Origin of the sequence: Pseudomonas putida (assembly GCF_022627325.1) — a bacterium.
GTDB classification, from domain to species: Bacteria; Pseudomonadota; Gammaproteobacteria; order Pseudomonadales; family Pseudomonadaceae; genus Aquipseudomonas; species Aquipseudomonas putida_X.
Map to the genome: position 1 here is coordinate 109,973 of NZ_JAETZZ010000011.1, position 53,561 is coordinate 163,533.

Consider the following 53,561-nt stretch of genomic DNA (forward strand, 5'->3'; position numbering starts at 1 on the left):
GGCCCGAAGATGTAGATGGCGCGATCAGGGTGGGTGTATTCAGGCAAGGGCCGAGCACCTTCCACCAACTCCACTGCGACGGGTGTGCAACCCAGCGGGATGATGCGCTGCAGGTCGTCGATGCCGATCAACGGAATATCGTAGTGCACGCGCTTGGTGTCAGTGACGAAGTCGCGGGCGCGCTCGTAGCGCTTGCCGGTGTAGAACACCGAGTTCACGCCGTAGCAACCCGCTGCGCGCATCACCGAGCCTACGTTCTCTGCAGATTTTGGGTTGAACAGGCCGATGCAACTGTACCGTTTGTTAGCCACGTGCCGGGGCCCTTCGCAAAAAAAGCGCGATTATACGGGCTCGCCGGCGGCAGCGGGGGGCTCTGTCGACAGTCAGTCTTTCTTCAGCAAGCCAGCCAGCCCGGCGAACGGGTTGTGCGTGGCCTTGGCAATGCTCGGGGTGCTGGTGGAGCCTTCGCTGAAGTACTGCTGGTCGGTATAGCGCGAATGCTCGTTGTCGTGGCAGTACAGGCACAGCAGCTCCCAGTTGGAGCCGTCCTGAGGGTTGTTGTCGTGGTTGTGGTCACGGTGATGAACGGTCAGCTCGCTCAGGCGCTTGCCGGCGAACTCACGGGCGCAACGGCCGCACACGTGCGGGTACATTCTCAAGGCTTTGTCGCGGTAGCCCATCTCTTTGTCGCGCTTGGCGTCGGCGAGGATACGGTCGAGGCGGGCGGTGGCGGCGGACGTGGATGCCGAACTCATGGTGTTTCCTTTGTTCTGATCAGGCAGGTATCGGTTATGCCAATGAGTCTAGCGCGCTTGCAGGGCAAGCGGACAGGCGAAAACGCGTATTAAGGCGTAGCCTGTAGAAATGTTCAGACAGGAGGTTGCTGATGTTTCGTGCGATCCTCGCCGCGCTGCTTTTAGCCGGCCTGCCCTGGGTGCATGCCGCCGGCACGCCGCCACGTATCACCACACCGGTGCCGGGAGCACCTGGCACAGCAACGCCCACGCCGTATCCTCAGATTACCCCGAGCACTGCCCCCAAGGCCTATGACCGGCAGCCCGGCGCGCCGCTGTTGCCGCCCATTCCGCTGCCAGGGCCGCCGAAGGATCAGCCACTGCCTGGGTTGCGCACCGAACCGGCCAAGCCGGCTGCGAAGGATGATTAAAGCGCCAGGCGCTGCCCGTCCTGCATCCGCAGGCGTTTCGACAAGGCTACGGCCAATGCGCGGATGATCCGCGCGGCGATGCGTGGGGCTTCGTTGAGCATCTTTTCCAGCGAATCCTTGCCCAAGGTCAGCAATAGGCAGTCGCTGGCAGCCATGCAACTGGCCGAGCGGCGCTCGCCGTCCAGCACAGCCATTTCGCCGAAGGCGCGGCCACTGCGCAGCGTGGCGATCTCCACTTGGGCACCGTGGGCGTCGGTCTTGCGCACTGAAACCACCCCCCGGTGCAGGATGCACATGAAGGTGCCGGCATCGCCTTCGTTGAAGATGGTTTCGCCTTCGACCAGGGTGGCGAGGCTGAAGTAGCCTGCGGCGGTATGGAAGTCACCGGGCTGCAAGGTATCGAACAGGTCGCAGTCCATGAGCATGTCGCGGATTTCGGCGCTGAGATGGGTCTGGTCGGGCATGTGTCGTTCTTCTTGGCGGGTGTTGTCCGAAAGTTCTGGGCCGCCCTGATCGTCGGATTGCCGGCAATCAGGGCCATTGGCCCTCGAAGCTATGACAACGAAAAGCGCGTTTTAAACCACGCCCAGCTCATTGAAGACGAACGCATATTCCAGTGCCACGTCTCGCAACCCCTGGTAGCGCCCGCTCATACCGCCGTGGCCGGCTCCCATTTCGGTCTTGAGCAGCAGCAGGTTGCTGTCGGTCTTGAGTGTACGCAGGCGCGCCACCCACTTGGCTGCCTCCCAATACTGCACGCGGCTGTCGTTATAGCCAGCGACCACCAGCATGGCCGGGTAGGCCTGGGCGCTGACATTCTCGTAAGGCGCGTAGGCCTTGATCCGCTCGTACACCTGTGGCTCTTGTGGGTTGCCCCATTCGTCGTACTCGGTGACGGTCAATGGCAGCTCGGGGTCGAGCATGGTGTTGAGCACGTCGACGAACGGCACTTCGGCGATGGCGCAGCGGAACAGCTCCGGGCGCAGGTTGAGCACGGCACCGATCAGCAGGCCACCGGCGCTGCCGCCACTGATGGCCAAGCGGTCGGAGGCTGTCACGCCCTGGGCGATCAGGTGCTCGGCGCACGCGATGAAGTCGCTGAAGCTGTTGGGCTTGTGCTCCTGCTTGCCGGCGCGATACCAGGCTTCACCCAGCTCGCCGCCACCGCGCACATGGGCGATGGCAAAGGCCACACCGCGTTGCAGCAGGCTCAGGCGGGCATGCGAGAACCACGGGTCGAGGCTCTCGCCGTAGGCACCGTAACCGTAAAGGTACAGAGGTACCGTCTTGCCCTGGTCTTGTTTGCGGCGTACCAGGCTGATCGGCACCTGGGTGCCATCGGCGGCGGTGGCCCACAGGCGTTCGCTGACGTAGTCATCGGCATCGAAATCGCCCAGCACCGGGGTTTGCTTGAGCACCGCCTGCGCGCCCGTGGCCAGGTCCAGCTGACGCACCTGGGCCGGGCGGTTCAGCGCCTCGTAGCGCAGGCGGATGCGCGTGCTGGCGAACTCCAGGCTGTCCTGTACGTACAGGCTATAGGCTGCGTCAGGCAGTTCGACGCGGTAGGCCGGCGTGCCTTGCGGGCGCACTTCGATGATCGGTAACCCGCCTTCACGCAGGCTCAGGGTGAGGGCGCTGGCGTTGAGGCTCAGGCCTTCGAGCATGACCTCGTCGCGGTGCGGTACCAGCACCTGCCATTGCTCACGGGTGGGCACCTGGTCTGCCGCTGCCTGGTACAGGGCGAAGTTGATACCGTCCTGATTGCTGCGGATGAACCATCGCCACTGGCCATCGAGCTGGCCGTGGTCGGGGAAGTACTCGTGGCCCTCGGCGCGCGGTGCCAGGCAGGTGAATGCCGCCCGCGGCGTTTCAGCGTCCAGCACCCAGGCTTCGCTGGTGGTCTTGCTGTTGAGCAGCAAAACCAGCTGGCGCTCGGAGCTGGCGCGGTAACAGTGCAGGAAAAAACGCCCGTCCGGCTCTTCGAATACGGTCTGCGCGCCGGTTTCGCCCAGCGTGTGACGGCGCAGCCGCCACGGGCGGTGGGTATCGTCCAGTTCGGCGAAGAACAGCGTCTGGCTGTCATTGGCCCAGGTCAGGCTGCCGTCGCAGTCGTCGAAGGGCAGGGCGGTCAGGTTGCCGCTGGCCAGGTCCTTGACGTACAGGGTGTAGACCTCGTCGCCGCTGGTGTCGAGGCTGTAGGCCAGCAGGCGGTGATCGGGGCTGACGCTGAAGCCGCCAAGGGCCAGAAAGCCGCCGTTGGCCAGGGCGTTGGGGTCGAGCAGCAGCTGTTCCTGGCGTTCGTCCACTGTGTTGCCGTCATCGGCAGGCCGTGGGCAGCGATAGTGGCGCGGGTACTCATCGCCCGCTGTGGTGCGGGTGTAATACAGGTACGGGCCCCAGGGGGAGGGCAATGACAGGTCAGTTTCCAGGATACGGCCCTTGATCTCTTCGAACAGCTGTTCGCGCAGGGGCGCCTGGTCGGCCAGGCAGGCTTGCTGGTAGGCGTTTTCGGCCTGCAGGTACTCAAGCACCTCAGGGGTGTCGCGCTGTTGCAACCAGGCGTAAGGGTCGGCGGCCTGGTCTTGGCGGGCGATGGGGGGCTGGAGCGCGTTGGGCATCGGGGATCTCTTGGCTGGGGGGCGCCTGCGCCCGGAAAAGTGTTTATCATAGGCAACTCTTTGCCTGGCTTGCACGATCACCATGACCGAGAACGACTATACCCTCGCCTGGGGCCTTTACGCTGTTGCTGCCCTGGGTTGTCTCTGGGTGGGTTTCAAACTCACTGGCTGGATGTGGCGCTGGCTGCGCGAGCCGCTGCGGGTGATCCTCGCGGTCCTGTTATTGACCCCGACCGTCGTTGACCCCGGTAAGGATGCCATGGCCCCGGCCATCGCCATCACTGCCCTGGACGTTGCCTTCAAGGTGGGCAACAACGCCTGGCGCGCGGTATCGGATTTTGCCATGTACGGCCTGATCGCCTTTGGCCTGTACCTGGCCTTCGTGCTGCTGCGCTGGCCGCTGGAAAAGCGTGCCCGCGAGCGCCGCGAGCAGCAGGAGGCCGCGGCCAAGCGCCTGGCTGCCGAGGACGACCCAGTGGGCGTCGGGGCACCGCTGGCCGCCGAACGCGGTGGCCGTTACCGCAATGACCCACCGCCTGCCGCGGCTTCTGGTGGCCGGGTCGAGCCACGTCTGTAAGCGGAGGCAGCACCATGTGCGAACTGCTGGGCATGAGCGCCAACGTCCCCACCGACATCGTCTTCAGCTTCACCGGCCTGATGCAGCGTGGCGGCCGCACCGGCCCGCACCGTGACGGTTGGGGCATCGGCTTCTACGAAGGTCGCGGCCTGCGACTGTTCCAGGACCCGGCAGCGAGCAGCGAGTCGGAAGTCGCCAACCTGGTGCAGCGTTATCCGATCAAAAGCGAAGTGGTCATTGGCCATATCCGCCAGGCCAATGTGGGCCAGGTGTGCCTGTCCAATACGCACCCGTTCGTGCGCGAAATGTGGGGCCGTAACTGGTGCTTCGCCCACAACGGCCAGCTAGGGGCGTTCCAGGGTGAGGCAACCTTCTACCGGCCGGTGGGTGACACCGACAGCGAAGCCGCCTTTTGCGACTTGCTCAACCGCATCCGTGCCGCTTTCCCTGAGCCGGTCGCGGTGGAACAGCTGCTGCCGGTGTTGGTCGAAGCCTGTGCCGAGTACCGCGGCAAGGGCGTGTTCAACTGCCTGCTCAGCAATGGTGACTGGCTGTTCTGTTTCTGTTCGACCAAGCTGGTACACATTACCCGTCGCGCCCCCTTTGGCGCGGCGCGTTTGAAGGATGTCGACCTGATCGTCGACTTTCACACCCAAACCACCCCCAATGACGTGGTCACGGTGATTGCCACCGAGGCCTTGACCGAGAACGAGACCTGGCGGCGCTACGAACCGGGCCAATGGGGCCTGTGGCGGCACGGAGAGTGCGTTACGCAAGGCCAGAGCTAAGGACGCTGCATGTTCAGAAGTTACCTGCGGTTGCTGCTGTTCACCTTCGGCCTGCTGGCCGGTATCCAGGTGCCTGGGCTGGTCAAGGACTACAGCCAGCGGGTCGAGGCGCACCTGTTCGAATCGCGCCAGACACTCGATGGCTTCAAACAGACCGCCGAACGTTTCTTCAAGGGCGATTTGCAGGCGCTGGTGCGGCATTACCGCAGCAGTGACGATGTGGTGTTCAACAGCGATGCCAACAGCATCGAAAGCCTGCTGATCCGCAACCAGATGCTCGAGAACGAATGGCAGGCCTTGCAAGGCTCGTGGGTCAGCCGCACCTGGCATGTGCTGGTGCAGCCTGATCCGCAGATGCGCGACGAGACGCTCAAGGGGTACAGCTATCAGATTCTCCTGGTGCCGGAGGCGATTGGCTGGGGCGTGGGGGCAGGGTTTGTGCTGGCGTTTGTCGTCGAAAGCCTGTTGCTGGGAATTGGCTGGGTGATTCTCGGTGGGCGGCGTAAGGCGGTTAAAGAGAGTTGGCGTTGATCACGCTGTGTCAGGCCCGGCCCTTTCGCCGGCAAGCCGGCTCCCACATGGAGTGCGCCGGCTTATCGAACTTGCGCAAGACGGTTGCTTACACAGGTCCAGCGCAGGCCTGAAGAACTACGCGGTCGGTGGGAGCCGGCTTGCCGGCGATGGGCTGCGCAAGCAGCCCTTATCACACGAATTGCCTAACATTAACCTCAGGTCGCCTCCCAAAGGACTTGCATCAACTTCCTGGCAGTTGGGTAAGACAGTTGCCTGCCTGGTAGCGCTGTGAACGCCGGTACAGGGACCAGCATTTCTCAGACCAATACAATCCGTTGCCCTCCCACATCCCGCGCATAGCGCTCCAGCACTTGCCGGCACACCCCGACCACTTCATCCACCAGCGCTACCCCAGTCTGCCAGGCCACCACCAGTTCCAGGCTCGGCGGTGGCTGCAAACCTTCGAGCAGCACCAGCTCCCCCCGGCTCAGTTCAGCGTCCACCAGCGCGGGCGGCAGCGCACCAATGCCGAAGCCGTCGCGCAACAGCCGTGTGATCGCCGCCACCGAGTTCACGCAGTTGAGCCGCGGCGCTTGAGCCCCAGTGGCCTGCAACAGGCTGAGTACCTCCTGGTGCGGCCGTGAGTTCTTCGAGAACGTGACGATCCGCTCACGCCCTAGCTCGGCCAAGGAAGCATAGTCACGGTGCTGGGCGGACCCTGCCGCCACCACCCAGCCCATCGGATAGCGCGCCAGGTCCAAGCTGCGGATCGACTGTTCGCGCAGCAGGTCGGTTTGCAGGATCACGTCGAGAAAGCCTTTTTGCAGCTGTTCGCGCAAGTTCAGCGCAGTATCGGCCACCAGCTCGATTTCCACCTGCGGATAGCGTTCGCTCAACTCGGCCACCAGCGCGCTCATCCAGGTGTGGATCACGGTGTCCATCACGCCAAGGCGGATGCGCCCGACCTTGGCCCGGTCGCTGTCCAGCGACTGCTTCATGGCCTTGGCGGTATCGAGCATGCGCTCGGCATACTCCAGCACCTTGCTGCCCTCCGGGGTCAGGCTGACGCCGCGTGAATCGCGCAGCAGCAGCTTGACGCCCAAGTCGGCTTCCAGCGCCGCGATGCGGCTGGAGACCGACGCCTGGGTGGTGAACAGTTTCTCGGCGGTGAGGCGGAAGCTCTTGAGCCGGGCGACCCAGACGAAGGTTTCGAGGAAGCGTAGGTTCATGATCAGTTTTTCTTGTTCCAGACCGGCGGTTTTTCTCGTTGGACTCGGGCGCTGCGGGCTCTGAACATGACCCCCAGGCCGCGACGCCAGACGTCGCTCATAAAACAATACCAACAAGCCGAGGCAAGCATGAACCCAAGCGGCGTGCAGCAACAGGTGCAATCCCCACCTTCGACCGGGCCGTTCGCCTGGTACCGCGACATCGACTCCCAGCAACGGCGCACGTTCTGGAGCTGCAAGATCGGCTATGGCCTGGACGGCATGGACACGCAGATGCTCAGCTTCGTCATCCCCACGCTGATCATGCTGTGGGGCATCACCACTACCGAAGCCGGGCTGATCCACACCAGCACCCTGATCGCGTCGGCCATCGGCGGCTGGGTCGCCGGCATCCTCTCCGACCGCATCGGCCGCGTACGCACCTTGCAACTGACGGTGCTGTGGTTCGCCTTCTTCACCTTCCTCTGCGGCTTCGCCCAGAACTACGAACAGCTGCTGATCGCCCGTACCCTGATGGGCTTCGGCTTTGGCGGCGAATGGACCGCCGGCGCGGTGCTGATCGGTGAGGTGATCCGCGCCCAGGACCGTGGCAAGGCGGTGGGCATGGTGCAGTCCGGCTGGGCCATCGGCTGGGGCCTCACGGCTATCCTCTATGCGCTGCTGTTCTCCTGGCTACCGGCGGAGCAGGCGTGGCGCGCGCTGTTCCTGCTGGGGCTGGTGCCGGCCATTTTCGTAATTTTCGTCCGGCGCCTGGTCAAAGACCCTGAGGTGTATCGCCAGGCCAAGGCAGTGCACAGCAGCGAGGCGCCCTCGCAGTTCTACGAGATCTTCGCCCCCGGCATGCTCTGGACCACCGTACGTGCATCCCTGCTGACCACCGGTGCGCTGGGGGGTTACTACGCCATCACCTCGTGGCTGCCGACCTTCCTCAAGAACGAGCGCGGCTTGAGTGTGCTGGGTACCGGTGGCTACCTGGCGATGGTGATCGTCGGCTCCTACATCGGTTATGTGGTCAGCGCTTACCTGTCTGACATTCTGGGGCGCAAGAAGAACTTCATCCTGTTTGCTGTGGGCTCGTTCATCATCGTGCTGCTGTATACCCAGATGCCGGTCAGCGATGGCGTGATGCTGTGGCTGGGTTTCCCGCTGGGCTTTTTCGCTTCCGGCATCTTCAGCGGCATGGGGGCCTTCCTCACCGAGCTGTTCCCCACCCGCATCCGTGGCTCGGGGCAGGGGTTTTGTTACAACGTCGGCAAGATCATCGCCGCGATGTTCCCCTTGCTGATCGGCCTGCTTGGCCAGAAGGTGCCGCTGGGGCTGGGCATTGGCGGGTTCGCCGCGGTGTCGTACGGTGTGGTGATCCTGGCGGCCTTGAGCCTGCCGGAAACCCGCGGCAAACACCTTCAGGCGCGTTAAGGTAGGCACATGAACATCGACACGGGAGCTCGCCAGGTGAAACGCCTGCTACTCAATTGTGACATGGGGGAAAGCTTTGGCAGCTGGCGCATGGGCCTGGATGCCGAGGTGATGCCCTACATCGACTGCGCCAACATCGCCTGCGGCTACCATGCCGGCGACCCCGGCATCATGCGCCGGACCGTAGCGCTGGCCCTGCAGCATGGCGTGACCATCGGCGCCCACCCGGCCTACCCGGACCTGGTCGGCTTCGGTCGCCGCTCCATGGCCTGCAGTACCGAGGAAATTCGCGACCTGCTGCACTATCAGATCGGTGCTCTCGATGGTATCTGCAAGGTCCAGGGTGGCCGCGTGGCCTACATCAAGCCCCACGGCGCACTCTACAACGACATGATGGCCGACCCGCTCAAGCTGCGTGCCGTGCTCGAAGCCGTGGCGGGGTATGACCCCAGTTTGCCCTTGATGCTCATGGCCACTGCCGACGACAGCGCAGCACGGGCCTTGGGTGACGAGGTTGGCGTGCCGTTGTGGTTCGAGGCATTCGCCGACCGCGCCTACACCGCCAGCGGCCATTTGCTGTCGCGGCGCCTGCCGGGTGCGGTTCATCACGATTCGGCCCTGGTGGTCGAGCAGGCCTTGCGCCTGGCCCGTGGTGAAACGCTGGTGGCCGACGATGGCAGTGCCTTGCGCCTGCAGGCGAGTACGTTGTGCGTGCACGGTGACAATGACAGCTCGGTAGCGGCGGTGCGGCAGATCCGCCAGGCGCTCGATGCGCTGGGGTCGGCATGAAGCTGCGTATCGAGGCGGTCGCGATCGATAGCCTGATGGTGCGCCTGTTCGACCGTATCGACGAGGCCAACATGCCGTGGCTGCTCGCGGCGAGCCAACGTTTGAGTGCCGCTTTCGGTAAGCACCTGGTGGACCTGGTGCCGTCCTATACCACGCTGATGGTGCAGTTCGATATGCCGCCAGGGCAGGCGAGGGCGTTGATCGGCCAGGCGCTGGAGGGGCTGCAGCCAGGCTCGGGCAGCAGCGGCCGCCGGCACGAGATTGCCGTGTGGTACGACGCCTCTGTGGGCCCTGAGCTGCCGTTGCTGGCCGCACGCAGTGGCTTGAGCGAGCAAGCGGTGATCCGCTTGCACAGCGAGCGCGAGTACCCGGTGTTCGCCCTTGGCTTCGCCCCCGGGTTCGGTTTCATGGGGCTGGTGGACGAACGCCTGGCCTCCCCGCGGCTGAGCACTCCGCGCAAGCGCGTGGCGGCCGGCAGTGTCGGCATTGCCGAGCGCCAGACAGCGGCCTATCCGGCGGTGTCGCCGGGCGGCTGGAACCTGATCGGGCGTACCCCGGTTCGCCTGTTCGATCGCGAGCGTGAAGGCTACAGCCTGCTGCAGCCGGGTGATCGGGTGCGTTTCGTGGCGGTGTCCCATGCCGAGTTCCTGGCATTGGGCGGCGATGACAGCCCGTTGGAGGCACAGGCATGACGCTGTTGAAGATCGAAGCCAGCACTGCCTTGTGCCAGTTGCAGGATGCCGGGCGCTTTGGCGTGCGGCACCTGGGGGTAACCCAAGGCGGGGCGCTGGACTGGGTGGCGATGCAGTGGGCCAACTGGCTGCTGGGCAACCCGCTGGGCGCGCCGGTGGTCGAGGTGGCGCTGGGCGGCTTCACCGTGGTGGCCGCACAGGATTGCGTGCTGGCCCTGGCCGGTGCCGACCTGGATGCTCGCGTCGATGACCAGCCGCTGGCACCCTGGCGCAGCTTTGCCCTGGCCAAGGGCCAGCGGCTGACCTTGAAACAACCCCGGCAGGGCGTGCGGGCTTACCTTGCGGCGCCGGGCGGGTTCGAAGGTGAAGCCGTGCTGGGTAGCTGCGCCACTGTTGTGCGTGAAGCGCTGGGTGGCATCGATGGGCGAGGGGCGGCGCTGGGCAAAGGGCAATCGCTGACGTTCGCCGGCCCGCAGCCGGCCTTGCGCGAAGTGCCAGAGATGCTGCGGCCCTGTTATCCACACAAGCCCGTGCTCGATCTGGTCATTGGCGCGCAGATCGGTGATTTCAGCGGTAACAGCCTGTTCGAGGCGTTCAACCGTGACTGGACGTTGGACAGCCGAGCAGACCGTATGGGCATTCGGTTGCTCGGGCCGCAGTTGGTTTATCAGGGCGCGCCGATGATTTCGGAGGGTATTGCGCTGGGGGCGGTGCAGGTGCCCCCGGATGGTCAGCCGATCGTGCTGCTCAATGACCGGCAGACCATAGGTGGCTATCCGCGGCTGGGGGCGCTGACGCCGTTGGCGTTGGCGCAGCTGGCGCAGTGCATGCCGGGGGCGTCGGTGCGGTTCAGGGCGGTGGTGCAGGAAGAGGCTTGGCGGGAACAGCAGGCTTGTCTGAACCGGTGGCGTTGACCCGACCGGCCCTATCGCCGGCAAGCCGGCTTGCCGGCGATAGGGCCGGTACAGGCGAAACTACTTGGACAGATACCGCATCCCATCCTCCAACCCTTGCAAGGTCAGCGGATACATCTTGTCCTCGATCAGGTCACGCACCAGGTGTGTCGATGCGGTGTAATCCCAGGCCTGTTTCGGGTACGGGTTGATCCAGATGATCTTCTTGAATTTCGCCATGAAGCGCTGCATCCACACATACCCGGCCTCTTCGTTCCAGTGCTCCACACTGCCACCGGGCTGGGTGATCTCATAAGGCGCCATGGCCGCATCACCGACGAACACCACCTTGTAGTCATCGCCATACTTGTGCAGCAGGTCGAAGGTGGAGAAGCGCTCCGAAGTACGCCGCAGGTTGTTCTTCCACACCGACTCGTAAACGAAGTTGTGGAAGTAGTAATACTCCAGGTGCTTGAACTCGGTCTTGCAGGCCGAAAACAGCTCTTCGCAGACTTTGACATGGGCATCCATCGAGCCGCCGATGTCGAACAGCAACAGCAGCTTGACCGTGTTGCGCCGCTCAGGGCGCATCTGGATGTTCAACAGCCCGGCGTCACGTGCGGTATGGTCGATGGTGCCATCGATGTCCAGCTCTTCGGCGGCGCCTTCGCGGGCGAACTTGCGCAGCCGGCGCAGGGCCAGCTTGATGTTGCGCGTGCCCAACTCCACTTGGTCGTCGAGGTTCTTGTACTCGCGCTGGTCCCAGACCTTCACCGCCTTGCCCTGACGTTTGCCGGCGTCGCCCACGCGGATGCCTTCGGGGTTGAAACCGCCAGAGCCGAACGGGCTGGTACCGCCGGTGCCGATCCACTTGTTGCCACCGGCGTGGCGCTCCTTCTGCTCTTCGAGGCGTTTCTTGAATTCCTCGATGAGTTTGTCCAGGCCGCCCAGCGACTGGATCTGCGCGCGCTCCTCATCTGTCAGCGAGCGCTCGAACTCCTTGCGCAGCCAGTCTTCCGGGATCAGCGCTTCGAGATGCCGGTCGAGGTTCTCCAGGCCCTTGAAGTAAGCCGAGAACGCCCGGTCGAACTTGTCGAAATGGCGCTCGTCCTTCACCAGGATGGCCCGTGCCAGGTAGTAGAACTCGTCCATATCGGCGAACACCACACGCTGTTGCAGGGCGTTGAGCAGGTCGAGCAGTTCGCGCACCGATACCGGCACCTTGGCCGCACGCATTTCGTTGAACAGGTTGAGCAGCATGGCCGGCTCCTGTCAGCGGTTGCCGCGCCGGCTCATGAAGGCCAGGCGTTCGAGCAGTTGAACGTCCTGCTCATTTTTCACCAGGGCCCCGGCCAGCGGCGGGATGGCCTTGGTCGGGTCGCGCTCGCGCAATACCGCTTCGCCGATGTTGTCGGCCATCAACAGCTTGAGCCAGTCGACCAGCTCGCTGGTGGAGGGCTTTTTCTTCAGCCCCGGCACCTTGCGCACGTCGAAGAACACGTCAAGCGCTTCGCTGACCAGCGATTGCTTGATGTTGGGGTAGTGCACATCGACGATCTGCTGCAGGGTGTCGCGGTCCGGGAAGGCGATGTAGTGGAAGAAGCAGCGGCGCAAGAACGCGTCGGGCAGCTCTTTTTCGTTGTTGGAGGTGATGATGATGATCGGGCGTTGCTTGGCCTTGATGGTTTCGTCGATTTCATAGACGTAGAACTCCATCTTGTCGAGTTCCTGCAACAGGTCGTTGGGGAACTCGATATCGGCCTTGTCGATCTCGTCGATCAGCAGGATCACCCGCTCCTCGGCCTCGAAGGCTTCCCAGAGCTTGCCCTTCTTCAGGTAGTTGCGCACATCGTGGACTTTTTCAGTGCCCAGCTGCGAGTCGCGCAGGCGGCTGACCGCGTCGTACTCATAGAGGCCCTGGTGGGCCTTGGTGGTGGATTTGATGTGCCAGGTGATCAGGCGCGCGCCGAACGAGGCGGCCAGCTGTTCGGCGAGCATGGTCTTGCCGGTGCCTGGCTCGCCCTTGACCAGCAATGGGCGTTCGAGGGTGATGGCCGCGTTGACCGCCAGTTTCAGGTCGTCTGTGGCGACGTAGTCGCGGGTGCCTTCGAACTTCATTGGGAATGTCCTCTGCGGGGTGCCTGTTGCGGCCCTATCGCCGGCTTGCCGGCGATAGGGCCAGTACAGGCAACACATGTTTATCGTTTGTCAGCGACTATACCCCGGCCCCAGGCGGCTGCAAACGCAGACCGGGTATTCAGTCCCTGAATGGCTCGTCACGCCTGTTCAGTCGGAATCAGGCGCAGGCTGCTCATAGCGTGCGTTGAACGCCTGGACGAAGCCGTTGCGCAAAATCTGCAAAAACGCCTCGAAGGCGCTGATGTTCTGCTGGTGCACGCTGCCGCTGAGCTCCACACGGGTGGCGAACTGGTTTTTCGGCTGGTTCTTCAACACCGTTTCGCTGGCCCCGACCAGTGCTTCCCACACCGAGCGGAAAAAGCCTTTGTCCTTGTCCTCTATGTCCTGCTGCCAGTTGAACACGTCCACGTCGCGCAGCAACGGCTTGATGTAGCCGTTGAGCCGGCCGTTTTCCGCCTGGGCCTCGATCACCACATCGCCGTGCCCGGCATTGAAATCGAACTTGCCATAGGCACTGGCGAAGTCGTTCAGCCTGCGCAGCTCCAGGCCAGTTGCGCGCAGCCGGAATTCGAAATCATCGAAGTCGCTGAACGGGTCGAAGGTCGCGCGGCTCTCGACCTTGGCGTCGCCCAGCAGCAGGGCCTTGGCTTCGAAACTGGCGTCGCGCCGGCCTTTTTCGTCACGTACGTTGGTCAGGTTGCGGATGTTGGCGTCGAGCCGGGTGGCCTTGAGATCGACCGGCGGCTTGGAGTTGAAGTTGTGAAACGTGAGCGTGCCGTCATCGATGCGCACATCGTTGAGGGTGATCGGCAGCAGCTTCTCCAGTTGTTGGCGCCAGTCTGTACCTTGGCCGGTCTGAGAGTCCTGCTTGTCGCCGCCGTCGACGAAGTTGAGCTCGGGGCGTAGGAAGGTGACTTCGGCGACCACGGCATGGTCGTACCACAGCGCGTGCCAGCTCACCGACAGGTCGATCAGTGGCGCATCGAGCAGTGGCACCGGGACTTTGCCGCTGGTCTTGACGATCTTCAAGCCCTCGATCTGGTAGGCACCGCGCCACCAGGCCAGCTCGACGTCCGTGACCTGGCCACGGTACTCACCCATATCTGCCAACTTGTCGTTGAGGTAGTCGCGCACCAGGTAAGGCAGCGCCAGGTGCAGTGCCACCAACAGCACGACCAGGCTGGCCAGGCCGACCAGTGGCCAGCGATAACGCGCTTTCATCGCAGCAATCTCCAAGGCGGGTGGTGCGGTTGACCGCACGCCGCCTGGGCGAGTTCGAACGGACTTTACGGGCCAACGGGGCAGGCTTACCCTTTAAGTCTTTCCCTGCCACTTCATGCCAAGGACCCTGCCATGAGCCGTATCTACGCAGACAACGCCCATTCCATCGGCAATACGCCGCTGGTGCAGATCAACCGCATCGCCCCGCGCGGGGTGACCATCCTTGCCAAGATCGAAGGGCGCAACCCTGGGTACTCGGTCAAGTGCCGCATCGGCGCGAGCATGGTCTGGGACGCCGAGGGCAGCGGCAAGCTCAAGCCCGGCATGACCATCGTCGAGCCGACTTCAGGCAACACCGGTATTGGCCTGGCCTTCGTCGCCGCCGCCCGGGGTTACAAACTGCTCCTGACCATGCCGGCCTCGATGAGCCTGGAGCGTCGCAAGGTGCTGAAGGCCCTGGGCGCCGAGCTGGTGTTGACCGAGCCTGCCAAGGGCATGAAAGGCGCGATTGAGAAGGCCAACGAGATCGTCGCTTCGGACCCGTCGCAGTACTTCCTGCCAGGCCAGTTCGACAACCCGGCCAACCCGGCCATTCATGAAAAGACCACTGGCCCGGAAATCTGGAACGACACTGACGGTGCGGTCGACGTGCTGGTGGCCGGTGTGGGCACCGGTGGCACCATTACTGGCGTGTCGCGCTATATCAAGCACACCCAGGGCAAGGCGATCCTTTCGGTGGCGGTCGAACCTGTGGCCTCGCCGCTGATCAGCCAGACCTTGGCCGGTGAGGAGCTCAAGCCCAGCCCGCACAAGATCCAGGGCATCGGTGCCGGCTTTGTGCCGAAGAACCTTGACCTGTCGATCGTCGATCAGGTCGAGACCGTGACCGATGACGAGGCCAAGGCGATGGCCATCCGCCTGATGCAGGAGGAGGGGATCCTTTGCGGCATTTCCTGTGGCGCGGCGATGGCGGCGGCGGTGCGGCTTGCGGAAAAGCCGGAGATGCAGGGTAAGACCATCGTCGTGATCCTGCCCGACTCCGGTGAGCGCTACCTGTCGAGCATGCTGTTTGCCGACATGTTCAGCGAGCAGGAGAATCAGCAGTAAGCGGCAAGCGGCAAGCTGCAAGCTAAAGCGGACTGTGGGGGCCTTTCGCTTGAGGCTTGAAGCTTGAAGCTTGAAGCTTGAAGCTTGCGGCTTTCGTTTATTGCAAAATCTTCATGAGTGAGTTCTCGCCCGGGTTGTTTTTACCTAGGCGTGATGGGTTTATGATGGCCGGATGATTTTTATTGGGGGCAGGCAGCGCTGGCCTGCGCCCTCTCCAAGGAGTGTTGCATGACCTTTTCCTTCGTCGCCAAGGCAGGTGTCCTGCTGGTTTTTTTCGGCAGCGTGCTGTTCGTTCACCTGCGCGGCAAGGCTCGGTTGCCGGTCCTGCGCCAGTTCGTCAACCATTCCGCGCTGTTCGCCCCCTACAACGCGTTGATGTACCTGTTCTCCGGGGTGCCGTCCAAGCCCTACCTCGACCGCCAGCGCTTCCCTGAACTGGACGTGCTCAAGGACAACTGGCAGCAGATCCGTGAGGAGGCCATGCGCCTGTTCGATGAGGGCTACATCCGCGCTGCTGAAAAAGACAACGACGCAGGCTTCGGCTCGTTCTTCAAGAAGGGCTGGAAGCGCTTCTACCTGAAGTGGTACGACAAACCGCTGCCGTCGGCCGAGGCGCTGTGCCCCAAGACCGTCGAACTGGTCAGCGCCATTCCCAACGTCAAAGGCGCCATGTTTGCCCTGTTGCCCGGTGGCAGCCACCTCAACCCGCACCGCGACCCCTTCGCCGGTTCGCTGCGTTATCACTTGGGCTTGTCCACGCCGAACTCCGACAATTGCCGCATCTACGTCGACGGCCAGGCCTACGCCTGGCGCGATGGCGAAGACGTGATGTTCGACGAAACCTACGTGCACTGGGTCAAGAACGAAACCGACGTCACCCGGGTGATCCTGTTCTGCGACATCGAACGCCCGCTCAGCAGCCCGCTGATGACCCGCATCAACCGCAAGGTCAGCGACTTCCTCGGCCGTGCCACTGCACCGCAGAACACCGATGACGAGCGCGTGGGCGGCATCAACCAGGCGTACGCCTGGAGCAAACGCTTCAGCAACCGGATCAGCACCCACGTGAAGCAGTTCAAGCGTGCCAACCCTAAGGCCTACCGCATTCTGCGGCCGGTGCTGGCGGTGGTCGTGGCCTACCTGCTGTATCGCTGGTTGTTCTGAAGGTTCGGTGCCTGTTGGGCTCAATCGCCGGCGGCGATGGGGCCCACCAGGCATCACAGCAGCCCGCTATTGTCCCGGCTCTGATTCATCGCTATAGTCCAGAGCATTCACCTCCCCGAAGATCTGCTCATGCCTGCCAATCTGTCCACCACAAGCTTTGCCCTCGCGCCAGTCGCGGGCATGGTTGTGCGTGGCAGCCAGCAGCCGGTCATGGTCAGTCATTACCCACCACCTGTCAGTGGCGTTGTAGGCGGCGTAGCTCCGCCTCCTTGTGTGGTCGTGCTGGGCTGATCGGCTTTTTGCCGAACCCCTTCACACACGCAACCTACTGAACACGGTCGGCTACTTCCCTCGCTGAAGCGCACGCCGTCCGTTTGGCTTATCTGCCTACTATCAGGTGGCAATACATGTCTGTCTTTACCAAAGCATCCGTGGCCTCGGCGGCCACTACCAGCCTGTTCGTCCTGCTGTGGAGCAGTGGCGCCATCGTCTCCAAGCTCGGCCTGGCCCAAGCCAGCCCATTTGCCTTCCTGCTGCTGCGCTCAGCGCTGGCACTCACCGGGTTGCTGCTGATCGGCCCGTTGCTTGGGCTGCGCTGGCCGCGCACACGTGGGGCGATGCTGCGCGCCCTTGGCACCGGCTGCGTGCTGCTCGGTGCCTACCAGATCTTCTACCTGCTGGCGCTCAATACCCACGTGACCCCCGGCGTGATGGCCACGGTGATGGGGGTACAACCGATCCTCACTGTGGTGCTGATGGAGCGCCAGCGCTCCTGGCGCCGGCTGTTCGGTCTGGGCCTGGGGCTGGGCGGGCTGGTGATGGTGGTCTATCAGGGTATGAACCTGGGCGGTGTGTCGCTGGCCGGGATGCTGTTCGCCTTGCTGGCGCTAGGCAGCATGACCTTGGGTTCGATCCTGCAAAAACGCATCACGGAAAACCCCATGGGCACGCTGGGGCTGCAGTATCTGGCGGGGTTTGCCCTGTGTGCGGTGATCGCGCCGCTGCAGCCGCTGCACGTTACATGGAGCGGCAGTTTCATCGGTGCGCTGCTATGGATGGGGCTGGTGGTTTCGCTGCTGGCGACCCTGCTGCTGTACCGTCTGATCGCCAAAGGCAATCTGGTCAACGTCACCAGCCTGTTCTACCTGGTGCCGGCGGTGACTGCGGTGATGGACTTGCTGATCTTCGGTAATCGCCTGGCACCGCTCAGCCTGCTGGGCATGGGGCTGATCGTGGTCGGTTTGCTGTTCGTGTTCGGCAAGCCTGCCAGTCGTCTGGCCCGAGCCTAGGCCGTCAGCGAAACTCTTCGGGGATGGGGTGGCGCAGCACGCCTTCCTCGAAGTCCAGGTTGCCGGCCTCGCGCTGTGTCAGCAGGTAGTAGAGCAGGGTGTCGAGTGAGCGCGAGGGCGGGACTTCCACGGCCAGCATCCTGACCGCTTTTTCGACTTCGCTGGTGCAGCCGAACTCTTCGAGTGCTGCACGCACCTGCTCAAGGTCGCCGGCTGCTTTCACAAGAATGCGAAATACCGAAGCGCCGCCACTGCGCAGCAAACCTTCGAACCAGGATTGCTCGCCGTCTTCGCTGATGCTGATGGTATCGCCGGGTGCGATGCCGTAGGCATAGAACGGGAGGCTGTCGACCTGGTAGCCAGCCGCGGTGCGTTTTGCCCACAGGCCTTCCACCGATGCGGGTGGATAGCCTTGGGCATCCTGCTCCAGGCGCCAGAGCACGATCTTGTAGGCTGGGGTTTGCTCGGGGGGCATGGGCGTTACGTGTCTTGAGGGCTGCTTATCGTAATGTCCTTTGGCGACGTTGTCTGTACTGGCCCTATCGCCGGCTTGCCGGCTCCAGGGATCGCGCCAGCTTTTAGAAGTTGAGCAAGACAGATGCTCTCAACGGACTGCCCAGCAGTTGAAGCCCGATTCAATTTCTTGGGGCAGTCCACACTATGGGCCAGCTTGCCGGCGATAGCGCCGGCGCAGGCAACCAAGGCGGTTAGAAGTAATAGCCGATATTGATATTGGTTCGGTAATACCAGTCATTGCTGCCCACCGAGCTGGTGCTGGTCCAGCCTGTGCCATTTTCCGCCCCACCAAACGGGTTGGCATTGCGCGCCCAGGTCAGGTCGACCCAGGCCATGATCGGCATGGCCAGGAACTGCGCGCCAACAGTGAACATCTGCGAATCATCCCAGCCATGCTCATCCTTCATCATCCGGCTGTAGTCGGTATAGAGCTTGATTTTCTTAAGCTGCCCCAGCTTCGGGGTCAGTACGTCATAGCCGACGTTGACCGCTGCGAGGGTGGCCTTGGCGGCGATCAGGTAGGCAGGGGTCAGGCCGTTACCGCCCATCAGCACTGCGTCATTGCTGACCCCCGCCGGGTTCTTCGGATCGTACTCATAACGGATCGCCTGGCCCGTCATCGTCCAAGGGCCTGTGTTGAGCAGCGCGTGGACCCCGCCTGCCCAGTAATCGCCATCGTCATGGGTGGTGGCGTTGTACAGCTCGGCAGCCGCCAGCGAGGCACCCAGCTCGGTCTTCCAGCCATCACCGCTGAAGGTACGGGCGACACGGGCGTTGACCTGGTTGTGTTTCTCGTTGTCCTGGCGCGATTGGGTAAACGGCACGGCATTGTCGTCCAGGTCGGCATAACGCCCGACTTCTGGTGAGTAGCGCAGGCTTGAAGGCAGCATGCGCGGGAAGTAACCCAATTGCAGATCCCACTGCGCATCCTTGTAGCTGTATTTGAGGCCTGTGCCTGCGCTGACGCCGTAACCCATGAAGAACGGTATGTGATAGCTCCAGCCAAACTGTGGGTACGGCTCCAGGCCGAACGGTTTGAACGGCGCCCCGACTTGCAGGTTGGCTTGGGCGCTGAAGCGGTAGCCGATGTAGCCACGGTCGATCGAACGCTTGCCGTCGTCCTGGAACCAGTAGCCGACATCGCTGAACAGCTGGCGATGACTGGCCTGCACGTCGAGGCGGAAGGTATCGAACAGCAAGCGGCCGTTGTTTTCGGTGGTGTCCCAGTGTTCGTCGCGGTAGTTGACGCGCAGGGCGCCACCGATATCCAGGCTGCTCTGCCCGTCCTCGCTGCGCCAGGCGATGTGCGGGAAAGGCTTTTTCGCCGTGGGTGGCTGGTCCGGGGTGGCGGGGCCGGGTTCGGACGCGAAGCTTGCGCAGCTGCCGAGAATCAGACCGAGGCTTATCACATATCTTTTCATGCCATGCCCTGCAAGGTGGGGAAGTTTTCCGCAGGCAAAAGGGGAGCGTCGCCCGGTCCTGCGGGTATTTTGTTTTATGGGTGAGATGTTGTTTGACGAAGGGAATGGAGCAGGTTCTGTGCCAAGTTCTCTTGTTAAATAAAAGTGTATAAATAACAATTATTTATATTTGAAACGGCCTTGTTTGTACCGTATCTGGAACAGGCTGAAAGTTTGGTTACTGTTATGCCCAGGCACTGTGCGTCGGTGCACTATTTTGTCTTGGGTTGTATCAGTAGCTGCCTTGTCGCTGGCAAATCGCCGATAAGGAATGAACCGTAATAAAATCAGGTCAAAAAAAACCGGCCCATGAGGCCGGTCAAATTTACGCGTGAGCAAATGCTCGGTTCACAGGTCAAGCACCAACCGCCGGCTCTTGCACCCGGAAACACACACCATCATCGATTGGTTCGCCGCCCGTTCAGCTTTGGTCAGCACCCCGTCGCGATGGTCCACATCCCCCTCCAGCACCCGTGTCTCGCAAGAGCCACACACCCCCTCACGGCAGCTGTACTCGATATCGCAACCGGCTTCGAGCAATACATCCAGCAGGTTCAACCCAGGTTCGACGCTGACCGTCCTGCCTGAGCGGCTCAGCTCGACGCTGTAGCTGGCCTGGGCATCGTCCGAGGCCGCCACCTCGGCTGCGGTAAAGCGCTCGATATGCGCATGGGGGTAACCCAGGCGTTCGCAGGTCTGCTCGAAGGCATCGAGCATCGGCGTCGGCCCACAGCAGTAGAAGTGCGTGTCTGCAGGGCGCCCGTCCAGGTAGCCGGCCAGGTCCGGCAGGCCGCCTTTTTCGTCGTTGAAGTGGTAGATCACGTTTGCCCCAAGCCCGCTGATTTCCTCCAGCAGTGCGGCTTCGGCACGCGAGCGTGCACAGTAGATCAGCTCGGCCGAGCGCCCCAGCGCCAGCAACTGGCGGAACATGCAGTAGATCGGCGTAATGCCGATGCCACCCGCCACCAGTACGCTGTGGCTGGCGCGCGTGTCCAAGGCAAAGTTGTTGCGTGGCTGGGAGATCTGCAGTTGCGTGCCCACGCGCAGTTGCTCGTGCACATAGCGCGACCCCCCGCGGCTGGCCCGGTCACGCAGGATACCGACCACATAACGACCCTGGTCGCTTGGCGCGTTCAGCAGCGAGTAGCTGCGTACCAGGCCATTGGGCAGGTGCAGGTCGATGTGCGAACCGGCATCGAACGGCGCGAACACCGTGTCCCCCCAGGGGCGCAGCTCGACGCTGATGATGCCTTCGGCTTCATGGCGCAGGGTGTGCACCCGTGCGCTGATGGTTGAGGAGTTGGACATCGGGCACCTCAGGCCAGTTGCTGGGTTTCGATCAGGGCCAACTGTTCCTTGGCCTTGCCCTTGAGGTAGCGGCGCAGGCGCACCACGCCAAGGTCGTGCTGGTAGAGGTTTTCCCGTTGGTTGGCGTCGAACTCCATGAACTCCAGCAGCACCCGGTCCTGCTCCAGCACCGCCCAGTGGCGCGCTTCCAGGCGGTTCTTGTAGAGGAAGCGCCAGGTGTCGCGCTGCCAGCCGGTCAGCGGCCGCGCGCGCCAGTGGAACACGGCCGACAACGCTCGGCTGCTCGGCGTGTAGCTGCCGATGATGGTGAAGTTGCCGCCTGGGCCACCGGTCTTGGGGTATGGGATTTCCAGGCGCAGCCAGTGGCAGCCATTGTCGAGGAATTCGGTCCAGTCGAAGTTGACCCCGCGCTGGCCTTCTTTCTCGAAGACAAAGCCTTGTTCGGTATCGCGGGTGACGAACCTGGCGGTGGCTTCGCCCTCGCTCATGGAATGGGACATCTTGTGCAAGTAGGTGCCGTGCATCGGGTCCATGACGTTGTCGAGCACGTAGCGGTAGTCGCCTTTCCATTCGGTGTAGCAAAGGAAGCTGCTCCACTGGGGCGAGGTCAGCTGCTCGGGCAATACCAGCTCTGGTGGTGTGTCCAGGTGCGGGTCGGCGGCGTTGAACAGAAAGATTGCCCCTGCAGCCTCGCGGGTGTGGAACATCCGTGTAGGGCGGCTGCCTTCGAGTTTGCAGCCTGGGCTACCGGGCACTTTGGTGACAGTGCCGTCGCAGCGCACCTCGATGCCGTGGTACGGGCACTGCAGGCGATCACCCAGCACCGGCCCTTGGGACAGCGGCGCGCCACGGTGCGGGCAGTGGTCCTCAAGCGCGTGCACCTGGCCATCGTTGTCGCGCCACAGGGCGATCTTATAGCCCAGGCGACGGATGGAAAGGGGTTTTTCGTTCAACAGTTCCGATGGCAGCACCGGGAACCAGAGGTCTTTCAGGCCATTGGCCAGGTGTTGTTCAACAGGGTCGACGGTTATATGCATGTTCATCTTGTTCTTCTCCGCAGGCTCATTCGCCCAGCCGTGCCATCAGGGTTACAAAGGCGTCTTCAGTCCACTCTCCGCTGGTCAGCGGGCAAGGCGGGCCGGCCAGGTTGAGGTGGGCGAGTAATTGCGCCAGCTCGCTCACGCCATTGCCGTAGGCGCGCTCGATGGAGTCGCCGAGCAGGTCCTCGAACGGTGTGTTGGGGCGTTTGCGTGCCTGATGCGGCTGCAGGTAAACCTCGGGTGTGCTCATGGGATCGACCTCAGTTGTGCTTGGGCTTGTCGGTGAGGAATTTGCCTTGCGGTGCTTCTGCGTGCTGCTGGCGCCGGGTGTTGCCGTCGATGCCGCCGGCAATCGCCCATTCGGCGAACACCGTCGGGCCGGGTTCGAACTCGCGTGGCTGCCAGTCGCCGGTCAGCTGGTCTTCGTCGGCGTAGTACTCGACCAGCGCCCCGGCCGGGTTCTTGAAGTACCAGAAGAATGCCGATGAAACCGGGTGGCGGCCCGGGCCGATTTCGGTGGCCCAACCGCAGCGGGAGATATGCATGCCGCCGCCGAACACTTCGTGCAGGTCACGTACGGTGAACGCTACGTGGTTGAGGCCGGCGCGCGGGGCTGGCAGCTGGAGCATGAACAGGTCGTGGTGGCCGCCTTCCTCGGCGGTGCGCAGGAAGGCGCCGCGGTTGGGGTAACGGTCCGATGCCTGGAAGCCGAAACGTTCGTGGTAGAAAGCCTCGCAGGCGTTCACGTCCTTGACGAAGAACACCACGTGGCCCACTTCGATGGGCGTGGCGCGGTCGTAGATCGGCGCCGGTTTGTTGATCCGGCCCTTGGTCTGCCAGGTGTTGTGGCCGCTGCACTCGATGTCCAGCGTGCGTTTGCGGGTGACCTGCAAGCGGATCGCCAGGCCGTTGGGGTCGGTGCAGCCGATGCGGCCATTGCCTTCGACAAAGCCCGGGTCATTGGCGATGCGCTGGCTGTACAGGGCAAGGTCCGCCTGGCTTGCCACTCCCCACACCACTTCACGCACGGTCGAACCGGGCTCGATGGCTGGCGGCAGGCCGGGTTTGTCGAGGGCGGCCAGGACCACGCGGCAGCCATTGAGGGTTTCGAAGATCACCTCGTCAGGCTGATCGCTGACCTTGCTCAAGCCCCAGTCGGTGAAGAAGCGGACGCAGGTGGCGAGGTCCTCCACGCCATAGGTGACTTCGTCGATGCCCAGTACGCTCATTGCCCTGCCTCCACGCCGGCCCAGGCCAGCGGCTGTTGGTTCATGCCCCAGTAGAGGCTTTTCTGTTCCATGTACTGCAGGATGCCCAGGCGGCCTTTTTCTCGGCCAAGGCCACTGTCCCGCCAGCCGCCGAACGGCGTCGAGATGGAGAACTGCTTGTAGGTGTTGATCCACACCGTACCGGCCTGAAGCTTGCGGCCAAGCGCCCAGGCACGCTTGTAGTCACGGCTCCAGATACCGGCGGCAAGGGCGTACAAGCTGTCGTTGGCCTGGGCCAGCAGGTCTTCTTCGCTGTCGAACGGGAGGGCCACCAGTACCGGGCCAAAGATCTCCTCCTGACATACCTGCTGGTGGTTGCCCAACCCTTCGAGGATGGTCGGCGGGTAGAAGTAACCCTGGTCGTACAGGCCGCCGCTCGGGCGCTCACCGCCCAGGCGCAGGCGGCCACCTTCGGCCAGGCCCAGGGCCACGTAGCGCTCCACCGACGCGCGGTGGCCAGCACTGATCAGCGGGCCCATCTGCGTGCGCTCGTCAGCCGGGTCACCCAGGCGCAGTTGCGCGGCGGCAGTGGTCAGCCGGGCCATGAACGGCTCGTACAGGGCACGGGCGACAAACAGCCGGGAGCCTGCAATGCATGCCTCGCCCGAGGAGCTGAAGATGCCGTACAGCACACCGGCAACGGCATGGTCGAGGTCGGCGTCATCAAGGACGATGGTCGGCGACTTGCCGCCCAGCTCTAGCGACACCGGCATCATCTTGTCGGCGGCGATATGGGCGATGTGTTTGCCGGTGCGGGTACCGCCGGTGAAGGACACACGTTTGACCAGCGGGTGGCGGGTCAATGCATCACCCAGTAAGGACCCCTTGCCTGGCAGCACGCTGACCAGGCCTTTGGGCAGCCCGGCGTCTTCACAGATGCGGGCCAGCTGCAGGGCCAGCAGCGGGGTGATTTCCGCCGGCTTGATCACCACTGCATTGCCACCGGCCAGGGCCGGGGCGACCTTTTGCGCCTCGCTGGCGATAGGCGAGTTCCATGGCGTGATCGCCGCGACCACACCCATCGGCTCGTACACGCTCATGCTGACGAAATCCCCGCGCGATGGGGTGATGGTTTCCTCCAGGGTTTCGCAGGCAGCGGCGAAGAACTGGAAAGTCCCTGCCGCGCTGGCGACCAAGGCGCGGGTTTCGTTGATCGGCTTGCCGTTGTCCTGGCGTTGCAGTTGCGCCAGCTCTTCAGCGCGCTCGCGGATCAGGCCGGCGATGCGGTACAGCACCGCGGCACGTTCGTGCGGTTTACGCTGGGCCCAACCGCTGTGCAGGAAGGCCAGGTGGGCCCCTTGTACGGCGGCTTCGACATCCTCGAGGCTGGCGGCATTGAGCCAGGCGACGGGCTCACCGGTCGCCGGGTAGCACGAGGCGTAACGCTCGCCGCCGCCCAGGCGCCAGGTGCCGGCGATGCAGATCGGTAAGGTCTGTTCCAGAGTCATTGGCAGTCCCCTAGATGGAAATGGCATGGGCGTGGTTGCCGAGGGCGCGTACCACGCTGTAGACGGTCAGTGCCGAGGTCTTCGGGTTGGCCGGCAGCGGTTTGCCGCGCAGGCTCATTTCGAAGCGGCCGAAGGCGCCGCGGGCTTCGACCTTGTGCACGTTTTCTTCGCTGAGCGGGTCGGCGATCAGGGTCACACGGGTGCGGTCGAGGCCCAGCCCGGCCAGTGACAGGGTGGCCGCGACATTGGCGTTTTTCGGGTACAGCCGCGCCGCCTCACGGGCGCTGCCGTCGAAGATCACGGTCGCTTCTGTGAGGGCGTCCAGCGCGCAGACCTGCTCGGCGGGTGTGTTTTGCCAGGCCTGTGCCGGTTTGCGGCCGGTGTAGCTGACTGCGTCCAGGCCGCCGACCTTGGCGGCCGACAGTGCGTCGATGCCGCCAATGGCGCCGGGCAGCAGCTCGATTCGCGTGTTGCCGTGTGCCGCTGCCGCTTCCAGGCGCTCGACCAGGCCAGGCTCGGACAGCGCACCAACCGAGACGATCAGGCAGGCGATGCCGCGCTCCAGCGCTGGCAGCACGTGCTCTTCGATCGCCTTGTGGCCGGCGCATTCGACCAGCAAGTCAGGGCGCGCGTCGGCCGGCAGGGCGGTGAGGACCTGCGGTGGCCGGCGCAAGCTCGCCAGTCGCTGGCGTACCAGCGCTTCAGAGCCGGCCGAGGCAATCACCGCATCGACGCACAGCAGCGGGTCTTTCTCCAGCAGTTCAAGCACACCGACGCCAATGGCACCGCAGCCGATCATGGTGATATGCAACATGGCGGGGTCCTCAGGCCGTGGCCTTCTGCGCCTTGGTTTCGCTGTTGGGCGGGCCGGCGAACTGGGTAGCGAAGCCACCCACGCTGAGCATGTCCACTTCCAGCAGGAACGGGCCTTGCGCGCCCAGCGCGCCTTCGAGCACCTCACCGAACTGCTTCAGGTCGCTGACCAGCCCATGGCGCAGGCCCAGCGATTCCGAGAGCTTGCTGTAGTTCGGCGTGTGCAGTTCGACGTAGGCGTGGCGGGCACCGTAGATGGCGTCCTGGATGTTGCGGATAACGCCATAGCGCTGGTCGTTCATGAGCAGGATGACCACGTTGGCGTTCTCCTGCACCAGGGTCGCCAGCTCACCCAGGTTGAGAATGAAGCCACCATCGCCTGCCAGGGCGAACACCTTGCGCTCCGGCGCCGTTTGCGCCGCCGCCACGGCAGCGCCGATGCCCATCGCCAGGCCTTGGCCGATGCCACCGCCGAGCGCGTGTACACCGGACAGGGGGTGATAGAGGTTGAGCAGGCGGTTGCCCCAGATGCTGTTGGACAGGGTCACGTCGCGCACCCAGGTGAAGTTGCGCCCAGTCTGCGCCTGCAACTGCTCCACCAGCGATGCGTACGGGCCCAGGTCGGCGACCAGCTGTTTGCGTGCCTGCTCGCGCACGGCCTTGAGTTCGGGCAGGAAGCTTGGGTCGATGTTCAGGCGGCCCTGCAGGCGGTCGGCCAGGCCCTGCAGGGCCAGCGCGGCGTCGCCACAGATGAACAGGTCGCTGGGGTAGCTGCGGCCTTCGATGGCCGGGTTGACGTCGATGCGCAGGGTCGTGCGCGGCAGCTTCAGGGCGTACTTGAAGGTCTCATTGCTGCGCAGGCGCGAGCCCGCTACTACCAAGGCATCGCAGGTCTGCATGAAGCCTTCGACCAGCTTGTTCTGCGAGAAGGCTCCCAGGCAGCGCTCATCGTCTTCGTTGACCACGCCACGGCCTTGAGTCGAGGTGATCACGCCGACGCCCATGTCCAGCAGGCGCTTGACCTGCGCGCCGGCATGCCGGGCACCGCCGCCCAGCCACAGCAGGGGGCGGGTGGCGCTGGCCAGGCGTTCGGCAACCAGGTCGAGGGCTTCGGCGGCAGGTGCGGCGACCGGGATAGGCAGTGGCGACAGGTCGGTCGGCATGGGGATGAAAGCTGACTGGATATCGATCGGGATCTCCACACTGACCGGGCCGGTGGGGGCGGTCAGTGCGGTCTGCACGGCCAGCTTCAAGGTGCTCAGCGCGGTTTCGACGCTGCGCACGCGAAACGCGGCCTTGGACACGGCCTTGAGCATGGTCAGCTGGTCGCGGGCCTCGTGAATGTAGGCCAGCTCCTGGTCCAGGTAGGGGGTTTCGATCTGCCCGGTGATGTGCAGCAGTGGGGTACCGGCGGTCAGCGCTTCGACCATGGCCCCGGCGGCGTTGCCGGCGGCCGTACCGGTGGAGGTCAGGCACACGCCCAGGCCGCCGATGCTGCGGGCATAGGCATCGGCCATGTTGGTCGCCCCGGCTTCGCCGCGGGCCATGACGAAGCGGATATTGCCGCGCACAGCGAAGGCATCGAGGATCGGCATGTTGTGAATCGAGATCACGCCGAACGCCGCCCTGACGTCGCATTGCTCCAGGAACGCGGTGATGACGGCACCGACGGTGACAGTATTTTCGTTACGCATGACGGGACAGGCCTCCGGATACATCGATATGACTGCCAGTGGTGTAGGCCGACAGAGGCGAAGCCAGGAACAGGATCGCCTGCGCCGCTTCCTTCGGCAGGCCAAGGCGGCCCAAGGGAATGTGTTTGCGTTGCGCCAGCTGTGCGGTCCATTGCGACCAGTCCAGGTCGCGCTCCTCGCGGGCTTCGAAGCGGCGGCGCCATTGCCCGGACTCGACCAGGCCGATAAGGATGCCGTTGACCCGGATGCCGTGTTCGGCGAATTCGAACGCCATCGAGCGCACCAGGTTCTTCAGCCCGGCACGGGCGGCCGAGGTGGCGACCATATGCGGTTCGGGCTGGCTGGCCAGCAGCGAGTTGACGCACACGATCGAGGCGTTGGGCTGGCCCTGCAGTTGCGCCATGAACGCGCGTACCGGGTGGATGACCGAAAAGAACTTGAGGTGCAGCTCGTCGTTCCAGGCCTGGTCGGTGGTATCGGCAAACGTCGACACACGGCCTTGGCCGGCATTGTTGACCAGCGCCTGGGCCGGGCCCAGCGCGGCTTGGCTGGCGGCGGCGAAGGCCTGTACCGACTCGGCATCGAGCACGTCGCACACCTGGGCCAGCAGGCCTGCCTCGGGGAAGCGTTGGCGCAGCCGGGTTTCGGCACTGCGCAGGCGGTCTTCATTGCGCCCGCAGAAGGCGACGCGGGCGCCGGCTTCGAGCAGCAGCTCGACACAGGCGTAACCGATGCCGGACGAGCCGCCGGTGACGATCACCGTGCTGTCTTGAAGTGGGTAGGGGTTCATCTCAGTCCCTCATCAGCGCGGTGACGCGGTGGTGACCGGTGTTGGGCGTGTAGTTGAGCAACCGCGACAACTCATCGGCGCTGCCCCGTACCTGGCCCAGCAGGTTGTCGAAATTGACGTGGCCGATCTGCACGGTCGGGATGGTCAGGCCGAGCGCGGCGACTACCTGGCCGCTGTCATCACGTACGGGTGCAGCCACCGTGGAGATGGTCGACTCGAAGAAGCCTTCGCCACTGACATAGCCGCGCAGGCGATCGGCCTGGACCAGGTCGAACAGCTCCAGCACGGTTTTGGGCGTGCACGGCGAGAACTGCTCCAGGTGTTCTTCGGGATATAGCTCCCGCAACTCGCTCAGGCTCAGGTCGGCCAGCAGGATGCGCCCAAGCACCGTGGCATGGGCAGGCAGGCGTGTGCCGACGGTGACTGCGCTGGAGAACACCGAGGGCGGTGAAACCTTGGCCACGTAGACGATCGAGCGGCCGTCGCGCACCACCAGGTTGCTTGGGTAATTCAGGCGATCGCACAGCCGTGCCAGCAGTGGCTGGCCCAGTTCGGTCAGCTCCAGCGAGGCCAGGTATTCGAAGCCCAGGCGCAGCACCGACATGCCCAGGCGGTATTCGTTGCCGCTGCGGGTGACGAAGCCCATGGTTTCCAGGGTGGTCAGCAGGCGGAAGATGGTCGAGCGCGGCAGCGACAGGCGCCGGGCCAGCTCGGGGGCGGTCAGGGTACGGTTCTGCCGGCTGAATTCGCACAGCAGCAGCAGGCCGCGTTCCAGGCCCGGGACAATGTACTTGTCCTGGTTTTCCTTCGACGGATCCATTTCGTTCATAGCGCGCTACCTGTGAGAGAGGCGTCGAGGGCGCGGGCCAGCAGGCCCGTCACCGTGTCAGGTTGCTCGATGGCGCAGGCATGGCCAGCGCCGGGTATCAGGTGGAAAGGGGCGCCCAGAGCGTCGGCCAAGGCCTGGCAGTCGTCGGCGCGGGTGATGCTGTCGGCGCTGCCGCAGTGCACTTCGCAGGGCACTGCCAGCGGCGCGTGGCGCAACAGCTGGTCGCCGCACAGCAGCTCGATGGCCTGGCGGTAGCCGTGCGGCTGTAGCCGTGCCATGTTCCACTGCACCCAGGCCAGCGCCTGGGCACCTGCGTCTGGCGAGAGCAAATGTGCACTGCGCTCGCGGGCCATTTGCCCGATGCCCAGGTGCGCCAGGCTGTGCAGGCGTTTGCTGCGCACGGCCAGCCCTTGCGCCGGTTGCGCGCCGTACCCGCGTGCCGGGCTGAGCAGTACCAGGCGCTTGACCCGCTGCGGGTGGGCCTGGGCGAACGCGGCGGCAGTCAGCGCCCCCAATGAATGGCCGACCAGTACACAGCGCTCGATGCCCAAGGCGTCGAGTGTCTGCAGCAAGCGCCCGGCATAGTCGCCGGCGCCCGGCACAGCCTTGGGCAGTGGCGTGGACTGGCCATAGCCGGGGGCATCCCAGGCGATCACCCGTGCCCGCTCGCTCAGGTTCAAGGCCACTTGCAACCAGCTGGCCGCGCCCGAGCCGATGCCGTGCAGCAGCACGATGGCAGCGCCGCTGCCCGCTTCACGTACCGCCTGCAGCCCCTGGTCAAGGCGTAGCAGGCGTTCGGCGAAGCGCTGTTCGAGCTGGCTGAGCAAGGAGGCGATGAGGGTGATCGGCATCATCGTCTTACCCGCGCTTGATCGAGGCCAGCGGGTGCGCTGGTGGATAGGTCGGGGTCAACGGCTTCTTGGCACCGAGCATCACGCACATCAGTGCGTCCTCGTCACCCACATTGATCTCTTCGCGGTACACCCCTGGCGGTACAGAGATCAGGTCGCGGTCGGTGAGGATGGTTTCGAAGCGCTCGCCGTCTTTTTCGATGATCACCTTGAGCTTGCCGCGCAGCACGAAGAACACTTCCTCGACGTCGGTGTGCAGGTGGGGCGGGCCTTCGTGGCCGGCTGGGATGACCATGGTGGAGAAGGTGAAGTGCTCGGAGGCAATGGTGTTCATGTCACTGCCAACGCCCGTGCCGCCGGTGCCCACGTAGCGCATCTGCGCGCGGCGGTACTTGGGGTCGTAGTCGGCCTGGAACTTCAGCGCATCCCAGTCGTAGCGGCGCGTCTCATAGCGCGCGATGCGCGTCTGCATCCAGCTGGCCAGGTCGGCGTCGGCGGGGCGGTCCCAGGTCTTGGGGGCGTCGTGTTGCACAGAGAGGTCGGTCATGAAGGTCTCCTTTGCTCAGGGCATGACGAACCCGCCGTTGACCGGCAGGGTTTGTCCAGTGATGAAGCGCGACAAGTCGGACAGGGCGAACAGCACCGCGCCACTGACGTCGTCGGGCAGTTGCGGGCGCTGGATGGCCCGTTGTTCGGTGTACAGGCGGTGGCGGGCCTCGGGCACATAGGCGGTGGCTTCGACCAGCACCAGGCCGGGGGCGATGGCGTTGACGGTGATGTTGGCGTTGCCCAGCTCGCGGGCCAGGCTGCGGGTCATGGCGATCACCGCCCCTTTGCTGGCGACATAGGCCAGCAGGTTCGGTGCACCCCACAGGGGGGTGTCGGACGCCAGGTTGATGACCGCGCCACGGCCACTTTCGCGCAGTGCCGGGAGGGCGGCGCGGGTCATCAGCCAGGTGCCGCGCACATTCACCTGCATGACCTGGTCCCAGGTCTCGATGTCCAGTTCCTCGCAGCTCTTGCCGCCGGAATTGGTGATCGAGGCGTTGTTGACCAGGCCGTCCAGGCCACCCAAGCGTTTGACCGTGCGCTCGATGCAGGCCTCGATGGACTCGGGGCTGGCAAGGTCCAGGCTCACGCCGCTGACATCCAGGCCCATACCGCTCAGCTCGCAGGCAGCCTGTTGCACACGCCCGGCGAGCACATCGGCGATGACCACCCGTGCGCCGGCCTGGGCTATGGCCTGGGCAAAGGCATAGCCCAGCCCGCGGGCACCACCTGTGACCAGCACGCGGCGGCCCTGGAGAAGGTTGTTGAAGTTGCTCATCATTGGCTACTCAGCATGGCTTTGGGGAGGTAGTGCAGGACGCGCTTCTCGGCCCAGACCACGGCGCCGTAGGCGAGTACGCCGATCAGCGTGAGCATGACGATGGCGACGAACACGCCTGCGGTGTTGCCCTGGCCTTCGGCATCCACCAGCAGGAAGCCCAGGCCCTGGTTGCCGCCCACCAGCTCGCCGACGGTGACGCCGATCACGGCCAGGGTCGAGGCGATGCGCAGGCCGGAGAACAACGCGGCCATGGCCGAAGGGAACTCCACCAGGCGGAAGATCTGCCAGCGGCTGGCGTTCATGGTGCGCACCAGGTTGATCATGTCGGGGTCGACGGTGCGGATGGCCGAAAGCACGTTGATCATCACCGGGAAGAACACGATCAGGATGGCGATGAGGATCTTCGGGTAGATGGTGTAGCCCAGCCACATCACGAACAGCGGGGCGAAGGCCACCTTGGGCGCGATCTGCAGCGCCAGGATGTAAGGTGAAAGCATCGCTTCGGCCGAGGGCGACAACCCGAGCGAGACGCCGATAGCGACCCCCAGCAGAGCACCAAGGGCGAAGCCGACGATGATTTCGAAGGCGGTGATCAGGGTGTGTTCCAGCAGGCCGCCGGAATGCCACATCAGCACGCTTTCCTGAGCCACCCGGCTCAGTTGCGGCATGACGAACTCGGGCATGCCGACCAGCCCCGGGCCCCATTGCCAGAGCACCAGGAACAAGACCAGCAGGGCGATGCTGCCGGCCACGGAAGGGTTGAGCTTTCTCATCGGGCGCTTACCTTGTCATTGCCGGGCCGTCATTGGGCCGCGGTTCGGGTTTCGATGAACTGGTTGCTGTAGAGCTCTTCGAGCTTGGGTTCGCGGTTGACGATGCCCTCGCTGACATAGAACTTGCGCACGGTGTCCAGGCGCACCGGGTCGATGCGGCCGAGTACCGGCTGGCCGGCGTAGACGTATTCCACGTACAGGCGCAGGGTCTTTTCCAGCGAGGCCTCTTTGCCGGCGTAAGCCGGGACTGCACGGGCGAAGGTGGCGGCGGCGGCCTTGGGGTCATCGATGATGTCCTGCAGGCCGCGCAGGGTGGCCTGAACCACACCGCGAACGATCTGCGGGTGATGCTCGATGGCGTCGTCTGACGCGAGGATCGCCTGGGCCATGCTTTCGAACACCTGCTCGCGTGGAATCAGCGCGTACTTGAGCCCGGCGTCTTCAGCGTTGACCACCCAGTCCGGTACCCCGGCCATGGCCTGGGCCTTGCTGGCCGAGAACAGTTGCCACACGCCCGAGGGGCCGGCTGCCTGGATATCCACATCGTCCTTGCTCAAACCAGCCTTGCGCAACGAAGCGAGCAGGGCGTAGTAGGTGGTGTCGGAGTAGGACATCACCGTCAGTGTCTTGCCCTTGAGCTGGCTGACCGAGTGGATGTTTTCGCCGGCGTTGGTCGCGATCATGGTGACCCCGCCGCCACCGAGCACCGCCACTGCACGTACCGGGATGCCGTTGGGGCGCACGATGATCGGCGTATCACCGATGGCGCCGCCAACCAGGGCGTTGCCGGCGCCGATCTGCTTGGCCACGTCGACGCCGCCTTTGGCGGCGATGAACGTCAGGTCCAGATCCTGGGCCTGGTAGTAGCCTTTCTCCTTGGCGATGATCCACGGCGCGAACGCTGGCAGGCTGGGTGGAGCAGGCAGCAGGTAGGTGACCTTTGTCGGCTCGGCCTGGGCCTGGGCTGCCAGGCTCAGTGCCAAGGCTGCCAGGGCGGTATGAGCCATGCGCTTGAGATATGTGGTGAACATGCTAACTCCCGAGTGGTGAGTGGGGCGTCGGTCAGTGCAGGTCGAGGTCTTCGCCGACCTTCAGCAGATCCATCAGGCGGCCGGCCAGCGGGCCGATTTCCGGCAGCTTTCGGCGTTCCAGCGGGTTGTTGCGATAGGGCAGGTCGATTTCGATCTCTTCGATGATCGTGCCGGGGCGGGCGCTCATCACCAGCAGGCGGTCGGACAGCGCAATGGCCTCGACCAGGTCGTGGGTGATGAACAGGGCGGTCTTGTTTTCCTCGAACAGCATCTGCGCCAGGTCCTGTTGCAGGATCATCTTGGTCTGCGCATCAAGGGCCGAGAACGGTTCGTCGAGAAACAGTACCTGCGGGTCGATCGCCAGGGTGCGGGCGAGCGCGGCGCGCTGGCGCATGCCTCCTGACAGTTGGAACGGGTAGTGGTCGGCGAAGCCTTGCAGGTGGCAGCGCTTGAGCAGATCCTCGGCGATGGCTTTGCGTTGGCTGCCAGGCATGCCCTGGATTTCCAGGCCCAGCTCGACGTTGCGGCGGATGCTGCGCCATGGCATCAGAAGGTCTTTCTGCAGCATGAAGGCGACTTTCGGGACCGGGCCGTTGACGGCTTCACCGCCGACCAGCACTTCGCCTTCAGTGGGCCGGTACAGGCCCGAGCCCATGTTGAGGATGGTGCTCTTGCCACAGCCTGAGGGACCGATGATCGACACCACTTCGCCGCGACGGATCTGGAAGTTCACGCCATGAATGGCGAACGGGGCATCGGCCTGGCCCTTGGCGGGGAACGCCTTGCCGACATTGCGGAATTCGATTTCCGTGGGGGCCGGGTGTTCGTTGCGCTGCGGTTCATGCCATTGCGGGGCGATTGCGTACATCTCTTTCACAGCCATGGGCGCGGTCTCTGGTCTGTTTTATAGGTGATACGCCGTTTAGTGCATGAACAATGCCAGTTGAGAAATTTCCAACATTAAATATGAAAGTGTTTATTTATTAATGAGTTGCGAATTTCTGATGTGTTTTGCCTTGTTTTATATATGAAACGTAGTTTTCTATGTGGCACAAAAATGCCCAGCAACTGCGCATGAGTTGGCTTCGTGCGTAGTTGCCGGGCATTTTCGGTAACGTGAAACTGTGTGGTTTTACAGGTGAAACGGTGTTGCGTTCATCGCCGGCAAGCCGGCTCCCACTTGAATTGCGCCAGCTTTTAGAAGTTGAACAAGGCAGTAGCTCTCTCTCTCAGGCCTGGGCGCGGCGCGTGGGCTTGAGGACCAGCCAGAGGGCGGCTGCAATCAGCACGCCGCCATACAGGTGGCCCATCGACAGCGATTCGTCCAGCAGCCACGCACCCCACAGCACGCCGAAAACCGGAATCAAAAAGGTCACGGTACTGGCCTTGACCGGCCCTATCTCGGCCAGCAGACGGAAATACAGGATGTAGGCGAAGGCCGTGCACACAAGGCCCAGGCCCAGCAGCGACAGCCATACCTGCCAGCCGCCCCAGCTGGCAGGTGGCTGGGTCAGCGCACTCCAGGCAAACAGGGGCGTCATCATCAGGGTGGCACCGAGCATGCTGCCGAGCGCAGACAGGCGGCTGTCCAGGCCACTGATCCAGCGCCGCGCCAGAAAGCCTGCGAAGCCATAGCAGGTGGTTGCCGCCAGGCAGGCCAGGGCGCCCTGCAGCAGTGCCAGGTCCAGCGCCACCGGGCCCGCGCCACTGAGAATGCCGACACCGAACAGGCCAAGGAAGATACCGCACAGCTTGGGCAGGGTCATGGCCTCGCGGAAGAACAGTGCGCCGATCAGCACACCCATCAGGGGCGTGGTGGCGTTGAAGATCGCCGAATAGCCTGCCGGCAGTACCTGGGCTGCCACCGAATAGAAGGTGGCGGGGATACCTGAGTTGATCATGCCCAGCACCAGGCAAGCGCCGAGTTTGCCCTCGAAGTTCCAGCGTACGCGCGCTGCTGCGAGTATGGCGATCAGGCCCAGGCAGGCGATGGAGACGCGAAAAAAGGCGGTAGGTACGGTGCCCAGTTCAGGTGCGATGATGCGCATGAACAGAAAGCTCGCCCCCCAGACGGCGGCAAGGGTCAGCAGGCGGGTCAGGGCGATGGGGCTCACGGTGGTCTCCGGGTACAGGGCAGGGCGCGAGTGTACGCGATGGCGCTCGGGCTGTTCTTGTCCTTTCTTGCGCTGTAAGCCGGTAGAGGCGTCGCAAAGTTCCACCGGCGGCTAAGCTGTCTATCTCACCCCGCACCGAGGTGTCCTGCATGACCCAGCACTGGCCGGCCGGCGAAATCGCCCGAATGATCCTCGATGGCTTCGATGACTACCGCGAACACTTTCGCCGCATCACCCTGGGCGCCCGCGAGCGCTTCGAGCAGGCGCGCTGGCAGGCTATCCAGCGGGCAGCAGCGGCGCGGATCAACCTCTACGAGCAGAAGGTCGGTGAGGTCAACGGCTGGCTGCGGGACGGGTTCGACGAGGAGGTGCTGCTGGAGGTCGAGCAGTGGCCGTTGGTGAAAAGTGCCTATATACGCCTGATCGACCCGCGGCTGGACGATGAGCTGTCGGAGACCTGGTACAACTCCTTGTTCTGCAGCCTGTTCAGCCATGATCAGATCAACGACGGCTGCATGTTCATCCATACCACCCGGCCTTCGATACGCAGCCACGAGCGCGCCGCACAGACCCACACCTATAGACCCGACGGCAGCCTCAAGGGCCTGTTGCGGTCTATCTTCTGCGCCTATGCGTTCGATTACGGTGATCTCGAGAGCGACCTGTCACGCCTTGAAGAGCAGTTGCGCGACTGCCTGCCTGACTGGGTGTGCAAGGACCCGGCGCTGGCCGTTGAGTTGTTCGTGCCGGTGCTGTACCGCAACAAGGGTGCCTACCTGGTGGGCCGGTTGTACAACAGCGATGAGCAGTGGCCCCTGGTGATACCGCTGCTGCACCGCGAAGGCCATGGCATCGAAGCGGATGCGCTGATCACCGACGAGGCCGAGGTGTCGATCATCTTTTCCTTCACCCGTTCGTACTTCATGGTCGACGTGCCGGTGCCGGCGGAGTTCGTCAATTTTCTCAAGCGCATCTTGCCAGGCAAGCACATTGCCGAGCTGTATACCTCGATCGGCTTCTACAAGCATGGTAAGTCGGAATTCTACCGCGCCCTGATCAACCACCTGGCCAGTACCGACGATCGTTTCATCATGGCACCCGGTGTGCGCGGCATGGTCATGAGTGTGTTTACCCTGCCGGGCTTCAATACCGTATTCAAGATCATCAAGGACCGCTTTTCGCCCTCCAAGACGGTCGACCGCGCCACGGTGATCGACAAGTATCGCCTGGTGAAGAGTGTCGACCGGGTCGGGCGCATGGCCGATACCCAGGAGTTCGCCGACTTTCGTTTCCCCCGGGGCAAGTTCGAGCCAGAGTGCCTGGCCGAGCTGCTGGAGGTGGCGCCGTCCACCGTGACCGTGGAGGGCGACACGGTGCTGGTCCGCCATTGCTGGACCGAACGGCGCATGATCCCGCTCAATCTGTACCTGGAGCAGGCCAGCGCAGCCCAGGTACACGAAGCGCTGGAGGACTATGGCCTGGCCATCAAGCAGCTGGCCGCAGCGAACATCTTTCCGGGGGACATGCTGCTGAAGAACTTCGGGGTTACCCGCCATGGTCGTGTGGTGTTCTACGACTATGACGAGATCAGCTACCTGACCGAGGTGAATTTTCGCCATATCCCACCGCCGCGCTACCCGGAGGACGAGATGTCGGGGGAACCGTGGTATTCGATCGGGCCGCACGATGTGTTCCCGGAGGAGTTCCCGCCGTTTCTGTTTGCCGATATGGGCCAGCGGCGTTTATTCAGCAAGTTACATGGGGAACTGTACGACGCGGACTACTGGAAGGGGCTGCAGGCCTCCATCCGCGAAGGCAAGGTGATCGATGTGTTCCCGTATCGGCGCAAAGGGCGCTGAGGGGGGGGCGGGCTGCCTGCCTAGCCCTTCAGGCACTTGAGCTCACTGAAGTCGGTACGCACCTTGGCCAGCCGTTGCTCAAGATACTGCCGCTGGGCCGGGCTACTCTGTTGCAGCAGGTCGATCAACAGGCTGCGTGTCTGCTGCTCGCTGTTCTCAAAGGCGGCGCGGTATTGCGGGGTCCACAGGCTTTCCTTGCGCTGCAGCAATTGCGCCAGGCGCGGTTCGAAACTGGCATCGCTGCGCTGGTTCATGGCCAGCATCAGCTGTTGTTGCCAGTGCGCACGGTTGGCGATCCACTGGCGGTTCTGGTCGCCCAGCGCCTGTGCCCAGGTTTGCACACGCTGGCGTTGTGCGGCGGTGAGTTCGCCGAACCAGGGTGCCAGGCGCTTTTCCATGCGCTCGGCGCGGCGGGCGACTTGTTTGGGCAGGGGGGTATCGACGTATTTCTCTTGCCGTTCACTGATGTCTTCACGGAATGCATCGCCCATCTGTGCGACCTGGGCGTCGCTCATGCCACGCAGCAGCTCGGTGGCCGACGGGGTGATCGCTTCTGCGACGCGACCGATCGCCTGGCGGGCTTCATTCATGCGCTGTTGCAGTGCCTGGTCAGTGACCTGCCCCTCGGCGACCATGGAGCGTATGCGGTCGAGCCAGTCGAGGTAGCCAGGCAGTTGGGTGGTGCAATGCCAGGCCAGGTGCTGCTTGAGCCGTTCGTCGAGCAGCGACCGCTGGTCGCGGTTCATGGCCAGGTAGTCGTCCAGCGACCACGGGACCAGCCGGTCGAGGTTGCGGTAGGCCAGGTCTATACGGCTGCAGGCCACCAGTGCCAGCGCGAATGCCGTGGCGATGATCAGGGCTTTGGACAGGCGTAGAAACATGTGCTGATCCCTTGCAGATGGCTGGCCACACGGTAGACGCGAGTACCCCGCGACGGTTCCGCCGAATCAGCGGTCGGGCGGCGCGCTGGCTTCAGGTGTAGAATAGCCGCCTTGTCTTGAGGAACATCGGAAATGGCTCTGCTTGGGCGTTACAACAGTTTGCAAATCGTGAAACACGTGGACTTCGGCCTCTACCTGGACGGCGGCCCCGACGGCGAGATCCTGCTGCCCGGGCGCTATATCCCGAAGAACGCCGAAACCGAGGTCGATGACTGGCTCAACGTGTTTCTCTATCTGGACAGCGAAGACCAGCTGATCGCCACCACCGAAAAGCCCAAGGTGCAGGTGGGCGAGTTTGCCAGCCTCAAGGTCAAGGACATCAACGGTGCGGGCATCTTCCTCGATTGGGGCCTGTCCAAGGACCTGCTGATGCCGTACTCGGAAGAGGCGCGGCCGCTGAAGGTCGGCGATTACTGCGTGGTGCATGTCTACCTCGACAAGCGCACCCGGCGTATCACCGCCACGTCACGCCTGGACCGGTATCTGGACCGCACCCCGGCCGATTATCAGGTCGGTCAGCCGGTCGAGCTGCTGGTCGCGGGCGAGACGCCGATGGGCTTCAAAGCCATCATCAACAACCGCCATTGGGGCCTGATTCACAAGAATGAGATCTTCAAGTTCATGCGTTCGGGCATGCATGAGAAGGGTTTCATCAAAGAAGTGCGCCATGACGGCAAGATCGCGTTGAGCCTGCAGCCGGTCGGCCAGGCCCTGGCGGACGGGCTGCATGAGCAGATCATGCAGCGCCTGGAGGCCGAAGGGGGCGTGTTGCCGGTGTGCGACAAGAGCGACCCAGCGGTGATCAGCCGCATGTTCAACGTCAGCAAGGGCAACTTCAAGAAGGCCATCGGCGCGTTGTTCAAACAGGGCCGGATCGTCATCCATGACGATCGCATCGAGCGGGTCTGAGGTCAGGCCTGCACGAATGTGCTGAAGTCGAGCTGCTCGCCGCCCGGGCGGGTGTCGCGCAGCAGCGAATCACGGTCGGCGCTCAGCGCCAGGCTGATGGTCGAGCGGCGCTTGCCAGCATTGCGCACTTCCATCTGCTCCTGATGCGCCTTGAGGAAGTTGGTGGGAACCTTCAGGTGCTGCAGTTCGTCGCTTTCAGGGCTGTGCAGCAGCAGGTTGACCCAGTCGGGCTGGCCCTTGCGCAGCAGCGCCACCGGCACTTCGAACCACCACAGGTTGCGTTTGGGGTCGAGGATGGCGAACAGCGTGTTGGCACTGGTCAGCACTGGCTTGGCCAATGCTTCGTTGCGCCGGGCAATGGCGGCGGGTTTGTCGAGTTTCATGCAGGTTCCTGCGGCGTGACGCTATAAAGGGCTGCATTGTGAGGCGTGGCGGGTAGCGGAGCAAGGTTTGCGGGCCTCCTCGTCGCGTACCGGCGAGGAGGCCATCGACACTAACGGCGAAGCGGCTGGCTCAGCTCGGAGGTCGCGCCGTCTGCCGTGGTCACGGTGGCGGTGAAGCTGTGCATCCCCTCGGCATTCTCCAGCACCTGGGCAAACTGCGCCTGCCCCTTGGCATCGCTGTTCACCAGCACTTCCCCCAGGTACTGCTCGGCCTCAGTGCCTTGTACCTGGGCATTGCCAAACAGCTCGATCCGCAGCAGGCTCGATGCCGGGCCCTGCACTTCACCGCGCAGCACATTGCCTTCCAGGGCCAGCAGCCGTGGGGCTCTCTGGTTGTGGTTGGGCAACGCCTGGCAGGGCTTGGGCTGGCCCTGGGCATCGCAGATCACGGCCTGGTCCTTTTTCGGCAGCTCTGCACCGACCCCGCGTGAACCTACGTACAGTGCATGGGCCTGGGCTGGCACGCCAAACACGATGGCGCCTGTGCGCTGATCGGGTACGCAGGAGCCGCCAGCTTCGCAGCGGCGGATATCCTGGCTGTTGCCCCAGATCCGGTTACCGGTCAGGCGCGTGGTGGTGACCTCCGGCTCTGGGCGCAGGGCCACGCCGATGCGGTTGCCGTGGATCAGGTTGCCGTCGAGGATATTGCCTTGGCCGGTGACGCTGACCCCGATCGAGTTGCCGCTGAAGGTGTTGGCGCCCAGATAATTACGGTTGCCCCAGTTGATCTGCAAGCCGTCGGAATAGTTTTCGAAGCGGTTGCGGACCACGCTGTTGTCGTTGCCCAGCAGAATCTCGATGCCCTGGGACGGCTCTGGGTTGGCGTCAGTCGAGCGGAACAGGTTGTCGGCCACCAGGTTGAACGCTGCGCCGCGGGTCAGCTCCAGGCCGTCGCCATTGTCGATCAACTGGTTGCGCAGCACCTTGTTGTTGACCGTGGTGGTGGCTGTGGGGTTACCGGCACCGTCATCGCCGGTGAGCATGATGCCGGCACCGCCCTTGTTGGCGACGATGCGGTTGTCTTCGATGACGTTGTGGCTGGCGCGGTTGACCAGAATGCCGATGCAGAAGTTACGCACTTCCAGGCCACTGAGGTGGACGCCCTGGGTGTCGCGCAGCACCAGCCCGGGGTTGGTGGTGGTGCGCACGTTGGTGCCGAACTGGCCGGGCAGGGCGCCGGGGCAGGTACGTACACCCTGGTCCTTGATGTAGCCGGCGCCGTCAATGGCGATGTATTGGCCGTCGCGCGCCCAAGGCAGGCCGGTGATCTGCACCGGGCCTTTGATTTCAGGCAAAGCGCGGGTCGGCCGGATGACGAACGGCGCTTGGCCGACTGCGGCGATGTCGATGCGGTAGTGGCCGGGGTTCTGGTTGCTGGTTTCGATCGCCCAGCGCAGGGTGCCTGGCTGGCCGTCGTCGGCGTAGCGGTCGACCCGCAGGGTTTCGGTGGCCGGTGCGCCAGCGAGCGCAGGCAGGGGAAGCAGCGGCAGCAAAGCTGCGAGCAGGGGCATCAAACGCATGGGTGCAAGGTTCCGTAAGCTGTTGTTTTTATAAGCATGCAGCCGTCATTGGGCTGCTGTTTGCCCGCGATTCTAGGGCAGCAGGCCGGCAATGCGCAGGCGTAGGTAGCCGATTCAGTGCGGTATTCGCCCGCAGATTTACCGCTCGGCTTGCGAGTGCAAAAATGTTTGAAACTCCTGGCGTGGCCGCTGGGTCCACCTTCTGTCGACACGGTTTACGTGTCTCCATTTGCAGGAGATTTGCCATGAGCGGCACTAAAGACAAAGTCAAAGGTATGGCCAACGAAGCAGTGGGCAACATCAAGCAAGGTGTTGGCAAAGTCACCGACAATGACAAGCTGCGTGCGGAAGGCAAGGCCCAGGAAGTCAAGGGCGAAGGGCAGCAGATCAAGGGTGACGTCAAGGATGCTGTGAAAAAGCCTTGATCGAGGTTTGACCACAGCCCCGTCGCCTGCAGACGGTGATGGGGCTGTTGTTCAAGGCTGCGAATTTTCTTCAAGTCCAGCAGGGAGCAGCACACCAGTCGCGTGGTCTATTAGACTTCCCTGATGTACTGATCAAGCGGCGAAAGGAGACGCTATGATTTTTCCCGACCTGGGTGGCTTGCCCCTTCACCGTATTCTGGTGCGCACCGTCAAGGAGTTCCTTGACGACGAGATGTCCACTTACGCCTCTGCGCTTGCTTACCAGATGCTGTTTTCCTTGTTCCCGTTCCTGCTGTTCCTCATTGCGCTGATCGGCTTTCTGCACTTGCCGGACTTTTTCTCCTGGCTGCGTCTGCAGTCGGAACTGGTATTGCCCCCCCAGGCGTTGGAACAGGTCAACCCCGTCATCGATCAGTTGCAGCAGTCCAAAGGTGGCCTGCTGTCGGTGGGTATCGTCATCGCGCTGTGGACTGCATCTGCAGGCGTACGGCTGATGATGAGTGCCATGAACGCCGCCTATGACGTGCCCGAAGGGCGCCCGGTGTGGAAGCGCATACCGTTGTCGATTTTCTATACCGTCGGCATTGCCGGTATGTTGCTGGCGGCGGCCGCGTTGATGGTGCTGGGGCCGCAGGTGATGGAGTGGATCGCTGCGCAGATCGGCATGCAGGAAGTGATCGTCACGGTGTGGACGATCTTGCGTTGGCCGGCAATCATCATCCTGATGATGGTGGCGGTGGCGGTGATCTACTACGTGATGCCCGACGTGAAACAGAAGTTTCGCTTCATCACCCCAGGCTCCGTGCTGGCGGTGGTGGTCTGGATCATCGCTTCGCTGGCTTTCGCTTACTATGTGAAGACTTTCGCCGATTACAATGCCATGTATGGCAGTATCGGTGCGATCATCGTGTTGCTGTTGTATTTCTACATTTCTGCCGCCGTGTTGTTGTTGGGTGCGGAGATGAACGCTGTGATCGAACACATGTCCGCTGAGGGCAAAGACCCTGGCGAAAAGGACTTCGATGGCGATGAACCCAAGCAGACCCTGACCGTGCTCGGCCATGAACACCCTGCCGAGCCCCAGCCCACCGAGCCGAACCCACGATGATCCGTGACATCCTCAAGATGGGCGACGAACGCCTGCTGCGCGTCGCTGCACCCGTGCCAGCCCACCTGATCGGCAGCGCCGAACTGAAGCAGTTGATCGACGACATGTTCGAAACCATGCGCCATGTCGGTGGCGTGGGGCTGGCCGCACCGCAGGTCGGTATCGACCTGCAACTGGTCATTTTCGGGTTCGAGCGCAGTGAGCGTTACCCGGATGCCGAAGCGGTGCCACAGACCATTCTTCTCAACCCGGTGATCACCCCGCTGTCCACTGAGATCGAGGAGGGTTGGGAAGGCTGCTTGTCTGTGCCCGGCCTGCGCGGGGTCGTGCCTCGCTACAAGCACATCAGCTATGAGGGCATCGACCCGCAGGGCAACCCGGTCAACCGGGTCGCTGATGGGTTTCATGCCCGCGTGGTCCAGCATGAGTGCGACCACTTGATCGGGCGGCTGTACCCTTCGCGGATTCAGGATTTCGCCAAGTTCGGTTACACCGAGGTGCTGTTCCCTGGCCTGGACGCCAGCGACGATTGACCCTGCACCATCGCCATCAGCCGTTTGCTGCGTTGATAGCGGGCCAGGCGTGACCCCAACGCTTCAGGCAACACGCTCGCAGGGGAGAAACCCAGGCGTTGGTAAAAGGCTTCGAGGTCCGGGTGGCAGAACAGCCACGTTGGGCCACGCCCTTCGCCCAGTGCTGCGTGGACCAGGCGTGCGGCGACACCTTGGTTTCGCCACGCTGGCGCTACCAGCAGGCCGGTGAGCCACTGGCCACCGGCAACAGCGCTCAAGCTCAAGCCAGCAATGATTGCGCCGCTGCGCGCCACCCACAACTCACCGTCGCTGGCTGCACGCATACGCGAGCCATGCTGGCGATAGAAGTGGTCCAGCAGCCGCCGTTCCAGGTCGGTCAGTGGGGTACAAAGGAGTGGAGGCATGGCGTTCCGCTGGCAAACAGCTCTAGCCCAATGATTTCGGGCCATTAAACCGTTTCGCTTTGTCGCAGATTGTTGCAAAAACTGCAAGGGTGAATGTCCGAGTTCGGGGTTCAACTATTCCATACCGGGAGTAGAATTTCACCTATCCCCCCTGGCAGTACGACACAGCGGGATCGGTACTTCGTGTCATCTTTGCAGTTGATGACAACTTCTCCGCGCCATTGACGGCATATGAAGTCAATCGATCAGCTTGATTGATTCAAAGGCCAAACATCCATGAAACCATTACTGATTCTTGCATTGGTCGGTATGTCCTCGTTCGCCCTTGCCGATGAGGCCAAACCCGTCTCCACCGAGCCTGTGGCCCAGCAGTACGACTACTCCATGAACCTTGACATCAAACGGGTGATCAACCTGTCGACCATCCCCAATGTCTGCGAAGTGGTGCCTGCGACCATGACCTATGAAGACCACCAAGGCCAGGTGCACACCATTCAGTACCGTGCCATGGGCGAAGGTTGCCAGCAGGGTTGATGGTCCTGCGTCAGCGGCCTATTCGCACTGGGCAGTAACGAACAGGCCGCTTGCGTCACCCTCGGGTCAGTACCTGCCGCACCACCTCCAGCCCCCGTTTCAGTTCAGCCCGGCTGGTTGCCGCCGACAGGCTGATGCGCACGGCCTGCACCTCGCTCGCGCCAATGGCGAAGACACTCGCCGGGACGACCTCCACACCTTGCTCACGGCACCGCCGTACCACCCCCTCAGCCCCTTGCGGCGTGCCCAGCCACGCATGGGGTGAAGGCTGGCCTGTGTTGTGCAACCCATCGGCCAGCAGCCTGCGTGCCAGGCGCCAGCGCTGGCTAAGTTCTGCTTTCTGCCAGGCCAGCCGCCGGGCGGCAGTGCCGTCATCGATCCACTGGCAGGCGACATGCAGGGCCAATGGCGACACTGGCCAGTGGCTGGCCTGGGCGTGCGGGTCGACCTGTGTCAGCAACTTCGGGCTGGCCACGATCCAGCCCAGCCTCAAGCCTGCAGCCACCGTCTTGGACAGGCTGCTGATGTAGATCCCCTGATCGCCCAATAATGGGTAGAGCGGCGGTCGTCCGCTGAGCGCGCCATATACATCATCCTCGATCACCAGCAGCCCCAGGCGTTTGACCACCCCAGCGATTGCCTGGCGGCGACCATCATCCATGCAGGCGCCTGTGGGGTTGTGCAGGGTGGGGGTGGTCACCAGCACGCGGGCACCGCTGGCGCGCGCCACCCGGTCCAGGTCATCGGGCCGCAGGCCTTGGTCGTCCAGGGCCACGCCATGCACGGGCAGCCGCAATTGCCGGCAGGCGGCCTTGATGCCCGGCGCGGTCAGGGCTTCAAGCATCACGGGCTCGCCCGCCTGGCAGAATGACTGCAGTACCAGTGCCAGCGCTTGCTGGGCCCCGCCGCACAGCAACAGTTGCTCCGCCGACAGGGCCAGGCCGCGATTGGCCAGCCAGTGGGCGCCACGGATGCGCCCCAGCAGCAACTGCTCGGGGCCCAGGTAATGATCGAGCAAGCCCTGGTCGCGATCTTGCAGCAGCTGGCGCAAGCAGTCGTGCAGATCATGATTGTGCGGATCGGCGACTGGCACATTGGTCGACAGGTCGATCAGCGTTTTTTGCCCTTCGCAGTGCTTGAGGCGAAACAAGGTCGCTTCCTTGCTTCCAGCCAGCACATAGGTCCCGCGGCCCACCTCGCCGGCCACCAGGTGGCGGGCGGCGGCTTCACGGTAGGCTTGTTGCGTGGTGCTGGGGTTCAGGCCCAGTTTCCAGGCCAGGCGCCGTTGCGGCGGCAGGCGGTCACCGACCTTGAGCACGCCGCTCTCGATTGCGTTGCCTATTGCATCGACCAAGGCCAGATACCGGGGTTGGTCATCGTCGACGAGCTGCGGGATCCACACGAAATTGCTACCCATGCAATATAAGGTTGTACCCATACAATGCCCGTCGCTTAGGATCGGATCAACTACACACCGAGAAGGGATGATCGCCATGTTCAACCTCGCCGCCCTGCGCGAAGCCGCCGATTACGTTCACCAACACGTACCCGCCACCCCCCAGCATGCCTGGCCGTTGCTGGCTGAGCGGCTGGGCTGCAAGGTGTGGGTGAAGCACGAAAATCACGCACCTACCGGGGCCTTCAAGGTCCGGGGCGGGCTGGTGTATGTGCGCTCGCTGCTGGCCGGCGGCAATCCACCCCGCGGGCTGGTGACCGCGACACGTGGCAACCACGGGCAAAGCATGGCCCTGGCGGCGCGGCAGGCAGGTATTGCGTTGGTCATCGTAGTGCCTGAGGGCAACTCCTCAGAGAAGAACGCTGCCATGCGCTCGCTGGGCGCCGAGTTGGTCGAGTACGGTGTGGACTTCGATGTGGCCCGTGAGGAAGCCGCGCGGCTGGCTGAAGAATTGGGTTATGCCATGGTGCCTTCGTTTCACCCGGAGTTGGTGCGCGGCGTGGCCACTTATGCCCTGGAGCTGTTTGAGGCTGTGCGTGATCTGGACTGCGTTTACGTGCCGATCGGCATGGGGTCAGGCATTTGCGGGCTGATTCAGGCGCGTAACCTGCTAGGTTTGAGTACCCAGATCGTCGGCGTGGTGTCCAGTGCCGCCGATGCCTATGCACAAAGCTTCGAGCAGGGTCGTATCGTCACCACCGCTACTGCTGAAACCTTCGCCGATGGCATGGCTTGCCGGGTACCCCATCCACAAGCCTTTGCCCTGGTGCACGAACATGCTGCGCGGATCGTGCGGGTCACCGACAGTGAGGTCGCCGAGGCCATGCGGGTTTACCACGAGGCTACGCACAACACTGCCGAAGGTGCAGGCGCTGCAGCGCTGGCCGCGTTGATGCAAGAGCGCGAACGGCAGGCCGGCAAGCGTGTGGCGGTGGTGTTGAGCGGGGCGAACGTGGACCGGGGCCGGTACGCGCAGATTCTCACGGGCAGTGAAGGTTTTGAATGATCCTTTTGCCATGAGTGCTAGCTGGGTTTGACAGCATTGTTGTGATGGGAACCTGATGCAACCTACTCGTGGTAGGCTCTACGGCGCTCATCAGCGGCCATCGAGTACCCCATGCCTTTCTCCAACGGTTTTCTCCTCAGCCTGTCCCTGTGCCTGGATATCGGTGTGGCCAATATCGCCATGATCACCTTGGCCATGCAGCGCGGTTTCCTGCAAGGCTTCTGGCTCGGCCTGGGGACGTGCGTCGGTGACCTGGTGTACGCAATCGCAGCGCTGGCCGGCATGACCGTGTTGCTGCAGTTCGAGAGCGTGCGCTGGGCCTTGTGGCTGGGTGGTTCAGCGCTGTTGGTGTGGTTCGCCCTGAAGATGCTGCTGGCGGCCTGGCGCGGCGGGCATATGCAAGTGCGTAGCGAGGCGGTGGCGGAATCGGCCTGGCGCGAGTTCATGCGCGGTATCTTCCTGGCCATGTCGTCGCCCACCGCCATTTTGTGGTTCGCCGCTGTCGGTGGCGTGCTGATATCCCGCTCCGGTGGCGGTAGCGTGCTGGAGGCCGGCTTGTTTCTTGGCGGCTTTTTCGCCGCAGGGCTGGTCTGGTGCCTGAGCCTGTGCGGCATCGCCAGCCATGGTGGGCGCCTGCTCGGTGACCGTTTGCTGACCTGGTCGTACCTGCTTTCGGCGGCGATTTTCTGCTATTTCGCGGTGTACGTGATCCTTTCAGGTTATCGCGAATTCATACTGGCCAGCCCGGCGGTGTAGGCGGCTACTGGGGGCAACCCCGCTCTTCAGCCTTTTTTTCTGCCTGTTGTCGATTTGCTGCGCTCCCGTTCGACCAGTGGTGAAGGCGCCGAGTACCGGCGCCACCAGCACGTCGGAGAGCCCCTCATGAATACCCAGGCCGAAAGCGAAATCCGTGAACTGATCGAGCGCTGGATGCAAGCGGTGCGCGATCGTGACATCCCAGCAATCACCGCCCCCTATGCCGACGACATCGTCGCCTTCGATGCGATCAAGCAATTGCAGTTCAAGGGCAAGGCCACGTACCAGGCCCATTGGGAATTGTGCATGGGCTTTTGCACCGGCCCGATGATTTTCGAATTGGCCGAACTCACGGTATACGCCGATGGCGACCTGGGCCTGGCCCATTGGCTCAACCGCTGCGGCCCGTCGGACGACGAAAGCCAGTGCGGTTTCATGCGTGTCACCGTGGGCTATCGCAAGGCCGCCGGCCAGTGGCGGGTCATCCACGAACATTGGTCGGCGCCTTTCGATATGGAAACCCAGAAAGCGCTGTTCGATCTCAAACCCTGATCCGCTATCGCCAAACGCACTTTGCCAATGCCGTGGAGATCACCATGAAATACCTGTGCCTGGTCTATTGTGACGAGGGGCTGCTGCACAGCCTGCCCGACAGCCCCGAAGATGCCGAATGCATGGCTTACGCCGAGTCGCTGCAGCGCTGTGGGCGCATGCTCGCGGCCGAGGCGCTGAAACCGGTGCAGACCGCAACCACGGTGCGCGTGCGCAGTGGCCACATGAGCCTGACCGATGGCCCGTTCGCCGAGACCAAAGAGCAGCTCGCGGGTTTTTACCTGGTCGATGCCCGCGATCTCAACGAGGCATTGAACATTGCCAAAGGCATCCCGGCAGCACGGGTCGGCAGCGTTGAAGTGAGGCCCGTGCGCGACCTGCAACCCTGACCGCAACGGAGAACAACAAGAATGAGCCTTGCCCAACCTGCGCAAGCGCAGCACGAGTTGTCCATCAGCCGCCTGATCGACGCCCCGCCCGCCAAGGTGTTTCGTGCCTGGACCGAGCCCCGGTGGCTGATGCAGTGGTGGGGGCCGCATGGCATGACCACGCCGGAATGTGAAATGCAGCTCTGGGTCGGCGGCCTGTTTCGCACTTTGATGCGCGCGCCCGACGGTACCGAGTACCCCACCCAGGGCGTGTTCCTGGAGATTGCCGCGCCACGTCGGCTGGTGTTCACCGATGCGTTCGGGCCAGGCTGGGTGCCGTCTGCCAAAGCCTTCATGACCGCAGTGGTGACGTTTGACGAGGAACACGGCAAGACCCGCTATACCGCTCGGGCCTGGCACTGGAGCGCTGCCGACTGCACGGCCCATGAAGAAATGGGGTTTCACCAGGGGTGGGGAGAAAGCCTGGACCGCCTGGTGGAGGTGGTGACCCAGCGGATGCCGGACTGATGGCAACGCTGTTGCAGGTGCGCGCTGAAATCGAGGCGGTTTACCGGCGGGACTCGCGGCGTATCCTGGCCACGCTGATCCGCCTGCTGGGGGATTTCGACCTGGCAGAGGAGGCCATGCATGATGCCTTCTTCATTGCCGTCGCGCGCTGGCAACGCGACGGTATCCCGCAAAATCCACGTGCATGGCTGGTATCGACCGGCCGTTTCAAGGCCATTGACGCGGTGCGGCGCCGCGCGCGTTTCGACCGTTCCCAGGCTGACCTGATCATGCTCATCGAGGGCCAGGGGCCAGACCCCAGTGAAGAGGCGTTGCTCGCCGATGATCGCCTGCGGCTGATTTTCACATGTTGCCACCCGGCCCTGGCTGCCGATGCGCAGGTGCCGTTGACCCTGCGCGAAGTCTGTGATCTGACCACCGAACAGATCGCCCGTGCCTTCCTGCAGAGCCCGGCGACCATCGCCCAACGCATCGTGCGCGCCAAGGCCAAGATCCGCGATGCACGCATCCCTTACCAGGTGCCGGAGCTGAACGAATTGCCTGAGCGCCTGGAAAGCGTGTTGCGGGTGATTTACCTGGTGTTCAACGAAGGCTATTCGGCGTCTTCGGGCGAGGCTTTGTTGCAGCAGGCGTTAAGTGACGAAGCGATTCGGCTGGGCCGCTTGCTGGTGCAGTTGCTACCGGACCCGGAGGCGGTCGGGTTGCTGGCGCTGATGTTGCTGCAGGCCTCACGCCAGCGAGCACGGTGCGATGCCGAGGGCAATCTGGTGCTGCTCGACCAGCAGGATCGCAGCCTGTGGGACAGTGCGCAAATCAACGAAGGTTGTGAATTGGTGCAGCGGGCGTTGCGGAGCCGGGCGTTCGGTGGCTACACGGTGCAGGCGGCCATTGCAGCGGTGCATGCGCAGGCCAGGAGCGCCAGTGAAACGGACTGGGCGCAGATTGTCGGCCTTTACGATGTGCTGCAGCGGCAATGGCCGTCACCAGTGGTGGCGCTCAACCGAGCGGTGGCACTGGCCAAACGGGATGGGCCGCAGGCGGGGTTGGCGGCGGTTGAAACGATCCTGGCGACGGGTGAGTTGCGCGACTACCACCTGGCGCATGCGGCAAGGGCGGAGCTGCATTGCCAGTTGGGGCAGGTAGAAAAGGCCCGTGCAGCGTGGCGGCAGGCGCTGGACTTGACGCGTCAGGCGCCGGAGCGGCGGCATATCGAGGGCAAGCTCAAGGCGTTGGAATGACCCGGCAGCACCGGCCCTGCCGCCGGTACTGCCTGAATGATCAGCTGGCGACGAAGTTCGGCGGCGATACCAGCTCTACCGTCTGCTGCTTGCGCGGCGCCAGGATCTCTGCTTCGCCCTCTACCACCAGCTCATCGTTCTGGTTGTACACGTTGGTGGCGATACGCACTTTGAATTTGGGCAGCTTCTCGAGGATTTCCAGGCGTACGGTCAAGGTATCGCCGATTTTCACCGGCTTCTGGAAGCTCATCTTCTGGCCCAGGTAGATGGTGCCGGGGCCGGGCAGGGTGCAGGCCACTGCCGCGCTGATCAGCGCGCCGCTGAACATGCCATGGGCGATGCGCTCACGGAACATGCTCTTGGCTGCGAATTCGGCATCCAGGTGCACCGGGTTGTGGTCACCGGACATCGCGGCGAACAGCTGGATGTCGCGTTCTTCCACAGACTTTTCGTAACTGGCCTTTTGGCCGACTTCTAGAGCTTCGTAAGGCGTGTTGGTGACCTGGGTCATTGGCGCTTCCTTGATGGGCGGACAAGGCCGTTATCATTCACTGCGGGCAGGGCGGCCAAGGGCCAGCGCCTGTTCCAGCCACGCGAGGATATCGGCGGTGACCTCGTCCCGGTTGAGTTCATTGAGCACTTCGTGGCGCGCCTTAGGGTAGACGCGCAGTTGTACATGTCGATTGCCGGTCGCGCGCAGGGCGTCGGCCAGATGGGTGAGACGCTTGCCGGCACTCACCGGATCACATTCACCGCCAATCACCAGCAACGGCAGGTTCGGATCGATCTGCGCAAGGTTCTTCGCCTGGCTGATCTGCGCCAGGCCGAGCAGCAAGTCTAGCCACAACTGGTTGCTGCAGCGAAAACCGCACAAAGGGTCGCTGACGTACCTGTCCACCTCGTCAGGGTCGCGGCTGAGCCAGTCGAAGGGCGTGCGGTTGGGTTTGAACGCGTTGTTGAACGAACCGAACGACAGCCACTCGATCAGCGCACTCTTGCCTTGCGGCCCTTGGCGCCAGGCCTCCAGCCGGGCGATCAGGCGCGCCAGGCGATACAGCGCCGGCGGCTGGAAATTGGAGCCACTGAGGATCGCCCCGTGCACGCTGCCACTGTGGTGCATCAGGTAGGCCTGGGCGATGTAGCTGCCCATGCTGTGGCCGAACAGGAACAGGGGGGTGCAGGGGAACTGCTGGCCGATGTGCTGAGTGAGCAGGGCCAGGTCGTTGACCACGGCATTCCAGCCATGTTGCCGGGCGAACAGGCCGAGGCTGCCCTGTTCGGCGGTACGCCCGTGGCCGCGCAGGTCTGCAGCCAGCAGCGCATAGCCGGCAGCGCTCAGCGCCTGGCCCAGGTGCTGGTAGCGCCCGCCGTGTTCGGCCATGCCATGGGCCAGCAGCACCACCGCCTTGACCGGGGTAGCCGGCAGCCATTGGTGCACGTAGAGGTTGCAATTCTCGCTGGCCGGCAGCCAAAAGGCGTCGTAAGGCATGGCGTATCCTTTGCACTGGGGTACGAGCACAGAGTATGCGCAAGCGGCCGGATTGCAGGAAGGGCACAAATAAGATTCACAATGTTAATGGCGGCCCTTGGCTTATATGCCACCTCTGGCTTACCTGCTAACGTCGGTTGAACGCCTTTTTGCCATCAGGCAAAGGGATTACAGGCTAAGAGCGGGTTCAGGCAGAGGAACAATAATAAATGCAAGCCGACTTCTGGAATGACAAGCGCCCGGCGGGCGTGCCTTCCACCATCGATATCCATGCGTATAGCTCGGTCGTCGAGGTTTTCGAGCGCTCCTGCAAGCGCTTCGCTGACCGCCCGGCGTCCAGCAACCTGGGCAAGACCCTGACCTATGGCGAACTCGACCGCCTGTCGGCGGCCTTTGCTGCCTGGCTGCAGCAGCACACCGACCTGGTGCCGGGTGACCGCATCGCCGTACAGATGCCCAACGTGCTGCAGTATCCCATTGCGGTGTTCGGCGCCCTGCGCGCCGGGCTGATCGTGGTCAACACCAACCCGCTGTACACCGAGCGTGAAATGCGCCACCAGTTCAAAGACGCCGGTGCCCGCGCCCTGGTCTACCTGAACATGTTCGGCAAGCGGGTCCAGGAGGTGTTGCCCGATACCGGCATCCAATACCTGATCGAGGCGAAGATGGGCGACCTGTTGCCTACGGCCAAGGGCTGGTTGATCAACACCGTGGTCGACAAGGTAAAGAAAATGGTCCCGGCCTATCATCTGCCGCAGGCCATCCCGTTCAAGCAGGCACTGCGCCAGGGCGCGGCGCTGAGCCACAAACCGGTAACGCTGAGCCTCGACGACATCGCCGTGCTGCAGTACACCGGCGGCACCACGGGCCTGGCCAAGGGCGCCATGCTCACCCACGGCAACCTGGTGGCCAACATGCTGCAGGTGCTGGCGTGCTTTTCGCAGCATGGCCCGGACGGGCAGAAGCTGATCAAGGAAGGCCAGGAGGTGATGATCGCGCCGCTGCCGCTGTACCACATCTATGCCTTTACCGCGAACTGCATGTGCATGATGGTCACCGGCAACCATAACGTGTTGATCACCAACCCGCGCGATATCCCTGGCTTCATCAAGGAACTGGGCAAATGGCGGTTCACCGCACTGCTGGGGCTGAACACCCTGTTCGTGGCGCTGATGGATCACCCGGGCTTCCGGCAGCTGGATTTCTCGGCGCTCAAGGTGACCAACTCTGGCGGTACGGCGCTGGTCAAAGCCACCGCCGAACGTTGGGAGAGCCTGACCGGCTGCCGCATTGTCGAGGGCTACGGCCTGACAGAAACGTCGCCAGTGGCCAGCACCAACCCTTATGGCGAGCTGGCACGCCTGGGTACCGTGGGCATACCGGTGGCAGACACCGCGTTCAAGGTGATCGACGATGAGGGCAATGAACTGCCGTTGGGCGAGCGGGGCGAGTTGTGTATCAAGGGCCCGCAGGTGATGAAGGGGTACTGGCAGCAACCCGAGGCGACGGCGCAGACCCTGGATGCCGATGGCTGGCTGAAGACCGGCGACATTGCGGTGATCGACCCGGACGGCTTCACGCGTATCGTCGACCGCAAGAAGGACATGATCATCGTCTCTGGCTTCAACGTGTACCCCAACGAGATCGAGGACGTGATCATGGGCCACCCGAAAGTGGCCAACTGCGCCGCCATCGGCGTGCCGGACGAGCGCTCGGGGGAGGCCGTGAAACTGTTCGTGGTGCCCCGTGAGGGCGGCCTGAGCGTCGATGAACTCAAGGCCTACTGCAAGGCCAACTTCACAGGTTACAAAGTGCCCAAGCACATCGTGCTGCGTGAGTCGTTGCCGATGACACCCGTGGGCAAGATCCTGCGTCGCGAGCTGCGCGACATCGCCTAGGGAGCTGCAAGCTGCAAGCTGCAAGCGGGGCGCGCATGGCTCTAGCTTGCAGCTTGCGGCTTGAAGCTCGCCACTTTAAGTCAAATACTCTAAAAATGACTTGTATCGTTCATTGAGTCATTTTTGTGACCATAAGGCCCGATTTGGCCTCTAGGCGACCCTTTGCAAAGCTGTTACTCTCGGCCCGCTTTCAGATGATTCGGTTTGCAACGAACCGCCATCTCATATCAATAATAAACGCATCGACGCGTAAATCGAACTTCGCTGTTGCTGAAGGAGTGGGCTTCCATGATCGACCATTTTTGGAAGGATAAATACCCAGCCGGGATTACGGCGGAAATCAATCCTGACGAATTTCCCAATATCCAGGCGGTACTCAAGCAATCCTGCCAACGCTTTGCCGATAAACCGGCCTTTAGCAACCTGGGCAAGACCATCACCTACGGCGAGTTGTATGCCCTGTCGGGCGCTTTTGCGGCCTGGCTGCAGCAGCACACCGACCTCAAGCCGGGTGATCGCATTGCCGTGCAGCTGCCGAATGTCCTGCAGTACCCGGTAGCAGTGTTCGGCGCCATGCGCGCCGGGCTGATCGTGGTCAACACCAACCCGCTTTACACCGCACGGGAGATGGAACACCAGTTCAACGACTCCGGTGCCAAGGCCCTGGTGTGCCTGGCCAACATGGCTCACCTGGCCGAAAAGGTGGTACCCAAGACCCAGGTCAGGCAT

At 63.2% G+C, this 53,561-nt stretch carries 59 protein-coding genes (2 of these 59 running past the window's edge); 25 read left to right on the forward strand and 34 right to left on the reverse strand.

The window, feature by feature from the left end:
• A protein-coding gene (locus JNA92_RS18100) for an RNA methyltransferase (protein WP_039602101.1) crosses the window boundary here: on the reverse strand, positions 1–311 show its 5' portion. The gene continues 160 nt to the left of window position 1, outside the view; only the first 311 of its 471 coding nucleotides appear in the window; it begins with the start codon at positions 309–311; its stop codon lies beyond the left edge, outside the window.
• A gap of 72 nt (positions 312–383) precedes the next feature.
• Positions 384–755, reverse strand: a complete 372-nt coding sequence (locus JNA92_RS18105) for a YajD family HNH nuclease (RefSeq protein ID WP_012315716.1) — start codon at positions 753–755, stop codon at positions 384–386.
• A gap of 131 nt (positions 756–886) precedes the next feature.
• Here JNA92_RS18105 and JNA92_RS18110 point away from each other — a divergent pair, with 131 nt between their 5' ends.
• Positions 887–1,165: a hypothetical protein gene (locus JNA92_RS18110; RefSeq protein WP_241806020.1), complete on the forward strand. Its 279-nt coding sequence runs from the start codon at positions 887–889 to the stop codon at positions 1,163–1,165.
• On the opposite strand, the gene JNA92_RS18115 is transcribed toward JNA92_RS18110, so the two are convergent.
• The gene (locus tag JNA92_RS18115) at positions 1,162–1,629 is read right to left on the reverse strand and encodes a cyclic nucleotide-binding domain-containing protein (protein ID WP_241806021.1); all 468 of its coding nucleotides are present in this window, start codon (positions 1,627–1,629) and stop codon (positions 1,162–1,164) included. The two genes, JNA92_RS18110 and JNA92_RS18115, sit on opposite strands and share 4 nt — an antisense overlap.
• Before the next feature lie 111 nt (positions 1,630–1,740).
• The gene (locus tag JNA92_RS18120) at positions 1,741–3,783 is read right to left on the reverse strand and encodes a S9 family peptidase (RefSeq protein ID WP_241806022.1); all 2,043 of its coding nucleotides are present in this window, start codon (positions 3,781–3,783) and stop codon (positions 1,741–1,743) included.
• A gap of 82 nt (positions 3,784–3,865) precedes the next feature.
• Here JNA92_RS18120 and JNA92_RS18125 point away from each other — a divergent pair, with 82 nt between their 5' ends.
• From JNA92_RS18125 to JNA92_RS18135, 3 genes are read left to right on the forward strand one after another with little or no spacing between them, the layout of a single operon-like run.
• Positions 3,866–4,360, forward strand: coding sequence for an MFS transporter (locus JNA92_RS18125; RefSeq protein ID WP_241806023.1), 495 nt, complete (start codon positions 3,866–3,868; stop codon positions 4,358–4,360).
• Between the two features lie 14 nt (positions 4,361–4,374).
• Entirely contained in the window at positions 4,375–5,148 is a 774-nt protein-coding gene (locus tag JNA92_RS18130) for a class II glutamine amidotransferase (RefSeq protein ID WP_241806024.1), read from the forward strand.
• A 9-nt stretch (positions 5,149–5,157) separates the two neighbouring features.
• Complete coding sequence (locus tag JNA92_RS18135) at positions 5,158–5,679, forward strand: DUF2937 family protein (RefSeq protein WP_241806025.1); 522 nt, start codon at positions 5,158–5,160, stop codon at positions 5,677–5,679.
• Between the two features lie 299 nt (positions 5,680–5,978).
• Here the strand turns inward: JNA92_RS18135 and JNA92_RS18140 are convergent, their stop codons facing one another.
• The gene (locus JNA92_RS18140; protein ID WP_241806026.1) at positions 5,979–6,890 is read right to left on the reverse strand and encodes a LysR family transcriptional regulator; all 912 of its coding nucleotides are present in this window, start codon (positions 6,888–6,890) and stop codon (positions 5,979–5,981) included.
• 129 nt (positions 6,891–7,019) lie between these two features.
• Here JNA92_RS18140 and JNA92_RS18145 point away from each other — a divergent pair, with 129 nt between their 5' ends.
• The 4 genes from JNA92_RS18145 to JNA92_RS18160 are packed head-to-tail and all read left to right on the forward strand — an operon-like array spanning position 7,020 to position 10,701.
• The gene (locus JNA92_RS18145) at positions 7,020–8,306 is read left to right on the forward strand and encodes an MFS transporter (protein WP_241806027.1); all 1,287 of its coding nucleotides are present in this window, start codon (positions 7,020–7,022) and stop codon (positions 8,304–8,306) included.
• Between the two features lie 9 nt (positions 8,307–8,315).
• A complete protein-coding gene (locus JNA92_RS18150) occupies positions 8,316–9,095 on the forward strand; it encodes a 5-oxoprolinase subunit PxpA (RefSeq protein WP_241806028.1) in 780 nt (259 codons plus the stop codon).
• Positions 9,092–9,787: a 5-oxoprolinase subunit PxpB gene (gene pxpB / locus JNA92_RS18155; RefSeq protein WP_241806029.1), complete on the forward strand. Its 696-nt coding sequence runs from the start codon at positions 9,092–9,094 to the stop codon at positions 9,785–9,787. Before JNA92_RS18150 ends, pxpB begins: the two co-directional genes overlap by 4 nt.
• Positions 9,784–10,701 carry a biotin-dependent carboxyltransferase family protein gene (locus JNA92_RS18160; RefSeq protein WP_241806030.1) on the forward strand — a complete coding sequence of 306 codons (918 nt, stop codon included), beginning with the start codon at positions 9,784–9,786 and terminating at the stop codon, positions 10,699–10,701. Before pxpB ends, JNA92_RS18160 begins: the two co-directional genes overlap by 4 nt.
• Positions 10,702–10,761: 60 nt before the next feature.
• Here the strand turns inward: JNA92_RS18160 and JNA92_RS18165 are convergent, their stop codons facing one another.
• The 3 genes from JNA92_RS18165 to JNA92_RS18175 form a co-directional block, all read right to left on the reverse strand.
• Positions 10,762–11,940 (reverse strand): vWA domain-containing protein, encoded by a 1,179-nt coding sequence (locus tag JNA92_RS18165; RefSeq protein WP_241806031.1) that lies wholly within the window; start codon positions 11,938–11,940, stop codon positions 10,762–10,764.
• A gap of 12 nt (positions 11,941–11,952) precedes the next feature.
• Positions 11,953–12,798, reverse strand: coding sequence for an AAA family ATPase (locus JNA92_RS18170; RefSeq protein ID WP_012315697.1), 846 nt, complete (start codon positions 12,796–12,798; stop codon positions 11,953–11,955).
• A 168-nt stretch (positions 12,799–12,966) separates the two neighbouring features.
• Positions 12,967–14,040, reverse strand: a complete 1,074-nt coding sequence (locus JNA92_RS18175; protein WP_241806032.1) for a DUF748 domain-containing protein — start codon at positions 14,038–14,040, stop codon at positions 12,967–12,969.
• A gap of 132 nt (positions 14,041–14,172) precedes the next feature.
• Between JNA92_RS18175 and cysK the strand changes: the two genes are divergently transcribed.
• A complete protein-coding gene (gene cysK / locus JNA92_RS18180) occupies positions 14,173–15,147 on the forward strand; it encodes a cysteine synthase A (RefSeq protein WP_241806033.1) in 975 nt (324 codons plus the stop codon).
• Between the two features lie 228 nt (positions 15,148–15,375).
• Positions 15,376–16,311, forward strand: coding sequence for an aspartyl/asparaginyl beta-hydroxylase domain-containing protein (locus tag JNA92_RS18185; RefSeq protein ID WP_241806034.1), 936 nt, complete (start codon positions 15,376–15,378; stop codon positions 16,309–16,311).
• Positions 16,312–16,377: 66 nt separating this feature from the next.
• Here JNA92_RS18185 and JNA92_RS18190 read toward each other — a convergent pair whose 3' ends face one another.
• Complete coding sequence (locus JNA92_RS18190) at positions 16,378–16,533, reverse strand: hypothetical protein (RefSeq protein ID WP_241806035.1); 156 nt, start codon at positions 16,531–16,533, stop codon at positions 16,378–16,380.
• Positions 16,534–16,718: 185 nt separating this feature from the next.
• Here JNA92_RS18190 and JNA92_RS18195 point away from each other — a divergent pair, with 185 nt between their 5' ends.
• Positions 16,719–17,600 carry a DMT family transporter gene (locus JNA92_RS18195; protein ID WP_241806036.1) on the forward strand — a complete coding sequence of 294 codons (882 nt, stop codon included), beginning with the start codon at positions 16,719–16,721 and terminating at the stop codon, positions 17,598–17,600.
• A 4-nt stretch (positions 17,601–17,604) separates the two neighbouring features.
• Here the strand turns inward: JNA92_RS18195 and JNA92_RS18200 are convergent, their stop codons facing one another.
• The 18 genes from JNA92_RS18200 to JNA92_RS18285 all read right to left on the reverse strand — a co-directional run bounded on the left by JNA92_RS18200 (position 17,605) and on the right by JNA92_RS18285 (position 34,865).
• Positions 17,605–18,075 carry a DUF4265 domain-containing protein gene (locus JNA92_RS18200; RefSeq protein WP_241806037.1) on the reverse strand — a complete coding sequence of 157 codons (471 nt, stop codon included), beginning with the start codon at positions 18,073–18,075 and terminating at the stop codon, positions 17,605–17,607.
• 232 nt (positions 18,076–18,307) lie between these two features.
• Positions 18,308–19,537, reverse strand: coding sequence for a hypothetical protein (locus JNA92_RS18205; protein ID WP_241806038.1), 1,230 nt, complete (start codon positions 19,535–19,537; stop codon positions 18,308–18,310).
• A gap of 387 nt (positions 19,538–19,924) precedes the next feature.
• Positions 19,925–20,884, reverse strand: coding sequence for a PDR/VanB family oxidoreductase (locus tag JNA92_RS18210; protein WP_241806039.1), 960 nt, complete (start codon positions 20,882–20,884; stop codon positions 19,925–19,927).
• Between the two features lie 8 nt (positions 20,885–20,892).
• Complete coding sequence (locus JNA92_RS18215) at positions 20,893–21,927, reverse strand: aromatic ring-hydroxylating oxygenase subunit alpha (protein ID WP_241806040.1); 1,035 nt, start codon at positions 21,925–21,927, stop codon at positions 20,893–20,895.
• A 19-nt stretch (positions 21,928–21,946) separates the two neighbouring features.
• Positions 21,947–22,174, reverse strand: a complete 228-nt coding sequence (locus JNA92_RS18220; protein ID WP_241806041.1) for a recombinase-like helix-turn-helix domain-containing protein — start codon at positions 22,172–22,174, stop codon at positions 21,947–21,949.
• 10 nt (positions 22,175–22,184) lie between these two features.
• On the reverse strand, positions 22,185–23,153 hold the full coding sequence (locus tag JNA92_RS18225; RefSeq protein ID WP_241806042.1) for a VOC family protein: 969 nt from the start codon (positions 23,151–23,153) through the stop codon (positions 22,185–22,187).
• Positions 23,150–24,640 carry an aldehyde dehydrogenase gene (locus JNA92_RS18230; RefSeq protein WP_241806043.1) on the reverse strand — a complete coding sequence of 497 codons (1,491 nt, stop codon included), beginning with the start codon at positions 24,638–24,640 and terminating at the stop codon, positions 23,150–23,152. Before JNA92_RS18230 ends, JNA92_RS18225 begins: the two co-directional genes overlap by 4 nt.
• A gap of 10 nt (positions 24,641–24,650) precedes the next feature.
• Positions 24,651–25,454: an aspartate dehydrogenase gene (locus tag JNA92_RS18235; RefSeq protein WP_241806044.1), complete on the reverse strand. Its 804-nt coding sequence runs from the start codon at positions 25,452–25,454 to the stop codon at positions 24,651–24,653.
• Between the two features lie 10 nt (positions 25,455–25,464).
• The gene (locus JNA92_RS18240) at positions 25,465–27,147 is read right to left on the reverse strand and encodes a thiamine pyrophosphate-binding protein (RefSeq protein WP_241806045.1); all 1,683 of its coding nucleotides are present in this window, start codon (positions 27,145–27,147) and stop codon (positions 25,465–25,467) included.
• Positions 27,140–27,937: an SDR family oxidoreductase gene (locus tag JNA92_RS18245; protein ID WP_241806046.1), complete on the reverse strand. Its 798-nt coding sequence runs from the start codon at positions 27,935–27,937 to the stop codon at positions 27,140–27,142. The genes JNA92_RS18240 and JNA92_RS18245 overlap by 8 nt, the downstream gene beginning before the upstream one ends.
• A 1-nt stretch (position 27,938) precedes the next feature.
• Positions 27,939–28,757: an IclR family transcriptional regulator gene (locus tag JNA92_RS18250; RefSeq protein ID WP_241806133.1), complete on the reverse strand. Its 819-nt coding sequence runs from the start codon at positions 28,755–28,757 to the stop codon at positions 27,939–27,941.
• Positions 28,758–28,762: 5 nt separating this feature from the next.
• A complete protein-coding gene (locus JNA92_RS18255; protein WP_241806047.1) occupies positions 28,763–29,620 on the reverse strand; it encodes an alpha/beta fold hydrolase in 858 nt (285 codons plus the stop codon).
• A gap of 4 nt (positions 29,621–29,624) precedes the next feature.
• Positions 29,625–30,164, reverse strand: a complete 540-nt coding sequence (locus tag JNA92_RS18260; protein WP_241806048.1) for a cupin domain-containing protein — start codon at positions 30,162–30,164, stop codon at positions 29,625–29,627.
• A 15-nt stretch (positions 30,165–30,179) separates the two neighbouring features.
• Entirely contained in the window at positions 30,180–30,947 is a 768-nt protein-coding gene (locus tag JNA92_RS18265) for an SDR family oxidoreductase (RefSeq protein ID WP_431312469.1), read from the reverse strand.
• A complete protein-coding gene (locus JNA92_RS18270) occupies positions 30,944–31,720 on the reverse strand; it encodes an ABC transporter permease (RefSeq protein WP_241806050.1) in 777 nt (258 codons plus the stop codon). The genes JNA92_RS18265 and JNA92_RS18270 overlap by 4 nt, the downstream gene beginning before the upstream one ends.
• Before the next feature lie 29 nt (positions 31,721–31,749).
• Positions 31,750–32,727 carry an ABC transporter substrate-binding protein gene (locus tag JNA92_RS18275; protein WP_241806134.1) on the reverse strand — a complete coding sequence of 326 codons (978 nt, stop codon included), beginning with the start codon at positions 32,725–32,727 and terminating at the stop codon, positions 31,750–31,752.
• A 55-nt stretch (positions 32,728–32,782) separates the two neighbouring features.
• Positions 32,783–33,619 carry an ABC transporter ATP-binding protein gene (locus tag JNA92_RS18280; protein WP_241806135.1) on the reverse strand — a complete coding sequence of 279 codons (837 nt, stop codon included), beginning with the start codon at positions 33,617–33,619 and terminating at the stop codon, positions 32,783–32,785.
• A gap of 361 nt (positions 33,620–33,980) precedes the next feature.
• Complete coding sequence (locus tag JNA92_RS18285; protein WP_241806051.1) at positions 33,981–34,865, reverse strand: DMT family transporter; 885 nt, start codon at positions 34,863–34,865, stop codon at positions 33,981–33,983.
• Between the two features lie 149 nt (positions 34,866–35,014).
• Between JNA92_RS18285 and aceK the strand changes: the two genes are divergently transcribed.
• Entirely contained in the window at positions 35,015–36,724 is a 1,710-nt protein-coding gene (gene aceK, locus JNA92_RS18290) for a bifunctional isocitrate dehydrogenase kinase/phosphatase (RefSeq protein WP_241806052.1), read from the forward strand.
• 20 nt (positions 36,725–36,744) lie between these two features.
• Here the strand turns inward: aceK and JNA92_RS18295 are convergent, their stop codons facing one another.
• Positions 36,745–37,605 (reverse strand): DUF6279 family lipoprotein, encoded by an 861-nt coding sequence (locus JNA92_RS18295; protein ID WP_241806053.1) that lies wholly within the window; start codon positions 37,603–37,605, stop codon positions 36,745–36,747.
• 132 nt (positions 37,606–37,737) lie between these two features.
• Here JNA92_RS18295 and JNA92_RS18300 point away from each other — a divergent pair, with 132 nt between their 5' ends.
• A complete protein-coding gene (locus JNA92_RS18300; protein ID WP_241806054.1) occupies positions 37,738–38,574 on the forward strand; it encodes a CvfB family protein in 837 nt (278 codons plus the stop codon).
• A 2-nt stretch (positions 38,575–38,576) separates the two neighbouring features.
• Here the strand turns inward: JNA92_RS18300 and JNA92_RS18305 are convergent, their stop codons facing one another.
• Together JNA92_RS18305 and JNA92_RS18310 are read right to left on the reverse strand one after the other, a co-directional pair.
• The gene (locus tag JNA92_RS18305) at positions 38,577–38,957 is read right to left on the reverse strand and encodes a hypothetical protein (RefSeq protein WP_241806055.1); all 381 of its coding nucleotides are present in this window, start codon (positions 38,955–38,957) and stop codon (positions 38,577–38,579) included.
• 110 nt (positions 38,958–39,067) lie between these two features.
• A complete protein-coding gene (locus tag JNA92_RS18310) occupies positions 39,068–40,537 on the reverse strand; it encodes a right-handed parallel beta-helix repeat-containing protein (RefSeq protein WP_241806056.1) in 1,470 nt (489 codons plus the stop codon).
• Positions 40,538–40,782: 245 nt separating this feature from the next.
• Between JNA92_RS18310 and JNA92_RS18315 the strand changes: the two genes are divergently transcribed.
• The 3 genes from JNA92_RS18315 (at position 40,783) to def (ending at position 42,603) form a co-directional block, all read left to right on the forward strand.
• Entirely contained in the window at positions 40,783–40,962 is a 180-nt protein-coding gene (locus tag JNA92_RS18315) for a CsbD family protein (protein WP_241806057.1), read from the forward strand.
• Between the two features lie 154 nt (positions 40,963–41,116).
• The gene (locus tag JNA92_RS18320; RefSeq protein ID WP_241806058.1) at positions 41,117–42,070 is read left to right on the forward strand and encodes a YihY/virulence factor BrkB family protein; all 954 of its coding nucleotides are present in this window, start codon (positions 41,117–41,119) and stop codon (positions 42,068–42,070) included.
• Positions 42,067–42,603, forward strand: coding sequence for a peptide deformylase (def, locus tag JNA92_RS18325; RefSeq protein ID WP_241806059.1), 537 nt, complete (start codon positions 42,067–42,069; stop codon positions 42,601–42,603). Before JNA92_RS18320 ends, def begins: the two co-directional genes overlap by 4 nt.
• On the opposite strand, the gene JNA92_RS18330 is transcribed toward def, so the two are convergent.
• A complete protein-coding gene (locus JNA92_RS18330; protein ID WP_241806060.1) occupies positions 42,558–43,007 on the reverse strand; it encodes a GNAT family N-acetyltransferase in 450 nt (149 codons plus the stop codon). The genes def and JNA92_RS18330 overlap by 46 nt on opposite strands.
• A 276-nt stretch (positions 43,008–43,283) precedes the next feature.
• On the opposite strand from JNA92_RS18330, the gene JNA92_RS18335 reads away from it, so the two are divergent.
• The gene (locus tag JNA92_RS18335; protein WP_008098787.1) at positions 43,284–43,541 is read left to right on the forward strand and encodes a DUF2790 domain-containing protein; all 258 of its coding nucleotides are present in this window, start codon (positions 43,284–43,286) and stop codon (positions 43,539–43,541) included.
• 55 nt (positions 43,542–43,596) lie between these two features.
• On the opposite strand, the gene JNA92_RS18340 is transcribed toward JNA92_RS18335, so the two are convergent.
• Positions 43,597–44,958, reverse strand: a complete 1,362-nt coding sequence (locus JNA92_RS18340; protein ID WP_241806136.1) for a PLP-dependent aminotransferase family protein — start codon at positions 44,956–44,958, stop codon at positions 43,597–43,599.
• Positions 44,959–45,034: 76 nt separating this feature from the next.
• Between JNA92_RS18340 and JNA92_RS18345 the strand changes: the two genes are divergently transcribed.
• The 6 genes from JNA92_RS18345 to JNA92_RS18370 all read left to right on the forward strand — a co-directional run bounded on the left by JNA92_RS18345 (position 45,035) and on the right by JNA92_RS18370 (position 49,445).
• Complete coding sequence (locus tag JNA92_RS18345) at positions 45,035–46,003, forward strand: threonine dehydratase (RefSeq protein WP_241806061.1); 969 nt, start codon at positions 45,035–45,037, stop codon at positions 46,001–46,003.
• A 111-nt stretch (positions 46,004–46,114) separates the two neighbouring features.
• Entirely contained in the window at positions 46,115–46,759 is a 645-nt protein-coding gene (locus JNA92_RS18350) for a LysE family translocator (protein WP_241806062.1), read from the forward strand.
• A 126-nt stretch (positions 46,760–46,885) separates the two neighbouring features.
• Complete coding sequence (locus JNA92_RS18355) at positions 46,886–47,311, forward strand: YybH family protein (RefSeq protein WP_241806063.1); 426 nt, start codon at positions 46,886–46,888, stop codon at positions 47,309–47,311.
• Positions 47,312–47,355: 44 nt separating this feature from the next.
• Complete coding sequence (locus JNA92_RS18360) at positions 47,356–47,700, forward strand: YciI family protein (RefSeq protein ID WP_241806064.1); 345 nt, start codon at positions 47,356–47,358, stop codon at positions 47,698–47,700.
• Positions 47,701–47,721: 21 nt separating this feature from the next.
• Positions 47,722–48,207 (forward strand): SRPBCC family protein, encoded by a 486-nt coding sequence (locus tag JNA92_RS18365; protein ID WP_241806065.1) that lies wholly within the window; start codon positions 47,722–47,724, stop codon positions 48,205–48,207.
• A complete protein-coding gene (locus tag JNA92_RS18370) occupies positions 48,207–49,445 on the forward strand; it encodes an RNA polymerase sigma factor (protein ID WP_241806066.1) in 1,239 nt (412 codons plus the stop codon). The genes JNA92_RS18365 and JNA92_RS18370 overlap by 1 nt, the downstream gene beginning before the upstream one ends.
• 40 nt (positions 49,446–49,485) lie before the next feature.
• On the opposite strand, the gene JNA92_RS18375 is transcribed toward JNA92_RS18370, so the two are convergent.
• Together JNA92_RS18375 and JNA92_RS18380 are read right to left on the reverse strand one after the other, a co-directional pair.
• Positions 49,486–49,956: a MaoC family dehydratase gene (locus JNA92_RS18375; protein WP_012315672.1), complete on the reverse strand. Its 471-nt coding sequence runs from the start codon at positions 49,954–49,956 to the stop codon at positions 49,486–49,488.
• A 33-nt stretch (positions 49,957–49,989) separates the two neighbouring features.
• A complete protein-coding gene (locus JNA92_RS18380) occupies positions 49,990–50,934 on the reverse strand; it encodes an alpha/beta hydrolase (RefSeq protein WP_241806067.1) in 945 nt (314 codons plus the stop codon).
• Positions 50,935–51,143: 209 nt separating this feature from the next.
• On the opposite strand from JNA92_RS18380, the gene fadD2 reads away from it, so the two are divergent.
• Positions 51,144–52,832, forward strand: a complete 1,689-nt coding sequence (gene fadD2, locus JNA92_RS18385; RefSeq protein WP_241806068.1) for a long-chain-fatty-acid--CoA ligase FadD2 — start codon at positions 51,144–51,146, stop codon at positions 52,830–52,832.
• 288 nt (positions 52,833–53,120) lie between these two features.
• Positions 53,121–53,561: the start of a long-chain-fatty-acid--CoA ligase FadD1 gene (gene fadD1, locus JNA92_RS18390; RefSeq protein ID WP_241806069.1), read on the forward strand. It continues 1,257 nt past the right edge of the window; only the first 441 of its 1,698 coding nucleotides appear in the window; its start codon is at positions 53,121–53,123; its stop codon lies beyond the right edge, outside the window.

Excerpts from the sequence above, each read along its gene's own strand:
- JNA92_RS18235 (WP_241806044.1), bottom strand. The coding sequence starts at position 25,454 with ATGTTGCATATCACCATGATCGGCTGCGGTGCCATTGGCGTCGGTGTG.
- fadD2 (WP_241806068.1), top strand. The coding sequence starts at position 51,144 with ATGCAAGCCGACTTCTGGAATGACAAGCGCCCGGCGGGCGTGCCTTCC.
- JNA92_RS18135 (WP_241806025.1), top strand. The coding sequence starts at position 5,158 with ATGTTCAGAAGTTACCTGCGGTTGCTGCTGTTCACCTTCGGCCTGCTG.
- JNA92_RS18365 (WP_241806065.1), top strand. The coding sequence starts at position 47,722 with ATGAGCCTTGCCCAACCTGCGCAAGCGCAGCACGAGTTGTCCATCAGC.
- JNA92_RS18315 (WP_241806057.1), top strand. The coding sequence starts at position 40,783 with ATGAGCGGCACTAAAGACAAAGTCAAAGGTATGGCCAACGAAGCAGTG.
- JNA92_RS18320 (WP_241806058.1), top strand. The coding sequence starts at position 41,117 with ATGATTTTTCCCGACCTGGGTGGCTTGCCCCTTCACCGTATTCTGGTG.
- JNA92_RS18350 (WP_241806062.1), top strand. The coding sequence starts at position 46,115 with ATGCCTTTCTCCAACGGTTTTCTCCTCAGCCTGTCCCTGTGCCTGGAT.
- JNA92_RS18170 (WP_012315697.1), bottom strand. The coding sequence starts at position 12,798 with ATGAAGTTCGAAGGCACCCGCGACTACGTCGCCACAGACGACCTGAAA.
- JNA92_RS18330 (WP_241806060.1), bottom strand. The coding sequence starts at position 43,007 with ATGCCTCCACTCCTTTGTACCCCACTGACCGACCTGGAACGGCGGCTG.
- JNA92_RS18280 (WP_241806135.1), bottom strand. The coding sequence starts at position 33,619 with ATGTACGCAATCGCCCCGCAATGGCATGAACCGCAGCGCAACGAACAC.
- JNA92_RS18275 (WP_241806134.1), bottom strand. The coding sequence starts at position 32,727 with ATGGCTCATACCGCCCTGGCAGCCTTGGCACTGAGCCTGGCAGCCCAG.
- JNA92_RS18295 (WP_241806053.1), bottom strand. The coding sequence starts at position 37,605 with ATGTTTCTACGCCTGTCCAAAGCCCTGATCATCGCCACGGCATTCGCG.
- JNA92_RS18215 (WP_241806040.1), bottom strand. The coding sequence starts at position 21,927 with ATGAACATGCATATAACCGTCGACCCTGTTGAACAACACCTGGCCAAT.
- JNA92_RS18345 (WP_241806061.1), top strand. The coding sequence starts at position 45,035 with ATGTTCAACCTCGCCGCCCTGCGCGAAGCCGCCGATTACGTTCACCAA.
- JNA92_RS18245 (WP_241806046.1), bottom strand. The coding sequence starts at position 27,937 with ATGAACCCCTACCCACTTCAAGACAGCACGGTGATCGTCACCGGCGGC.
- JNA92_RS18105 (WP_012315716.1), bottom strand. The coding sequence starts at position 755 with ATGAGTTCGGCATCCACGTCCGCCGCCACCGCCCGCCTCGACCGTATC.
- pxpB (WP_241806029.1), top strand. The coding sequence starts at position 9,092 with ATGAAGCTGCGTATCGAGGCGGTCGCGATCGATAGCCTGATGGTGCGC.
- cysK (WP_241806033.1), top strand. The coding sequence starts at position 14,173 with ATGAGCCGTATCTACGCAGACAACGCCCATTCCATCGGCAATACGCCG.
- JNA92_RS18310 (WP_241806056.1), bottom strand. The coding sequence starts at position 40,537 with ATGCGTTTGATGCCCCTGCTCGCAGCTTTGCTGCCGCTGCTTCCCCTG.
- JNA92_RS18190 (WP_241806035.1), bottom strand. The coding sequence starts at position 16,533 with ATGACTGACCATGACCGGCTGCTGGCTGCCACGCACAACCATGCCCGC.
- JNA92_RS18360 (WP_241806064.1), top strand. The coding sequence starts at position 47,356 with ATGAAATACCTGTGCCTGGTCTATTGTGACGAGGGGCTGCTGCACAGC.
- JNA92_RS18380 (WP_241806067.1), bottom strand. The coding sequence starts at position 50,934 with ATGCCTTACGACGCCTTTTGGCTGCCGGCCAGCGAGAATTGCAACCTC.
- def (WP_241806059.1), top strand. The coding sequence starts at position 42,067 with ATGATCCGTGACATCCTCAAGATGGGCGACGAACGCCTGCTGCGCGTC.
- JNA92_RS18125 (WP_241806023.1), top strand. The coding sequence starts at position 3,866 with ATGACCGAGAACGACTATACCCTCGCCTGGGGCCTTTACGCTGTTGCT.
- JNA92_RS18225 (WP_241806042.1), bottom strand. The coding sequence starts at position 23,153 with ATGAGCGTACTGGGCATCGACGAAGTCACCTATGGCGTGGAGGACCTC.
- JNA92_RS18240 (WP_241806045.1), bottom strand. The coding sequence starts at position 27,147 with ATGCGTAACGAAAATACTGTCACCGTCGGTGCCGTCATCACCGCGTTC.
- JNA92_RS18300 (WP_241806054.1), top strand. The coding sequence starts at position 37,738 with ATGGCTCTGCTTGGGCGTTACAACAGTTTGCAAATCGTGAAACACGTG.
- JNA92_RS18130 (WP_241806024.1), top strand. The coding sequence starts at position 4,375 with ATGTGCGAACTGCTGGGCATGAGCGCCAACGTCCCCACCGACATCGTC.
- JNA92_RS18175 (WP_241806032.1), bottom strand. The coding sequence starts at position 14,040 with ATGAAAGCGCGTTATCGCTGGCCACTGGTCGGCCTGGCCAGCCTGGTC.
- JNA92_RS18230 (WP_241806043.1), bottom strand. The coding sequence starts at position 24,640 with ATGACTCTGGAACAGACCTTACCGATCTGCATCGCCGGCACCTGGCGC.
- JNA92_RS18370 (WP_241806066.1), top strand. The coding sequence starts at position 48,207 with ATGGCAACGCTGTTGCAGGTGCGCGCTGAAATCGAGGCGGTTTACCGG.
- JNA92_RS18150 (WP_241806028.1), top strand. The coding sequence starts at position 8,316 with ATGAACATCGACACGGGAGCTCGCCAGGTGAAACGCCTGCTACTCAAT.
- JNA92_RS18195 (WP_241806036.1), top strand. The coding sequence starts at position 16,719 with ATGTCTGTCTTTACCAAAGCATCCGTGGCCTCGGCGGCCACTACCAGC.
- JNA92_RS18110 (WP_241806020.1), top strand. The coding sequence starts at position 887 with ATGTTTCGTGCGATCCTCGCCGCGCTGCTTTTAGCCGGCCTGCCCTGG.
- JNA92_RS18140 (WP_241806026.1), bottom strand. The coding sequence starts at position 6,890 with ATGAACCTACGCTTCCTCGAAACCTTCGTCTGGGTCGCCCGGCTCAAG.
- JNA92_RS18255 (WP_241806047.1), bottom strand. The coding sequence starts at position 29,620 with ATGATGCCGATCACCCTCATCGCCTCCTTGCTCAGCCAGCTCGAACAG.
- JNA92_RS18210 (WP_241806039.1), bottom strand. The coding sequence starts at position 20,884 with ATGTCCAACTCCTCAACCATCAGCGCACGGGTGCACACCCTGCGCCAT.
- JNA92_RS18145 (WP_241806027.1), top strand. The coding sequence starts at position 7,020 with ATGAACCCAAGCGGCGTGCAGCAACAGGTGCAATCCCCACCTTCGACC.
- JNA92_RS18375 (WP_012315672.1), bottom strand. The coding sequence starts at position 49,956 with ATGACCCAGGTCACCAACACGCCTTACGAAGCTCTAGAAGTCGGCCAA.
- JNA92_RS18250 (WP_241806133.1), bottom strand. The coding sequence starts at position 28,757 with ATGGATCCGTCGAAGGAAAACCAGGACAAGTACATTGTCCCGGGCCTG.
- JNA92_RS18165 (WP_241806031.1), bottom strand. The coding sequence starts at position 11,940 with ATGCTGCTCAACCTGTTCAACGAAATGCGTGCGGCCAAGGTGCCGGTA.
- JNA92_RS18355 (WP_241806063.1), top strand. The coding sequence starts at position 46,886 with ATGAATACCCAGGCCGAAAGCGAAATCCGTGAACTGATCGAGCGCTGG.
- JNA92_RS18335 (WP_008098787.1), top strand. The coding sequence starts at position 43,284 with ATGAAACCATTACTGATTCTTGCATTGGTCGGTATGTCCTCGTTCGCC.
- JNA92_RS18260 (WP_241806048.1), bottom strand. The coding sequence starts at position 30,164 with ATGACCGACCTCTCTGTGCAACACGACGCCCCCAAGACCTGGGACCGC.
- JNA92_RS18220 (WP_241806041.1), bottom strand. The coding sequence starts at position 22,174 with ATGAGCACACCCGAGGTTTACCTGCAGCCGCATCAGGCACGCAAACGC.
- JNA92_RS18185 (WP_241806034.1), top strand. The coding sequence starts at position 15,376 with ATGACCTTTTCCTTCGTCGCCAAGGCAGGTGTCCTGCTGGTTTTTTTC.
- JNA92_RS18265 (WP_431312469.1), bottom strand. The coding sequence starts at position 30,947 with ATGATGAGCAACTTCAACAACCTTCTCCAGGGCCGCCGCGTGCTGGTC.
- JNA92_RS18340 (WP_241806136.1), bottom strand. The coding sequence starts at position 44,958 with ATGGGTAGCAATTTCGTGTGGATCCCGCAGCTCGTCGACGATGACCAA.
- JNA92_RS18120 (WP_241806022.1), bottom strand. The coding sequence starts at position 3,783 with ATGCCCAACGCGCTCCAGCCCCCCATCGCCCGCCAAGACCAGGCCGCC.
- JNA92_RS18205 (WP_241806038.1), bottom strand. The coding sequence starts at position 19,537 with ATGAAAAGATATGTGATAAGCCTCGGTCTGATTCTCGGCAGCTGCGCA.
- JNA92_RS18200 (WP_241806037.1), bottom strand. The coding sequence starts at position 18,075 with ATGCCCCCCGAGCAAACCCCAGCCTACAAGATCGTGCTCTGGCGCCTG.
- aceK (WP_241806052.1), top strand. The coding sequence starts at position 35,015 with ATGACCCAGCACTGGCCGGCCGGCGAAATCGCCCGAATGATCCTCGAT.
- JNA92_RS18160 (WP_241806030.1), top strand. The coding sequence starts at position 9,784 with ATGACGCTGTTGAAGATCGAAGCCAGCACTGCCTTGTGCCAGTTGCAG.
- JNA92_RS18270 (WP_241806050.1), bottom strand. The coding sequence starts at position 31,720 with ATGAGAAAGCTCAACCCTTCCGTGGCCGGCAGCATCGCCCTGCTGGTC.
- JNA92_RS18305 (WP_241806055.1), bottom strand. The coding sequence starts at position 38,957 with ATGAAACTCGACAAACCCGCCGCCATTGCCCGGCGCAACGAAGCATTG.
- JNA92_RS18115 (WP_241806021.1), bottom strand. The coding sequence starts at position 1,629 with ATGCCCGACCAGACCCATCTCAGCGCCGAAATCCGCGACATGCTCATG.